The sequence below is a fragment of the Sandaracinomonas limnophila genome (assembly GCF_004005965.1).
GTDB classification, from domain to species: domain Bacteria; phylum Bacteroidota; class Bacteroidia; order Cytophagales; family Spirosomataceae; genus Sandaracinomonas; species Sandaracinomonas limnophila.
On the sequence record NZ_SACY01000002.1, the window covers coordinates 230687 to 288357 of the forward strand.

A 57671-nucleotide genomic window follows, 5' to 3' on the forward strand; every position below is an offset into this window, starting at 1 on the left:
CAATCCAGTATGTGAACATTCTCCCGCAGCATATAAATTTTGTATATTGGTTTGGGCAAACTCATTTACAATAATACCACCACACAAATAATGTTGCGCCGGAACAACTGGAATCATTTCCTGTGAAATATCCAACCCAAGTTCTTTTAAACAATAATTATAAATCATCGGGAAATGACCCAAAATCTCTTCCTTGGAAATATGACGAATATCCAAATACACGCAATCCGTTCCATTTTTCTTCATTTCTGAATCAATAGCACGAGCTACAATATCTCTTGGAGCAAGCGACAACCGCTCATCATATTTTTCCATAAAAGTAGAACCGTCAGCATTTTTCAAAATGCCACCATGTCCACGAACTGCCTCAGAAATTAAAAAGGAAGGTTTTTTTCCTGGTTGATACAAGGAAGTGGGATGAAATTGTATAAATTCCATTCCTTGAACAAATGCCTTTGCTCTGTAGGCCATGGCAATACCATCTCCAGTTGCAATTTTTGGATTGGTAGTGGATTGATAAATCTGCCCAATTCCTCCTGTTGCTAATAGAGTAGTTTTAGCTAAAAATGTTTCAATTTTTTGTGTTTTTTTATTCAACACATAAATCCCAAAACATTTTTTACCAGGCGTATCCTTAGTAACCTTTTCGCCTAAATGGTGTTGGGTAATAAGGTCGATGGCAAAATAATGGGTGAAAAAATCTACATTAGAAAAGCTCTTTACTTTCTCCAATAAAGACCTTTCAATTTCATTACCTGTAGAATCTTTGTAATGTAAAATTCGGTTATCCGAATGCCCTCCCTCCTTCGCTAAGTCAAAACTTCCATCTTCCTTTCTATCAAACTGAGTACCATAAGAAATCAACTCTTTCAAACGCTCTGGGGCTTCTTTCACTACGATTTCTACTACTTTTTGATCACTCAAAAAATCACCAGCGACCATTGTATCTTGTATATGCTTCTCATAGGAATCCGTTTGGTCCCAAACAGCAGCAATTCCACCTTGCGCATATTTGGTATTAGATTCTTCTGCAATGGTCTTTGTAATCAAAGCAATTTTAACTGGCACTTTCAGCGATTGGAAATGCTCAGCAACCTTTACCACATAGGACAAACCTGCAATACCAGAACCAACAACAACAAAATCGTAACTAGCCATACAAGGAAATAAATTCATGCAATTTAATCAATAAAGTTCTTTTTGTTCAAAATTGATTAACTTTGCGACCAAGAATTTTATTAAACCCTTAAAAATCAAATTATTCCAAATGGAAAACTCTAACAGCAATTCCTCAAAAATTGCATTAATCGTCCTTGCCGTTTTAACAGCGGTATTAGGTGTTCTGTACTTCCGTTCGTATCAATTGACGAAAGATCAAGCAACAACCATTGAAGAAAAAGCCACTGAATTAGCCAATACGCGTACCCAATTAGATTCCATTTCAACTCAATTGGATGCAAAAATTTCAGAAATTAAAGCTCTTGGTGGTCAAGTAACAGACTTAGAGGCTTTAAAAACACAATTGCAACAAGATAAAGAATCTTTGAAAAAAGCAAACCATGCTGCTGTTGCATCTTATGAAGCAAAAATCAAAGAATACAATTCTGTATTAGCCCAAAAAGACATTGAAATCACCGAATTGAAAAAACAAAACGGTATTTTAACTGAAAACAATAAGGTTTTAACAACTCAAAACGAAAATTTAAATTCAGAAAACACAGGTTTAAAATCGCAAAACAAAACCTTGTCTGATACTTTATCTGATTATACAGCTAAAAACAAAGAATTAGCTAGAAAAGTTAGCATTGCAGCTGCATTAAAGGCGCAGGGCTTACGTTTTGCCTCAATCAAAGCAAATGGCAAAGAATCAGAAAAAGCTCGTTTCAACGGAAAGAAATTAGAGAAATTAAAAATATCTTTCAACTTGGCTCCAAATCCAATCACTAAATTGGAAAATAAAACCATTATTGTTAGAATTTTAGATGGTGAAGGTGCTATCGTGTCCGACAATGCTTCTGGCTCTGGTAAATTTGTACAAGATGGAAAAGAAATGGTTTTCACTACCAAACAAAACGTTACATATTCTAACGACAACCAAGTGGTAGACGTAGTTTATTCTCGTGGTGGAGTAGTTTACAAGCCAGGAAAATATAGCGTAGAATTATATGCTGAAGGATTTAAAGTTGGTTCAGGCAATTTTGAAGTAAAATAATGAACTACATAGACCTAGAAAATCAATTCGGTGCGCATAATTATCATCCGCTACCCGTTGTTCTTTCTAAAGGTCTAGGTTCTACAGTATGGGATGTAAAAGGGAAGTCGTACCTCGACTTCCTTTCTGCATACTCAGCCGTTAATCAGGGACATTGTCATCCCAAAATTTTAGAGGCTTTTTACCAACAAGCCCAAAAACTCACCCTCACTTCTCGCGCTTTTTACAACGACCAATTAGGTTTAACTGAAGAAAAGCTTGCCAAGTTATTTGGTTTCGACAAAGTACTCATGATGAATACAGGCGTTGAAGCCGGAGAAACTGCGCTGAAATTGTGTAGGAGATGGGCCTATCAAATAAAAGGAATCCCAACGAACCAAGCGAAAATAATTGTAGCAGAAGGAAATTTCTGGGGGAGAACTCTCGCCGCCATTTCTGCATCAACTGACCCTTCTAGCTTCGAAAATTTTGGCCCTTTCTTACCTGGATTCATCAAAATACCTTATAACGACATTCCGGCCCTAGAATTAGCTCTTCAAGACCCAAATGTGGCAGCCTTTATGGTTGAACCCATTCAAGGGGAAGCAGGCGTAATTATTCCAGCTGAAGGCTATTTACAAAAAGCCTCTCAAGCTTGCAATAAAGCCAATGTGCTACTAGTAGCAGATGAAATTCAAACGGGTTTAGGTAGAACAGGGAAATGGCTAGCTTGCGACCACGAAAATGTTAAACCAGATGTCCTTTTACTCGGAAAAGCATTATCTGGCGGATTCATGCCTGTATCAGCAGTTTTAGCAAATGATGAAATCATGCTGACCATCAAACCAGGTGAACATGGATCAACCTATGGTGGAAACCCATTAGCTGCTGCAGTTACTCGCGCTGCCCTTGATGTAATTTCTGAGGAAAACCTTTTAGAAAACACAATTGAACGAGGCAATCAATTAATGAAAGGATTGATGGAATTAAAGGCAAAATCACCGCTTATTAAAAACGTTCGCGGAAAAGGACTTCTATGCGCCATAGAAATTGACGCCAACGAAGAAAGTGACCTTGCTTGGAATTTATGCTTGAAATTTATGGAAAATGGCCTTTTAGCCAAACCTACCCACGGCAATAAAATCAGATTAGCACCACCTTTGGTAATTTCTGAGGAGGAGATAAAATTTGCAAATGAAAAGTTGAAAGTTGAAAGTTGAAAAAAAAATCCACTTTCCACTTTCAATTTATTTATCGGTTCATCGACACCAAAAACTCTTCATTGTTTCTGGTTCCCTTCATTTGTTGCTGTAAGAATTCCATTGCCTCAACTGAGTTCATATCCGACATGTGCTTGCGTAAGATCCATACTCTTTGAAGTACTCCTGGATCCATCAATAAGTCTTCTCTACGTGTACCAGATGCAGTAACATCAATTGCAGGATAAACTCTGCGGTTCGACAATTTACGATCCAATTGAAGTTCCATGTTACCTGTTCCTTTGAATTCCTCAAAGATAACCTCATCCATTTTAGAACCGGTTTCAATCAAAGCAGTTGCAATAATGGTTAATGAACCACCATTTTCAACATTTCTTGCCGCACCAAAGAAACGTTTAGGTTTGTGTAAAGCATTTGCATCCACACCACCCGACAAAATCTTACCAGATGAAGGAACTACAGTATTATAGGCACGCGCTAAACGCGTGATCGAATCTAATAAAATCACCACATCGTGTCCACACTCCACCATTCTTTTCGCCTTTTCCAACACTATGCTAGATACTTTCACATGGCGCTCTGCCTGTTCGTCGAAAGTACTTGAAATAACCTCAGCTTTTACACTTCGTTGCATATCGGTTACCTCCTCCGGACGTTCATCAATCAATAAAATAATCAAATAAACCTCTGGGTGATTACGAGAAATGGCATTCGCAATATCTTTCAACAACACCGTTTTACCCGTTTTGGGCTGTGCAACAATCATACCCCTTTGTCCTTTACCAATTGGTGCAAACAAATCCAAGATACGTGTTGAATAATTGTCAGGTGAGGTCGAAAGATTTAATTTTTCTTCCGGAAATAAGGGTGTTAAATATTCAAAATTGATACGATCTCTTATTTCATCAGTTGACTTACCATTAACCGTTTCAATTTTCAACAAAGCAAAATATTTTTCTCCTTCCTTTGGTGGACGAATACTCCCTTTAATAGTATCTCCCGTTTTCAAACCAAACATTTTGATCTGTGCTGGAGAAACATAAATATCATCTGGCGAAGCTAAATAATTATAATCCGAAGAACGCATGAAGCCATAACCCCCTTCTTGCATAATTTCTAAAACACCTTCATTTTCAATTAAACCATCAAGCTCTTTGATAATCGCATTGTAGTTTTTCTTGAACTGATTATTTGATATAGGCGCTTGAACCTCCTCTTTTGGTAATTTTGACTCATCTACCAACACATCTTCTGTGCTAATAAACGATGTGTCTTCCATAAAATCATCTGGTGGAACAATCGGCTCAAAATCATCCGAATTATCCTCAGAAGCTTCCATTATAGGCTCAGGTTTTTTAGTAAAATTCTTCTTGCGAGGCTCTTCTTGTGGAGCTGGCACTAAGGGAATTTCAGCCTGAACATCGTCAGAACGCTTAATTCTTTGTCTTTTTTGTCTTTCTACAGGCGCTTGATTTTCTTCTTCTCTACCTTTGCGTGGTCTGCGAACTGGTTTTTCTTCCATAAAGGGATGATAATTGATATTTCAAATTGAAAACAGGAATCCTCGGCGGAAATCTACATTTGGCTTAAAAATTTTGGAAAGCAAAACGATGGATAAAAGGAAACTGTTATGACTAACGGAGCGTCCACGAATGGAAAACGCTCCGCAATACTACATCCATTAAACGGAAATGTCAAGCATTTTTTTAAAAATTTGTAGCTTTGCAAAACATTTATGAAAAAAAACATCCAAATCCTTCAAGATTTACTCGAAATAAGAGAAAATGAGGGCCTTTTACGGGGACTTTCACAACTCGAAGAAGGAATCGATTTTTATTCAAATGATTACCTTGGACTTGCTGGCTCTCAGGAAATTGAGAAAAAAATAACATCTTTTTCCAATACCCTAAAAAGGAAATTAAATATCTGCACTAGTTTAGGCTCCACAGGCTCTCGATTGATTTCAGGTAACCACCCCATTTTTGAATTATTTGAATCAGAATGTGCGAAGTTTCACAAAGCAGAAGCGGCCCTATTTTTTGGATCAGGCTTTGAAGCCAATGTAGGCTTATTGGCGGCCATTGGATTAGAAAATCATGTCATTATTTGTGATAAATTAATCCATGCAAGTTTGGTGGATGGACTGCGACTATCCAAGGCAGAAAAAAGAATTTTCAAACACAATGATTTAGCCGATTTAGAAAAAATACTAAGCCAATACCCTCTAGAAACACCCAAATGGGTCATAGTAGAATCCATTTATTCCATGGATGGGGATGAGGCAAATCTTGTGATTTTGCAAGATTTATCAAAAAAATACAATTTTGAACTCATAGTGGACGAAGCCCACTCAGGAGGAATATACGGACCAAATGGAGAAGGTAAATGCGTTGAATTAGAGCTAGAAAAAGAAATTTTTGCAAGAATCATCACCTTTGGAAAGGCTTGGGGATATAGCGGCGCAGTAGTTTTAGGTAGCAAAACATTAAAAAACTATTTAATCAATTTTGCTAGACCCTTTATTTTTTCCACCGCCCCAACCATTCAACATTTAATTGACTTATCGGGTATTTTAAGCATTCAAAGCACTTTTTCATCAAAAAGAAAAGAACTTTACAAAGTAATCAACTTTTTTAACGAGCAGAAAAAAAGTACTAATTGGCTTAAAAGTAATACTGCCATTCAATCGTTTATCATTCCAGGCAACGAAAACGTAAGAAAAAAGGCAGAACTTTTACAAACCAAAGGATTTAAAGTAAAACCAATTGTGTATCCAACCGTACCCAAAGGCCAAGAAAGAATTCGCATCACTTTACATGCATTTCAAAAGCAAGAAGACATCAAAAAAATCATAAATTTGTTGGAAGAAAATGAATAGAAAGGTTGTCATTGCGGGAATAGGAACAGAAATTGGTAAAACAATTTCCTCTGCTATTATTGTTAAAAATTTGCAGGCCGACTACTGGAAACCAATTCAATCGGGCTTTCCAGAAGATTCAGATGTTCGAACAGTACTTGATTTAAGCAATTCCAAGGATTCAAACATTCATCCATCAATTTACAACCTAAAAGCCCCTCTTTCACCACATTCGGCTGCCGAATTGGAGGGGGTGGAAATAATACTTGAAAACTTTAATTTGCCAGACACCAACAACTCTTTGGTGGTGGAACTAGCAGGTGGAATTTTGGTTCCCCTAAACAAAAAAGAAACCAATTTAGACTTGTTAAAAAAATGGAATTTACCAGTAATCTTAGTTTCAAAAACCTATTTAGGTAGCATTAATCATACCCTTTTGAGTTTTGAAATTTTAAAATCCAACAATATTCCTATTATGGGCTTAATTGTTAACGGAGAAAAAAACGAATCGGCACAACGCTTCATTTCAAATTATACCCATTTGCCTATAATTTGTGATATAAATTTAGAAAGTAACTGGACCCCAGAATTAATTGAAAACTATGCAAAATCTGTCATTTGGCCCGCTTAGCCAACGAGATCAAAAGGTGATTTGGCATCCATTCACTCAACACCAAATTGAACCGCAGTCGATTGCCATTCAATCGGGTAAAGGTGCCCTTTTATTTGATGAAAACGGAAATGAAATCATCGACGCCATTTCGTCTTGGTGGGTATCCATTCACGGACACGGAAATGAATATCTGGCACAAAAAATTTATGAACAAGCAATTCAATTAGAGCAAGTAATTTTTGCGGGATTCACGCATCCGCAAGCCATCAAACTTTCAGAGCGTCTTCTAAAAAAGCTTCCGAATACAGCAGAAAAACTATTTTTTTCTGATAATGGGAGCACGGCCGTAGAAGTTGCCATCAAAATGGCCCTTCAATATTTTTTCAATATAGGTCAACCTGAAAAACGAAAAATATTAGCATTTGAAGACGCCTATCATGGTGATACCTTTGGAGCAATGAGTCTTGGTGCACCAAGTTCCTTTAATGCCCCCTTCCAAGACATGCTCTTTGAAGTTGATTTTTTACCATCTCCCACTGAACCTGAAAAATGTTTAGAGGTTTTTAAAGAAAAAATGAATAATGCTGATAATTATGCAGCCTTCATTTTTGAGCCTTTAATTCAAGGTGCTGGAGGAATGAAAATGTATTCCCCTGATTTATTAAATGACTTAATCCAATTATCCAAAAGCAAACAAATATTCACTATTGCTGATGAAATCATGACAGGATTTGGCAGAACAGGAAAATTCTTTGCCATTGATTATTTAAACCAAAAACCTGACATCATCTGCATGTCAAAGGGTTTAACCGGTGGTATGATGGCCATGGGAATCACCTCTTGTTCCAATCAAGTATTTGAGGCTTTTTTATCGAACGATAGAAGCAAAACCCTATTTCATAGCCATTCATTTACTGGTAATCCATTAGCATGTGCAGCTGCAAATGCAAGCTTAGACCTTTTTGAAAATGAAAATATTTTCGAAAAAATTGAAAAGATTAATCATTCCCATCAAAATTGGAAAAATAAAATCCAACAAAATCAAAATTTCAAAAATATTCGAATTTTAGGCACAATTATAGCCTTAGAATTGACTACAAATGAAAAATCAGGTTATTTAAACTCAAAAAGAGATCTTATTTATACGCATTGTTTACAAAATGGAGTTCTACTGAGACCTCTAGGAAATACAATATATATCCTCCCTCCTTTTGTCATACAACAAAAAGAACTCAACAAAATATACCAGGTGATTGAGGAAATTCCAATGAATTAAATATTGATTAAAGCTGACAATTTCGTAAGGAAATTTCATTTTTTTTTAAGATATTTAGGTTAAAATTTATCATTAAAAACAAACATGTCTAAATCTACCCAAATTGAACCCCTTTTAGTTGAAGACCCTAATCGTTTCGTTTTATTTCCCATTAAACACGATGACATCTGGCAATTTTACAAAAAATCTGAAGCCTCTTTTTGGACGGCCGAAGAAATCGATTTGCAACAAGATTTAACAGATTGGCAAAAAATGAATGAGGGTGAACGTCACTTTATCTCTCACGTGTTAGCCTTTTTTGCAGCATCAGATGGAATTGTAAACGAAAACCTTGCAAATAACTTCTTAAAAGAAGTACAATATGCTGAGGCAAAATGTTTCTATGGTTTTCAAATCATGATGGAAAATATCCATTCCGAAACCTATTCTTTATTAATTGATACGTACATCAAAGATCCAATCGAAAAGGATAAATTGTTGCGTGCTATTGAAACCATCGATTGTGTAAAGAAAAAAGCAGAATGGGCTTTAAGATGGATTGAAAGTGACAATTTTGTTGAAAGATTAATTGCTTTTGCAGCAGTAGAAGGCATATTCTTTTCAGGCTCTTTCTGCTCAATTTTCTGGTTAAAGAAAAGAGGGCTGATGCCTGGCTTAACCTTCTCAAACGAATTAATTTCTCGTGATGAAGGCTTACACTGCGACTTTGCTTGCCATCTATATGCTGATCATATCGTAAATAAAATCTCTTCAGATAAAATCAACGAGATTATAACAAATGCCGTTGAAATTGAAAAAGAATTTGTCACTAGCGCACTTCCTGTTTCCTTAATTGGTATGAATGCAGAATTGATGTGTCAATATATTGAATTCGTTGCCGACAGGTTATTGGTTTCTTTGGGCTGTCAAAAAGTTTACAACGCGAGCAATCCATTTGATTTCATGGAGTTAATCTCCCTTCAAGGTAAAACCAATTTCTTCGAAAAAAGAGTTGCTGAATATCAGAAATCAGGCGTTATGTCCGACAAAGATGCAATGTCATTCTCACTTGACGAAGATTTTTAATACATAAAATATTCACTAATTTGGCTGCTCATAAGGCAGCCATTTTTTTTATACTATGTCAGACTTCTTACTTTATTTTCAATTAGGGTTAGGTCATATTTTAAACCTAAATGCCTTAGATCACCTCCTATTCATCTTATCCTTTTTAATTGGTCTCAATCTGTCAAAGCTTCAAAAATCAATCTACTTAGTTTCTGCCTTTACCTTGGGACATTCCATTACATTGGCATTAGCTACCTTAAAAATCGTTGAAATAAACGTAAAATGGATTGAATTTTTAATTCCCCTAACTATTACCCTTTCAGCAATTTTAAATATAGTGAATCAAAAGAAAGATGAATCTAAAATAAAATTTTTTCTAATTGGGGCTTTTGGTTTAATCCATGGGTTGGGATTTTCAAACTATCTACAAAGTTTGTTGGGACAAGAGGCAACTATTCTTATTCCACTATTAGGCTTTAACATTGGCGTAGAAATTGCTCAAATACTTGTGGTTACAATAATCCTCAGCATTTTTACTTTGGGAAAACATTTAAAGGAAATGGCTAATCTTATAATTAAATATAGTCTTTCAATTATAATTATCCTTCTTTCCCTGCAAATGGCCATCGAACGTTGGCCATAAAAAAAAGGCAATTCATTTCTGAATTGCCTTTTTTTTATTTTAAAACTAAAATTATCTATTGATCAATAATTTAGTTTGGAAAGTATTTCCTGACTTTGCGTTCAAATTAAGAACGTAAATACCAACACCGATTCCACTCACATCGATACCTGAAGCAGTAGAGTAGGTACCCGCATAAACTTTTCTTCCTAACATGTCAAAGATTGAAACATCAGCTCCATTCCATGTTGCAGTATCAACAACATCAACGATAACTGAAGTTGTTGCTGGATTTGGATATACAATCACACCATTAAATTCTGGATCTGGTACGTAAGCGTATTTAATAGCATTTGAAAGACAAGAGATTGTGTTTGAACCAGACGTATAACTTACATATTTTGCAACTGAATATTCACCCGCGCCACCTTGAACTTTTTGAATAGCTGTTGTACCTGCAAGAGCGACACTACCTAATTTCCAAACATAGTTTCCAGCATCACCATTAAATCCTTTTGCATTTAATGTATAAGCTGTTTTAGTAATTGAACCAGAAGCAAATACTGGATTCGCCTGGAAGGTAACAGAAGCAACTGCAGATGGCAAGGATACACAACCTGTTTTACCATCTGTTTGTGTAAGTTTAACATCCGATGTACCAACAATTCCAGCTAAACTAGTCAATGCACTGTTTTGAACTGCAGTTGTTGAAGATCCAATATACCATTGATACGTACTACCAGTCGCAGTCAAAGTAGGACTAGTTAAATCAAACTTAACTGAAACCACATTACCTGCTTCATCTTTTGCACAATTGAAAGCACTTCCAGTCAATTTAATAGTAGGAGTTGCAGGTCTTGCGATTGGACTAATTACAAAATCAGAAGATTTTAATGACCAACATCCATTTGCATCCTTGTAACGAGCATTATAAGTTCCAAAATCTGCTGTCGTATATTTTTCATTCACTGAAGTTCCAACTGTTTTTGCATTTGTAAACCATTCCCAACCTTTAGAAGCTACTGTTCCAGAAGAAGCAGTTAAAATATCAGAAACTTTAGCGTAATCACAATATTCAACAATCTTACTTGATGAAGTAATTGTTGGAATACTTGGACGGTTATAGTATTGAACACCATAAGCCCCGAAAACAGAATAACAAGTTTCGTTATTTGAATTTTTCCAAACCCCTGTTGGGTCATCCACTAAATATTGAGCGCTATAATCACCTGCTTTATCAATAGTAATACTAGTTCCAGTATTATTAGCACCTGTGATTAAATTACCATTGTAATACCAATTAACCACATTACCTGCTGGCAATGTTTGTTCAAATTTTGCTAAAGTTAAGATTGTGGTACCATCCTGACAAATATAATTATTATCCAAGCTAGTTATCATAGCAATACCTGATGGCTTCACATTTAAAATCAATTCGTGATTGTAGGCCGGAGAAAAACTCGAATTCCCTGTAAATGTAACATTATCTAATACATCAATTGGGCATCCAACATTTAAACCTCTAGGCATGAATTTTAATCTAAAATTAGGTTCATAAAATCCAGTATTGGCCTTATTTTCAATGCCAAAATATTTACCAACATTATAGTTATTAATATCTTCACTACCAGCAAAATCCAAATAGTTTCCATTGCTTTCATATGACCAATAGAAGCTATAGCCATTAAATCTCGGATCATTTCTGTAGGTATCCCAATTTGCCCAACTAATGGTTACGTTGTCTGAAGCACAAGCATTAACAGTTCCATTATTTGGATCTTTACCATTAACAACTAAACTTAAACCCCACATATTTGCAACATCACCAATGGCTAAAGGGCTACCTGTTTTTGGAAGCACTTCCATAGAAGTTACATTTGAAAAATCGTTTGAAACAATAGCTCCACTCTCAATGTAACTGTAATATGCAAACTTGAATTGGTAGGTTCCAGTCTCTGCTGCTGCATTTGTGTAATTCATCCTTGTGTAACCATTTGCAGAATTTGCAATATTGGTAAATGAACCAGCACTTGGTTTTTTAATAAAAAGACTGTTTGCTCTTGTCAAACCAGCACTAACTGTGATATCAGACCCCGCTAAGGTTGTAGGATCACCACATTTATTATATTTTGGAGAATATCCATCCTCTGGTACTGGCTTAAACTCGTCATTTTTTGTTGCTACAAATGTAATAGTTCTAGAAACAGAAGAACCACCACCACTTGGAGTACAAGTCATTTGATATTGATAACACTTGAAATACATTCCGTTTGCAATATCAGCAGGATCTAATCCTAAACCTACCGTCGTATTATAATCAGTTCCCCCAATTGTATAAGGATATGAAGGACCATCTGTATTTTGAGGCCAATCAATCGTATGAACTTCTGGGTTCATAGGGTCTGCTGAAACCCAACGGTCTAATGTCCAAGTAACTGTACCTGGCGCACAACCTCTCGCAGTTAGTAAATTCTGCTTCCCAGATTTTACAATAAAATATTTACCACTTGCTTCCCCGTTTATGGAAACCTGCGCAAAAGCAGATGAAACCACAAACATACTGAAGAAAATTACAGCAAAAAATTTGAATAATTTATTCATTTTGAATGTATTTTGATTTGAGTAGATGATTAGTAATTAAGCTATTTGACTTTTAATTTGGAGCAATTTATGAATAATATTTGTATAAATCAACTAACAAGCCGATATTAATAGACAATCCGACAAATTTTACTGACAAAATGAAAAATTATTTATTCAAGTAATTTTTGAGTAATTTTGAAACTTAATTTTAGCAAATTCAACGAACGCACGAGCATGGAAAACGAAAAAGAGAAAAGCCTAAACTTTTTGGAGGAATTAATTCAAAACGACCTTGAAAAAGGGCTTTATCCGCAGGGAATTACCACTCGCTTTCCTCCAGAACCCAATGGGTACTTGCATATTGGACATGCAAAAAGCATTTGCTTAAATTTCGGATTAACAGAAAATTTTGGCGGAAAAACTAATTTACGTTTCGACGACACGAATCCCGCAACTGAAGAGACGGAATATGTAGAGTCCATCAAAAAAGATGTTTCCTGGTTAGGTTTTACATGGGCGAAGGAATGTTACACCTCCGATTACTTCGAGCAATTGTACCAATTTGCCTCAAAATTGATAGAAAAATCATTGGCTTATGTTGATGACTCAAGTGCGGAAGAAATTGCAAATCAAAAAGGAACTCCAACCCAACCCGGCACAAACTCCCCCTTTAGAAATCGTTCTGTAGAAGAAAACTTAGACCTATTTCAAAAAATGAGACAAGGTGCTTTTGAAGATGGCTCTAAGGTTTTGCGTGCTAAAATAGATATGGCGCATCCCAACATGCACATGCGTGATCCTTTGTTGTATAGAATTAGAAGAGTGGCTCACCATAGAACCGGAAACGAATGGTGCATCTATCCAATGTATGATTTTGCCCATGGACAATCAGATTCCATCGAAGAAATCACCCATTCCATTTGTACCTTAGAATTTGATGTGCACCGTCCTTTATATGATTGGTTCATTGACAAATTAGCTATTTTCCCCTCTCATCAATACGAATTTGCACGTTTGAACTTGTCACATACCGTAATGAGTAAGCGAAAATTATTGCAATTGGTGAACGAAAAAGTAGTTTCTGGATGGGATGACCCTCGGATGCCAACAATCTCTGGCTTGCGCAGACGTGGATACACACCGGCCTCTATTCGTTTATTTTGTGATAAAATTGGAGTTGCCAAAAGAGAGAATTTAATAGATGTAAGTTTATTGGAATTTTGTATCCGAGAAGATTTGAATAAATCTGCATCACGTTTCATGGCAGTATTAGATCCAATCAAATTGACCCTGACAAATTATCCAGAAGGCCAATCTGAAGATTTACACATAGAAAATAATCCAGAAGACCCAGAAAGTGGCAAACGTGTAGTGCCTTTTTCAAGGGAATTATATATAGAAAGAGAAGACTTTTTGGTAGACCCTCCTAAAAAATTCTTCCGCTTAGGTCCTGGCTTAATGGCACGATTAAAGGGCGCCTACATTGTAAAAGTGGAAGATTTTACACTGAACGAAGATGGCTCAGTGAAAGAGGTTTTTGCAAGCTATATCCCAGAAAGTAAATCTGGTTCAGATACATCCGGAATTAATGTAAAGGGAACCATGCATTGGGTTTCTATCCCACATGCTAAAACTGCTGAGGTTCGTTTATTCGACCGATTATTAATTGTAGAAAATGCAGGAGACTTGGGAGATGATTTCATCAAATTCATCAATCCCGAATCTTTACAAACTTTAGAAAAAGTTTACATAGAACCTGCTTTGGCAAATGTTGAAGTTGGAAAAGGACTTCAATTTATTAGAAAAGGTTATTTCTGCAAAGATTCCGATAGCACTGAAAACCAATTGATTTTTAATAGAACAGTAACCCTTAAAGATACTTGGGCAAAAGCTCAAAACAAATAATTATGAATCCGGTATATACCAAACGCTTCTTGATTATTTTGTACGCTGCTGGCCTTGTCGGTTTGAGTTTACCTAATTATCGTTCCACATTTCAAAGTTTATGCCCTTACACGCTTTGGATAACAGGATTTATATGTTTGTATTTTTATCCAAACAAAAATCTAAAAACCTATTTGGGATTTTCCTTACTATTTTTAAGTGGATATTTGATTGAATTGGCAGGGATTAAATCTGGAAAAATATTTGGTGAATATGCTTATGGACAAACCCTGGGACTTCAAATTGCAAACGTTCCACTAGTCATTGGCATGAATTGGTTAATACTTCTAATGGGTACGAATGCCGTTGTAGAAGAATGGGGATTTGGGGGGATATTCGGAAAATCGGCCCTGGGCGCAGGATTGATGACTTTATTAGACCTTTTTATTGAGCCGGTGGCAATCCACTTGGACTTTTGGCAATGGAAACTGAATCAAGTGCCTGTACAAAATTTTGCTGCTTGGTGGTTAGTGGCTTTTGTTTTCCATTTCATTTATCAACAAATGGAATTAAATATAAAATCAAGTTTATACAGATTAGTGGCCTTATTACAGTTTATGTTTTTTATTGGATTATTGGTATTAACCCACAATTAACAATTAACCATTAACAATTAACCATTAACAATTAACCATTAACTATACTGATCCCCAAAACTCGTTGCATCCTCCACGAACAGCTTTACAGCCTGTTCCTCTTCCTTAGGACAAATCATAATTACATTGTCGTTTTCCACAACAATAAAATCCTTTAAACCCTTCACAACTATTAATTTATCCGAACTGGATTTAATTATGGAATTTGTAGTTTCGTAAGTTAAGGCATTTCCATCAATCACGTTTTGGTTCTCATCCTTTTCATGAACCTCATAAAGTGATTTCCAAGTCCCTAAGTCGGACCAACCAATATCTGCCAACACAACTTTCACATCCCTTGACTTTTCCATGAGTCCGACGTCTATAGAAATATTTTTACAAACTCCGTACACCTTTTTAATGAATTCACTTTCACCTTCAGAATAGTATAAAACCATTCCCTCCTCAAATTGTTCGGCTAACCTTGATTGGTGTTTATTCAATTCTTTTTTGAAAGTTTTTACGGAGAAAATAAACATACCTGCGTTCCAAACATAATCTCCACTATCTAAAAATGCTTCTGCCAATTCAAGATTAGGCTTTTCGGTAAAAGTTTTGACCGTTAAAACATCTTCAGCTTTGGGTTGAAATTGGATATAACCGTAGCCCGTATCTGGTCTAGTTGGCATAATCCCCAAGGTCACCATTACCGGCTCTGATGCCGCTTTTAGTGCAATTTTAATCTTATTTTGATACTCCTCAGTTTTTAAAATCACATGATCTGAGGGAACTACCACTAATTTGGCCTTTGAATTAATTTTTGAAATTTTATAGGCCGCATAGGCAATACATGGCGCGGTATTTCGTCTTTGAGGTTCACAAAGAATTTGATAATCCTTTAAAAAAGGTAATTGTTCTTGAATTAGGTTTGCATATTCTTCAGAAGTAACTACATAAATATTTTCGTGAGGAATAATTCCATCAAAACGCTCAGCGGTTTGCTGCAACATCGTTTTACCAACTCCTAATACATCATGAAATTGCTTTGGAAAATGACTTCTACTGATTGGCCAAAATCGAGTCCCAATTCCACCGGCCATGATGACCAAATAATTATCTTTCATTACTCCTAATTCAAAAATTTGTCAAAAATATAAAGAATTCAAATGAAAAAAAATCATAATTCATAACTCACAATTAATAATTAATATTTAACAATTAATAATTACTTGGCATGTGCTTTGAGTCGGCTATCGGGACATTATGGATTTTTTTATATATTTTCTATAAAAAATACATTGAAAATACATTTTTCTTGTTTAGCTTTGCTTATGTGTCGTATTCAAAGCACTTTAAACTAAAAATTATTCTTATGAAAAAACTCTTTACTCAAGCATTAGCCTCATTTGTTGTGCTATTACTTTGTAGTTTTTCAATCATCGCACAGACTAAATTAACTGGTAAAGTTGTAGATGCCAGCTCTAAAGAAACCTTAATTGGTGTAAGTATTGCTGTAAAAGGAAAAGTAATTGGTACCATTACGGATGGGAACGGAAATTTTTCATTGACCACTTCTACTCCTACTCCCTTTACGGTAACGGTTTCAATGGTTGGCTATGAAAGACAAGAAATTCAGGTGACTGAAAAATCTAAAAATCTTCAAATTGCTTTAAAGGAGCAAACTGTTTTAGGACAAGATGTTGTTGTTTCAGCCAGTAGAATTGAAGAAAGCGTCATGCAATCTCCCGTTACGGTAGAAAAAATGGATATTCGTACGATTCGTGAAACCCCATCAGCTTCTTTTTATGATGCACTTCGTAACTTGAAAGGAGTTGAATTAAGTTCTCAATCGGTAACATTTTCATCAGTTAACATGCGTGGATTTGGTTCCAACGGAAACGTTCGTGTGGTTCAATTAATTGATGGAATGGACAATCAAGCGCCAGGATTAAACTTCTCTGTAGGTAACATTGTAGGTATCACAGAATTAGATTTAGAAGGAGTTGATGTGTTGCCAGGTGCAGCTTCTGCTCTTTATGGACCAAATGCAATGAATGGTTTGATTTTAATGAATTCAAAAAGCCCATTCTTGTACCAAGGCTTAAGCGCTCAGGTAAAAACTGGATTGATGTACGCTTCTAATCGTACTGAAACTACTACTCCTTATAGCGATTTCTCTATACGTTATGCTAAGGCTATTAACAACAAATTTGCCTATAAAATCAACTTTACTACGTTAAGTGCTGAAGATTGGCAAGCAACTGATAATCGTGACCAATCCTTATTAAATGGTTATGGTTTAGGAGCTGCAGACCGTTTAACAAATTTAGCATATAATGGAGTAAACGTTTATGGAGATGAAACTAACGTAAATATGTACTCATCTCTTTATGGAGCAATTCCTGGAATGGTTACTGCTGCATTAGCAGACCCAACAAATCCTGCCAATGCATTTGGTATGGGACTATACAAATTCGGTCAATTATTCGGTAAAAAACCAGAAGATTTGTTACAATATTTTGTTCCGAATGTTGCCATTTCGCGTGAGGGATATAAGGAGTCAGATTTAGCTTCTTATATGAACAGAAATATGAAGTTCAATGCGGCTATTCATTACCGTTTCAATGATAAGTTGGAGTTGATTTTGCAAGGAAACTATGGTCAAGGTACAACAGTTTATACTGGCGCCGACCGTTATTCTATCAAGAACTTCAGCATGGGGCAATACAAGGCTGAATTAAAAGGTTCAAATTTCTTCTTACGTGCCTATACTACGCAAGAAAATTCAGGTGATGCGTATGCAACTGGTACTTTAGGACAATTGGTTAATGAAGTGGCAAGACCAAGTACCGCTTGGTACCCTTCTTTCTTCCAAACTTTTGCGGGATTATCTTTCACTAAATTTGCTACCGAGTTACAAACAAATTTAGCGAAAGGATTAGCTCCAGCGGTTGCTTTAGGTACAGCAGTAGCAACAAACACTGCATCTTATCCTTATTATTTAGGAACTGCTCGTTCAGTTGCGGATGGTGGAACTCGTTTATACCCAGGTACTGCTGCATTTAATGCTGCAGTAGATGCAATTAAAAACAAGGCTTTACCTGCTGGTGCTAAATTTTTAGACAAATCGGCCCTTTACCATTACGAAGGTATGTACAATTTCACAGAGAAATTGAACAATAAATTTGAATTGATTGCTGGTGCCAACTACAGAATTTATGCCTTAAATTCTGAAGGTACTTTATTTGCATTAGACAATAATGGAAATGAATTTTCAATTCATGAATTTGGTGCTTATGCACAGGCAGGCAAGAAATTCATCAAGGACAAATTGAAAATTACAGCTTCGATGCGTTACGACAAAAACGAAAATTTTGATGGTCAGTTCTCTCCAAGACTTTCTGGAGTATTCACTGAAGGAAATTCTAACTTCCGTGTTTCTTACCAAACGGGTTTTAGAATTCCAACTACACAAGACCAGTACATCAATTTGTTAACTCCTTCAGCTCGTCTATTAGGAGGTTTAGCTGTTGTTCAAGACAGATATAACTTATCTGGAAATTCTTATACCTTACAATCCGTTTTGGCAGGAAAACCAGAAGCTTATACTGCTAAATCTTGGAAACCAGAGCAAGTTAAAACTTGGGAATTTGGATACAAAGGTTTATTATTCGAAAACATGTTAGCTGACTTCTATTACTACAATAGTACGTATATAAACTTCTCAGCAGGTATGGCAGTAGTTCAAACTCCTGCACAACATAAGGATCCTTCAGTTTTAGGAAATAAAGTATTCTCTTTCCCTTCAAATGTTGACAACGAAGTTAAAACAACAGGTTGGGGCTTAAGTTTAGATTATAAATTACCAGGCAACTGGAATTTAGGAGGAAACACTTCCTATAATTATGTTACTGATAATGGTGGTTTGAGCAATTATACATTGGCTTATAATACACCAATGTTCAGAACAAATGTAACATTGGGAAATCGTAACATTGCTGGTTCTGGTTGGGGCGTAAACGCAGTTTGGAGATTCCAAGAAGGATTTGTTTGGCAGTCGAGCATTGTTAACCAAGCAGTAAACCAATTGCAACAAAGTTACATTCCAAAATTCTCGAACTTCGACTTAGCGGTAAGCAAGAAAGTTTCTGAAATCAAGTCTATCATCAAAGTGGGAGGAACCAACTTATTTGGTCCAGCTTATTCAACAGGTTGGGCAAACCCAATGATTGGAAGCATGTACTATGTTAGTATCGCTTTTGATGAATTATTGAATAAATAAAATTTCAAAAAGTAATTTAAAAGGCTGCCCTGCAAGGCAGCCTTTTTTTTTGTACATTTGTTGTTTGGAATAAATCGAAAGATGAAGGAAAAAATTGATTCGACAGGCTTTACGCATATTGACATTTTAGGGGCTAGAGAGCACAACCTGAAGAATATTGATGTATCCATTCCAAGGAATCAATTAGTGGTGGTGACAGGAATTTCTGGCTCAGGAAAATCGTCCTTAGCGTTTGATACCATTTATGCTGAAGGTCAACGAAGATACATGGAAAGCTTCTCTGCATACGCCAGAAGCTTTTTGGGTAATATGGAGCGACCGGATGTCGACAAAATCGAAGGCTTATCTCCTGTAATTTCCATTGAACAAAAAACTACTTCCAAAAATCCACGCTCAACTGTAGGTACCACTACAGAAATTTATGATTTTCTACGATTGTTATATGCAAGGGCTTCTGAAGCATTCTCGTATTTAAGTGGAGAAAAAATGGTCAAATTCTCATCTGACCAAATTATGGATACGCTCTATCAGCAATTTGAAAATCAAAAGGCTATACTTTTAGCTCCTGTGGTCAAAGGCCGTAAAGGACATTACCGCGAACTTTTCGTTCAAATTGCAAAATGGGGATTTACCAAAGTCCGAATCGATGGTGAAATTGTAGAAATTCACCCCAAATTACAAGTGGACCGATTCAAAGTTCACGACATTGAGGTAGTTATTGATCGCTTAATCCTCAAAAAAGAAGAACGTGTAAGGCTTTCGCAAAGTTTGAGCACCGCTATGAATTTGGGGAAAGGTCAAGTTTTTGTTTTAGATGATAAAGACAAAATCCATTACTTTTCTCAAACCTTAATGGACCCCAAAACAGGATTGTCCTATGACGAACCGGCACCCAATACCTTTTCCTTCAATAGTCCCTATGGCGCATGTCCTACCTGCAATGGAATGGGACAAATTGAAGAAATCACAGAAGAATCCGTTATTCCAGATAGAAGTTTAAGTATTCTTAGAGGTGCCATTGCCCCCATTGGGGAATATCGCGATATGTGGATTTTCAAACAATTGGAAGTCATTTTAAAACCTTTTAAAATAAGTTTATCTACTCCAATAGAAAAGTTCCCAAAAGAAGCATTAGAAATTATGTTTTACGGAACGGATGAACCTGTTTCAGTACCTTCCAAAAAATACGAAGGAACCGAATGGAGCACTAAATACGAAGGGATTATCAATTTCTTGAAAAAACAACAAGAGTCAGGGTCCGAAAGAACACAGGATTGGTTGAAAGATTATATGATTATCAAATCTTGTCCAGATTGTGAAGGTTACCGATTGAAAAAAGAAGCTCTTCATTTCAAAATAGATGATAAACATATTGGGCAATTGGCCCAATTGGATGTTCGTGATTTGGAAAATTGGTTGGAAGGTTTGGAATTACGTATTTCAAAACGACAAGTTCAAATTGGGCAAGAGGTTCTCAAAGAAATCAGAAAACGTGTTGGATTTTTAAGTCAAATCGGATTAACCTATTTGACCTTAGACCGCCCGATGAAAACTCTTTCAGGTGGAGAGGCTCAACGTATCCGACTTGCCACACAAATTGGAACCCAATTGGTTGGGGTACTATATATCATGGATGAACCAAGTATCGGTTTACATCAAAGAGATAATGAAAAGCTGATTCAAGCATTAAAAGATTTACGTGATTTAGGTAATTCGGTTTTGGTAGTGGAGCACGACAAAGACATGATGTTGGAGTCGGATTATATTTTAGACATTGGTCCAGGGGCTGGTCGACATGGTGGACAAGTAATAGGTCAAGGTACTCCAAAGGAATTCCTTAAACTAAAAACACCAACTGCGCTATTCTTAAATGGCAAACTTGAAATAGAAGTTCCCAAAAATCGAAGAAAAGGCAATGGAAAAGAAATAACGATTACTGGTGCGACGGGGAATAATTTAAAAAATGTACAAGTTAAACTTCCCTTAGGACAAATGATTTGTGTAACAGGTGTTTCTGGATCCGGGAAGTCGACTTTGGTCCACGATACTCTCGTTTTAAAACTCAAACAACATTTTGATCGGGCGAAACGAGAACCTCTCCCTTTTAAAAAAATGGAAGGATTGGAAAACATTGACAAGATCATTGAAGTAGATCAAACACCTATTGGAAGAACTCCGAGGTCGAATCCTGCTACTTACACCAATATGTACAGCGATATTCGAACTTTGTATTGTGAATTACCTGAATCGAAAATTAGAGGTTATAAGGCAGGCCGATTTAGTTTCAATGTAAAAGGTGGTCGTTGCGAAACATGTGAAGGTGCAGGAAGGAAAAAGATTGAAATGGAGTTTCTGCCAGATGTATTGGTAGAGTGTGAAACATGCAAAGGCAAACGTTTCAATCGCGAAACATTAGAAATTCGTTTCAAAGGTAAATCCATTTCAGATGTCTTGGACATGACCGTAGAGCAAGCGCTAGAATTCTTTGAACACCACCCAAAAATTCACAGAAGAATTCAAACTTTATCCGATGTTGGATTAGGTTACATTACTCTTGGACAACATGCCACGACTCTTTCCGGTGGAGAAGCCCAACGGGTGAAATTAGCCGAAGAACTTTCGAAAAAAGATACAGGTAAAACACTTTACGTTTTAGACGAACCCACCACAGGTTTACACTTTCAAGATGTAAAATTATTGTTAGATGTATTACAAAAATTAGTAGATAAAGGCAATACGGTTTTAATTATCGAACATAATTTAGATGTCATCAAGGTTTCAGATTACCTCATCGACATGGGTCCAGAAGGCGGTAATGCGGGAGGGGTTCTCTTAGGTTCTGGCACTCCTGAACAAATCGCAAAAATTAAAGGAAGTCATACGGGACGATTTTTGGTAAAAGAGTTATGATTTTTGAGTTTTGAGTTATGAATTGTCCAGTGTTCTCACGCTCGGCTCTGCCGAGTGTGTACTATAATAAAAAAAACATATTGTTTTTTGAACTGCAAGTTCAAAACATATTCCACACTCAGCAAAGCTGAGCGTGAGTTTGTGCATTTACTTTCCCAGCATAATCCCCATTTAAGGCCAAGAGGTATTGATGCGAACCTTGTTCCACAATTTGTCCATTTTTCAATACTATAATTTGATCCGCCTTAAAGATGGTACTTAGACGGTGTGCAATGACCAAAATCGTTTTACCTAAGGCTCTATATTTTTCGAGTACTTGGTGAATCAATTGCTCAGAGGTGGTATCCAAGGCAGAGGTTGCCTCATCAAGCAATAAGATTTCTGGATTTTTATATAAGGCTCTGGCAATGGCGATACGTTGTTTTTGTCCACCTGAAAGCATGGCCCCATTTTCTCCTAAGGGAGTATCATAAGAAGTTGGTATTTTCTCAATAAATTCTGAAATGCCTAATTCCTGACATAGCTCAAGCACACGTTTAATATCTGGACTAGAATCTCCCAAGGCAATATTTTCAATCACATTTCCTGAAAACAATTGAATTTGTTGCGGAACGGCCGCCATCAATTTTCGTAAACTATGCGGATTAATATGGCCTAAATCAAGGTTCCCCAAAAGTACTTTTCCGCTGTTTAAGGGGTACAATCCTTGTAAAATGGAGAAAATTGAGGTCTTTCCACTTCCGCTATCCCCCACTATTGCAGTCATTTTCCCTTTTTCAATTTGCATAGAAAGTTCTGAAAATACCTGCACCCTACTACCATAAGCAAAATTGACTTGCTCAAATACAATATCACCAAGCAAATCATTACCTATTTCAACCTTGTTTTCCACTTTTTCCCTCTCCAAGTCCATAATTTCAAATAATCGATCTGCAGCTATTAAGGCGTTTTGAATGGCCTTATTGGCATTGATTAAAGATGCCACGGGCCCGGTGAAATACCCAATAATTGCATAGAATGAGAACAATTCCCCGGGAGTAATTTGTCGATCTAAAACGAACCCCGCCCCCAGCCACATAAGAATTACCGTAAACAAAGAGGCTAAAAAGGTTAAAAATGTGCCTGCAAATAAGGAATTGTATCCCGATTTCATGCCTGTGAATAAAAGTTTCACAAACTTGTTTTCGGTTTTGTAATTCATGAATTCTTCAATCCCAAATTCCTTCACCGTTCGAACTTGGTTTACAGATTCTACCAATTGGGTTTCCAAGTCGGCAGCCTCCTCCATTATTTTTCGTTCAACTTTCTTATTCAGTCGGTTCATCAAAAAATAGACTCCTACATAAAATGGAATTAAAATCAGCATCACCAAGGCCAATTTCCAATAGTAGGTAAACATTAAGGCAAAAGCAAAAATAACTACAAACACATTTACGATCAGATCAATGGCCGTTTCATTGATGAAATTTCTGATTTTTATGGCATCACTAATTCGTGAAGTAATTTCCCCTATTCGCATGGTATCGAAAAATCGCTGCGGTAGATACAAAAGATGTTTATAATATCCCAAAATCAATTGAGCGTCCATCAATTGCCCAGATTTCATCATCAATACCGACTTTTTACTCCCAACAAAGACCTGCAACAAAATAATTACAACCATCGCTACACTCATCAAATGCAATAAATTCCGATTGCCATCTACCAACACATAATCAGTAATTTTTTGAATATAAATAGACATGGCAAGGCCCAAAATGGTAAACAACATGGCGCCGAACATCGCCTGCAACAGAACCAATTTATGCGGCTTGACTAAATCCCAAAACCGTCGGTATGGAGATACTGTTTCATTATACGTTTTGAATTGCTCACCAGGGGCTAACAAGATTAACACACCGGACCATATTTCTTGAAAAGCCTCAAAAGTATATTTTTCTAAAGAACCATGAGCAGGATCCATAAACTCAATATGTTTCTTAGTCACTTTGTAAATCACAACAAAATGGTGCAATTGATTTTTCAAGACCACATGTGCGATGCTGGGTTTAGGTATTTTAGCTAAAGAATCAATCCCACCCTTTACCCCTTTGGCAGAAAAACCCATTTTTTCTGCGGCCTGGATAATGCCTAGGACATTGGTACCTCGCATATCTGTACTTGCCAATTGTCGAATTTTGGCTATGGGTAAATGAATTTTGTAATAATTGCCCACAGAAGCCAAACAAGCAGCTCCACAATCTTTAATATCATGTTGTTTTATCTTTATGGATTTCATGGCTAGGCAGGTTTAATTGAAGGATTCAACCACTGATCTATCTTATCGAACAATAATTGATATATGGAACGACGGGTAATGATAAATCGGGCCGTTAATGTCATCCCTTTTTGAATTTCAGCCTTGTAGCCATTTTTCAATTGCAATACATTTTCCTTCATCAGGCATTTTACCCGAAAAAACACATCTTGATTTTGAACCTGTGGTTGGTGATCGATTTCCCAAACCTCTGCATCCACAAATCCCCATTGGTTGTAATTAAAGGCATCCATCTGTAAACGCACTTGTTGGCCAATCTTTACCAGACCAATGTCGCGTGGACTTACCTGGCACTCCACCAATAATTCATTGTCGGGCGAGATCTCTGCCAATTGGGTGGCTGCACCTACGAAAGAATGAGATTCATAGCCCTTGTAATTGGTGATGGTACCTGAAATTGGGGCTTTTATAATATAATTTTTCTTTTCAATGGAATATTTTTGAAGGGTACCCAAATAGTTTTTTTGTGCGTCTAAATGCTCCTTACGTTGTCGCTGCCATTGTGCTTTTTGTTGCTTTTGAAAGCTTAGCAATGCCTCCTCAGCCAATTGCTTATCACTTTCGTAGCGTTCAAATTCAGAGGCAGGAATCACCTTTTCGGCAAATAGGCGTTTATTTCGCTGAAAAATAGCATTGGCTACTTGAATTTTTGTTTCCAATTCCTTTTGTTGCGACAAATATTTTTCAAAATCTTCTTGGTTGTGGTCGAGTTGCAAATGAAGGGATTTCTCTCCCAAAATCATTTGTTCTAAATCTTGTAAGTTTTGTTGTGTCTGGCTTTGAAAATTCTTGTTGAGGGCTACTTGCGAATCAATCGATTGAGCATCTACCAGCAGAAGCGTATCTCCCCTTTTTACCCGCAAATTATTTTTCATGTGTAGGCGAATGATGTTGCCACTCACCAAAGAAACGATGGGCACATTATCTCCAGCTGGTCGAACAATTCCCCGAGCCTGAGAAGACACATCTACAAAAATAAAGGGCAAGGAACAGAGTGTAGCCAACAAAAGCAATAACACAATCCCATAAAACGAAAAGCTTTTTACCTGATTTTTGGCAATAAGATTTTCGACACTATTTTCAAGGTCAAAAGAATACATTAGTGGTTAATTTTTTCGAAAGGTAGGGGGCTTGGTTGGGATTTACAAGGGGGAGGAAAAGATTATCAGGAAGTTGGATTAAATCACGAATATTTTCAATCAAACTAATTTAGTTAGTGGATTTCTTCCACTAACTAAATTCCTAACTATTCAATTGGTTATGTGCTACTAATGCCCCTATTAATATACCTGCTAAAAAAGTCCAAATGGCATATTTTTTCCAAAATAATTTCAAATAATCCATTTTAAAAATTTTAGTGTGTTAACCAATCCACAAATTTATATACTGCATAATCAACTAATGCTGCTACTGCCGCTCCAATTCCATCAGACCTAAAGAATTTACTTCGAAATTTTTCATTTCATTAATGATTACATATTTCTCCCTACTCTTTTAGGCTTTTCGGGTTCCTCCTAGATTTGCGCTTATCTGGAGGTAAATTTATCAGATTAGTGATTGGAGCGCAATCCTACCTAGGTAGGATTTTAGTAGGATTTTGTGAAATTTTACGGCCATAACCTCAATAGACAATTCATTGGCAATTTCCTTATTACTTAATCCCTGTTTGATCAGGCTAATGATTCGTACTTCACAAAAGGTAAAATTGAGATTGGGGGTATCTGACATATTAGTGATTATTGCATATCAATTTATTAATTAATTTTATTTTTTGAAAAAATTCAAATAATAATTTAATTTGCCTTTAAAATTATTCAATATTAAACCACTAATACCATGCAGAAGCTCATCAATGCTTGTCGAGAATTCTATTATTCAAGCCCTAATTTTGTAATAAGATTATTGAAATTAATTGTATTGAGTAGTATCCCAATTGCCCTTTGGGGGATGCTGACTGAGCTAATTTTTAAGGATTTATTACAAATTGAAATCCCTGATGTATACGATTTATTAAAGAAAGGACATATTCCAGTGGAGTTCAGTTATTTCTTTGTTATACTTTTGGGTCCAATCATAGAAACCTTATTTTTTCAACATTGGACATTTCTCATTTGTAAATGGATCGGCAAAAAATTACAATTTGAAATAAGCTATGGATTTGAACAAAATGCAAAATGGGCAACTATCCTTTCAAGCGTTTTATTTGCTGTATCACATTACGATAATCATTATTTATATCCCATTTTAGTTTTTCCTATGGGTCTTTTTTTAGGCTGGATTTACCTTAGTAACTTAACTGAATTCAAAAACAAATCACACGCATTTTGGATGACAGCTTGTTTTCACATGTTTAACAATGGAATGGCAACAATTTTATATATAGTTGAAAATAGCTAAAAAATGTAACATTAATTTAGTAAATTAGTATGCTAACATACTAATTATGATCACTTGGGTTTCTTCTATTATATTTATCGCTTTGCTTTTGAGCATGGGTCAGCGAATAGTAAAAAGATTTAAACTGATAGCCCAAACGATTCATCTCACCCAGCCTCTATATATTCAAGATCATCCGAAGGAGCGATTGAATCGAATGATGCGACTGGCTTTCGGACAACAAAAAATGTTCGATAAGCCGCTAGTGGCCTTATTTCATTTATTTATTTACCTCGGATTCATCCTTATCAATATTAAAGTATTAGAAATTATCATCGATGGAATTTTCGGCACCCATAGAATTTTTGCCTCCATTTTGGGTTCTTTTTATCCCTTCCTGATCAACTTTTTTGAAATACTTTCCGGATTGGTCTTTGTGGCCTGTATCTTCTTTTTTATAAGAAGAGCTTTACTTCCAATTAAACGATTTCAGCATCCCGATTTAAATGGATTTCCCAGAAAAGATGCATTCACCATTTTAGGAATTGAAATGATTTTGATGTTGGCATTATGGACAATGAATGCATGTGATGCCTTGCTCCAACAAGCTGGGAACGAACATTATCCACTTGTTGGCCAATTTATTATTTCACAAAATTTCATTCCTCTTTTTACACATTTTTCTATTGAAACCATCCATTTAATTGAACGAATTGCTTGGTGGTTTCATATTACAGGAATCTTGTCTTTTGCACTTTACGTTACTTATTCCAAACATTTACACATCTTTTTCGCTTTTCCTGCCACTTATTTTTCCAATTTGTCGAAATACGGAACTATGCAATCCATGCCATCTGTTGAATTTGAGGTAAAGAATATGTTGGGATTGCCAACGGACCCAAATTTCACTCCAAACCCCAATCAAAAATTTGGTGCAAAGGATGTTTTTGATTTACATATCAAAAATGCCTTGGATGCCTATTCCTGCACAGAGTGCGGACGCTGCACGGAGCAATGTCCTGCCAACAATTCGGGTCGGAAATTGTCTCCAAGAAAAATCATGATGGCAACTCGTGATCGTTTGGAAGACGTTGGCAAAGTTTTAGAACAAAACAAGGGTAACTGGGTAGATGATGGCAAAGCTTTACTTAATGACTACATTTCGGGAGAGGAGTTAAGGGCATGTACCACGTGTCAGGCTTGTTTGCAAGCTTGCCCCATAGAACTCAATCCCTTAGATATCATTTTACAAATGCGCAGATTTCAAATCATGGAGCTTTCTGATGCTCCCAATGAATGGAATTTGATGTTCAATAATTTAGAAACAAATCAGGCTCCTTGGAAATTCAATCCAAATGACCGTTTAAACTGGGCAACAGAACAATGAAAAAAGTATTTTTAACGCTGCTTATATTAATTATTTTAGGCTATTGGTTCGGGCCACAGCCCGAAGCTCCCAAACTATTGACAGAGCCTAATTGGAAAAATATTCCAGACTCAGCTTTGGCCATATCACATTTTGTGGATAGCGTGGAAGCTCAAAATAAAAACATAAAACCGAACAACCAAGCCAGAGTAATTTTTGCAGATTCTGCACATCCCAAAAAAACGAAAGTAGTTTTTCTGTATGTGCATGGCTTTTCTGCCTCTCAAATGGAGGGCGATCCTGTGCATAGAAATGTTGCAAAAGCATTTGGGGCCAATTTAGTTTTAGCGCGCGTGGCAGGACATGGCGAGCAAACATCTGACCATATTTTTGAAAAAACAAGTGCCGACGACATGTACCAAAGTGTTGAAAATTATTACGCTTTGGCTAAAAAACTTGGAGAAGAGGTTGTCGTTTTGGGGACTTCATTTGGTGGGGCAATGTCGGTCTTTTTGGCAAAAAATCACCCAGAAATGAAGGCATTAATTCTTTACGGACCTTGCATAAAAATTGCTGATCCGGCCGCTGTGGTATTAGACAAACCCTGGGGATTACAGCTAGCGCGATTAATCTTAAAAGGAGAAAATCGAGATATTCCTTCCAAAAATCCATTGCACCAACAATATTGGTCGCTGCATTACCGATTAGAAGGACCAGTGGCGATGCAAAATTTCTTGAGCCATACCATGACGAAAGAGGTATTCAATGGTGTAAAGGTTCCACTTTATTTGACTTATTATTACAAGGATGAGCAGCATCAAGATGATGTTGTTTCTGTAAAAGCCATGCGCGAAATGTTTCCAGAAATTGGTACGGCCGATTCATTGAAAAAAGAAGAGGCATTTCCATTGTCGGGTTATCATGTGATGACTTCCCCAATTTTGGGAAAACATGTTGAGATTGTTACTCAAAAAAGCATAGAATATTTGGAAAATACAGTAAAACTCAAAAGAATATGAATCCACAAATAGTCATTTATGCGATTCCATTTTTCTTAGTAACTCTTCTTTTGGAATCCTACTTTTCTGCCAAAGAACATAAAGGATTTACGGAAACTAAAGACTCTTTGACCTCTATTGCCTTAGGCCTCGGAAATTTAGGAATTGGCATGTTAACAAAAGGTTTAGTCTGGATATCTTTCTTTTATTTATACGAAAATTGGAGAATTTTTAACCTTGAAAGCTGGTCAATACCTATTTTAGTTTTCACTTTTTTTGCAGAAGATTTCACCTATTATTGGCTGCATCGATTTGCCCATGAAATCCGGTATTTTTGGGCTTCTCACTTACCCCATCATTCGTCTCCGAAATACAATTTAGCGGCGGCTTTGCGACAAAGTTGGACCAGCAACATCTCCGGTGTTTTCCTATTTTACATTTGGGTTCCACTTTTAGGAATTCACCCATTTGTTCTATTTACTTTTCAACAAATCAGTTTGGTGTATCAATATTGGATACATACAGAATTTGTTAAAAAAATGCCCAATTGGTTTGAATTCATCTTCAATACTCCTTCCCACCACCGAGTGCATCATGGGATTGATTTAAAATATTTGGACAAAAATTATGGCGGTGTTTTAATCATCTGGGATAGACTTTTTGGCACTTTCCAAGCAGAAGAGGAACATCCGCATTATGGATTAACTAAGCAAATCGAAAGCTATAATCCCGCCAAAATAGCCATTTACGAATGGGTAAATATCTTCAAGGATATTACAAGCAAATACCATTTTAAACACTTGTTTAAAACCATTTTTGGACCTCCTGGGTGGAGTCCAGATGGCAGCACCCTAACTGTGGAACAAATGAGAGCAAAAGCGAAAGAAGAAATTTAGCATGGAAGCAATTAAAACAATGGCCGACTGGTCGGCAAGTGGAGAAAGTCCCGAATATCTTTTTTGGGTAGGTTGTGCGGGTTCTTTCGACGACCGACAAAAAAAAGTGACGCGTGCTTTTTGTGAAATCTTGCAAAAAGTAGGCATTACTTTTGCCGTATTAGGTAAAGAAGAAGCTTGCACAGGTGACCCTGCCCGACGTGCAGGAAATGAATTTTTATTCCAAATGCAAGCCAATGCGAACGTACAGGTGTTAAATATGTATGGGGTCAAAAAAATTATTACCACTTGTCCACATTGTTTCAATACGCTCAAAAATGAATACCCAGCCTTAGGAGGAAATTATGAAGTCATTCACCATTCGCAATTACTAGCCACCTTAATTCAGGAGGGTAAAATTAAGTCGAACGGAACATCTGAGGAAATTGCCTATCACGACTCTTGCTATTTAGGAAGAGCCAATGGGGTCTATGAGGCTCCACGTGAAATAATTTTAGGTTTACAAAAGGAACTAAAAGAGCTTAAAAGTTGTAAAACAAATGGACTTTGTTGTGGAGCAGGAGGTGCGCAAGTATTTAAGGAGCCAGAGGCCGGAGCAATAGATATGCAAGTGAGAAGAGCTAATGAAATTGTGGAATCAGGTGCAAAAAAAGTGGCCATAGGCTGTCCATTTTGCATGGTGATGTTGCAAGATGGTTTGAATAAAACAGGAAAAGAAAAAGAAATTCAATTAATAGATTTGGCTGAATTAGTTCAGCAAACGATGTAAATATGTTATTTAAAGTAGAAGAATTATCGCCCAATTCAAGGGTTTGGATTTATCAGGCAAATCGGAAATTAACTGCCGATGAAATTCAATATTTGGAGGAGTTTTTGGGCAGAGAAATGGAGGAGTGGTCGGCTCATGGAGCTGCCTTAAAAGCAGGCTTTGAAATCCGTTATAATCAAATCATTGCCTTATTTGCAGACGAAGGCCAGCATGCAGCTTCAGGATGCTCAATCGACTCTTCTACCAGATGGTTCAAGGATTTAGGACAAAAAATGGAGATTGATTTCTTCGACAGATCCATAGCCATAGTGCAAAACGATACATTACAATTATTTTCTATGTTGGCAGGTAAAAAGGAGGTGGAATCAGGCAATATTCAATCAGATAGTTTAGTTGCAACTCCTCAGGTACCAAATTTAGAATTTTACCAAAACAAATGGCCAGAACTCGCTAAGGATTCTTGGTTAAAAAAGTATTTTCAATCTGTGAACGCATAAAATGGCAGAAGATTTACAACTTATAGAAGGTACTCGAGCAGAAAAGTATGCCAACCTACTACCACAAATAGAAGGCCTTTTGCATGGTGAAACAGATAAATATGCCAATTTAGCCAACATTTCCGCGGCATTGTACCAAACCTTTGGATTTTTCTGGATTGGTTTTTATTTGGTAAAACAAGAACAATTGGTTCTCGGACCGTTCCAAGGACCCGTTGCCTGTACACGAATCCCCTTTTCAAAAGGTGTTTGTGGATTTACCTACCGAGAAGGCAAAACAGTGATCGTGCCCAATGTGGATGAATTTCCAGGACATATCGCATGCGCCTCGGCTTCCAAATCAGAAATTGTAGTACCTGCAAAAAACAAAAAGGGAGAAGTAATTTTGGTCTTAGATGTAGATTCTGATCAATTGGATGATTTCTCAGAAACTGACAAAGTAGGATTAGAAAAAATTATTTCTTTGGTAGAAAAAAATTGGGAAAACTGGAATTAAGCGTTCCAAATTTCCCAAGCCTTATCGGCTTGTCCATACAGCATCTCCAAGCCTTCATGTACTCCACCTACACCAGCGGCTAATCCCTTTTTCAAAAATGCGGTTTGCAGTGGATTGTACACGATATCGTACAAATAATGCTGCTTCGTCAATAATTCGTATGGAATTTCCGGTGAAGTATTTTCATTTGGATGCATCCCAAGTGGAGTAGTATTAACGATCAAAGAAACATCAGACATTAGTTGAGGTAAGTCATTATAGGAAACAATTCCTTCCGACGCATTTCGAGAAACCTTAATCACTGGAATTCCTAGATCTTCTATAGCTGCAATTACTGCTTTAGCGGCCCCACCTTGTCCCAAAACCAAGGCCTTATACTTTGAAAATTCTGAAAAACCTGACCATTTTTTTAGGGTGTTTTGAAACCCGTAATAATCTGTATTAAAACCTTTACAAGTACCATCTGGCAGGAACTTTATGGTGTTAACGGCACCTATTCGTTCTGCAGCCGCATCAATGGTATCTAAAAAAGGAATTACCTGTTGCTTGTAAGGAATGGTAACATTCAACCCCTTCAAAACACCTTTATTAGTGGCAATAATTTGCGGTAAATCTTCAATTTGAGGAATTGGAAAAAGTTCATAAGCATGCGTTTTTGACAAACCCATTTCTTCAAATTTCTTGGTAAAATAGCCTTTGGAGAAAGAGTGTCCTAAAGGATATCCGATTAATCCAAACAAATTAGAGATGGCCATTAGTTAGAAAATTTACTTTTGATAATTCCCCATAAAATTGGCAAAACGGAAACGGCAACAATTCCCAAGACAACCTTTTCAAAATTTGTTTTCACCCATTCATTATCGCCTAAAAAGAATCCAGCAAGTGTTATTGAAGTCACCCAAAGCGTTGCGCCTAAAAATCCGTATAAAAGATACACTGGATATGACATGCGTCCCGCACCTGCCACAAATGGTGCTACTGTACGAACGATTGGTACAAATCGGGCTAAAATTACGGTTTTGGAGCCATATTTGGCATAAAAATCTTCTGTTTGTTGAATATGAGATTTTTTCAAAAACAAGATTTGTTCTTTTTCTCGAATGAAATCACTGAAAAATCTGCCCAAAAAATAATTACATTGGTCACCCAAAAGAGCTGCTAATATTAACATGGGAATTACTGTGCCAACGGCAATTTGTCCGGAGGCAGCAGCTAATAATCCCACAGAAAAAAGCAAGGAATCTCCAGGTAAAAGGGGCATAACCACCAGACCAGTTTCTACGAAAACAATGGCAAAAAGTAAAAAATAGGTTAAAGAACCATTTTCAGCAATGAAATTGCTTAAGAAAGTGAGTGGGTCTTTTAATAAATCGAATAGTAGTTGTAACATGAAAAGGAAAAGCCCGGAGAACCGGGCTAAATTTTATTTATCTAAAAAATGATCAAATGTGTCGCCGCGCAAACCTAATCGAATAGTTTCAAGCGAAATAACTTCATTGGGAGCAATATTTCCTACGTTTACATTAGCTCCTACTAATTTCACGAACCACACTTGTTGCGATTTTTGCGGTGCCTCCCAGATAATATTTTCTTCTGGAATTTCAGTTAAAATCTCTTCCACCAAACCCTGGCGAACTTCACCTGATGAGCGGAATAATCCTACATTCCCACCTTCACGCGCCTCTCCAATTACCTTCCAAGCACCAGCTTCCAACTCCATTCGCATCAATTTAATCCATTTGTAAGGAGGAATAATTTTTGCCTCATCCTTTGAACCAACTTCAGAAAGAACGGTTACATGTTTTGACAAACGATGGATAAACTCACATTTTACATCTGATTCCATTTCTACAGAACCATCAGAAACCTCAGCATATTCCATGCCAAATTTATCTAATACACGTAGGTAATCTTCAAACTGATTTCTGATGTAAAAGGCCTCGAACAAAGTACCCCCAAAATAGACTGGAATACCGGCAGACTTATAAATAGCTAGTTTTTCTTTTAAATTCGGAGTTACATAAGAAGTCGCCCAACCCAATTTAACAATGTCTGTATATGGACTGCTAACTTCTAAAAAATCTTCCACCTGACGTAAGCTAAGGCCTTTGTCCATTACCATGGTTAAACCCTTTTGGCGAGGCTTGATTGCTCTTTCAGGAATTTGGGATAAATCGTAATTCATATTAGATTGCTTCAAGTAGTTCTTGATTAAGTTTTGTGTGGTTACAATTCAACAAAAATACGGATATTTCTGATTGAGCCAAAATAAAACATTCCAAAACCACCAATTAAATAAATCCAATTTGCATTTAGTATCTTTGTAAAAAATTACCATTATGCTTAAATACATTCTAAAAACAATTTGCTTATCCTTTATTTCCTTTTTCGCCTTTTCTCAAAATCATTCTGACCAAATTTTAGGTGAATGGTTAAGTGAGCCAAAAGACGGAAAAATCCTAATTTTCAAACAAGGAGATAAATATTTTGGAAAGATTTCATGGTCGAAAAGAGTTTCTCCAAAGGATGAAAAAAATCCAGATCCTGCACTTAGGTCCAAGGAATTATTGGGACTCGTAATTTTGAAAAATTTTAAATTTAATGGGGAGCATTGGGAAAGTGGAACCATTTACGATCCACATTCGGGTAAAACCTATGATTGCACCTTGAAATTAAGAAATCAAAATAAAACATTAGACATACGCGGATTTGTGGGTGTTTCTTTATTCGGAAGAACCAGCACCTGGACGCGGTCTTAAAGCCTAAGTAAAATGAATGCCAACGAAAAATTATTAGCCTTTTTAAATCAAAATATAGGTAGAAAATTCTCTGAAGGAAATCCAAATCCAGTAACCACTTGGTTAGATGGAACCTTATTAGCTGCTGAAATGGGAAGTATAACAGCAGAATTTGAAGTCAGACAAGACCAATTAAATCATGCTGGTGTAATGCACGGAGGAATCATTACCACTATTTTAGATGAAATGATGGGTGTAACCCTAATCACCTATGAAATTGAGCATTTGTATGTAACCATCAATTTGCATGTTGATTTTTTATTCGGTGCCAAATTAGGGGAAAAACTAAAAGCGGTCTCTCAAGTATACCGTGTTGGCAAAAAAATCGCAAATGTTGAGGCAAAATTATTCAACGCTAATGGGCAATTGATTGCAAAGGCTACGAGTAATTTGGCAGCGACGGGAGTAAGAGTGAGCCAGTGAGCAGAGTGAGCAGAGTGAGCCAGTGAGCCAGTGAGCAGAGTGAGCCAGTGAGCAGAGTGAGCCAGTGAGCAGGTATTTTTTAAAAAAATAAGTTTCTAGGTTAATAATATCAGTTTTTTTTCAATTGTATTAACACCAAATATTTAGATTTGAAATATTATGGTGGTAAAAAAATTTGAAGATCTTATTGCTTGGCAAAAAGCCAAAAATCTTTGTGTTGAAATTTGTTCAAAAATTGTCAAAAAAGAAAATGTTTCCTTTTATGATCAAATTTTTCGTGCAAGCCTATCAATTTCAAACAATATTTCAGAAGGATTTGGACGAAATTCTCAAAAAGAATTCAAGCGATTTATAATGATTGCACTTGGCTCCGCAAATGAAGTAAAATCCATGCTAATTTTAGGTCGAGAAATTGGAGTAATTAAAATAGAATTTTCTCAGGATTTAGAGCAAAAAGCAGATGAGGTTATTCGAATTATAATTGGACTTTCAAATAAAATTAAAATCTAGCTTCCCTGGCTCACTTTGCTCACTGGCTCACTCTGCTCACTCTGCTCACTTCAACACTTGATAAACAATCAACGCCGCTACGTAAGCTAAAGTTGTCATATAAGCGAACTGAATAACTGGATATTTCCATGATTTGGTTTCTCTGTAGGTAGTAGCCAAAGTACTCATGCACTGCATGGCAAAAGCATAAAATATTAACAGAGAAAATCCCAAAGCGGTATCATACATGGGTTTTCCTGTATCTGGATTAATTTCAGAACGCATACGCTGTTTGATGGTTGCATTCTCATCATCTGTTTCGCCTCCTAAGCTGTAAATAGTTGACATCGTACCTACAAAAACTTCTCGGGCTGCAAAAGAGGTTATTAAAGCAATGCCAATTTTCCAATCATATCCTATTGGTTTAATGACAGGCTCAATTATTTTCCCAAAATGACCAGCATACGAATTTTCTAATTTTTGTGCCGCTATTTTGTTTTCTAAATCGATTCCCCTTAGACTTGGGTATTGTTGTTTAACCGTTTGTTCAGCTTGGGTCATGGAATCGCCAGGACCATAACTTGCAAACACCCACAACACAATAGAAATTGCTACAATGATTTTACCCGCTTCAAATACAAAAGCCTTCACAGAATTTAAAATACTGATGGCAATGTGTTTGAAACGAGGCCCCTTGTAGGTTGGCAATTCCATGATGAAATAGCTTTTCTCATTGAACTTCAAGATTTTTTTCATCAAGGCAGCGGAAATCAAAGCCATAAAAAATCCTAATAAATACAAGGCAAAAAGTGCAACACCTTGCAAATTAAACAAGCCAAAAAGTGTGTTTTTTTCTGGAACTACCAATGAAATTAAAACTGTATATATTGGTAAACGTGCAGAACATGACATCAGGGGCGTCACCATTATCGTAATCAAGCGATCTTTCCAAGAACCAATTGACCTCGTTGACATGATAGCAGGCACCGCACAAGCTACGCCTGAAATCAAAGGCACAACTGATTTACCGTTGAGTCCAAATCGACGCATCATTTTGTCCATGATGAACATCACGCGCGACATATACCCTGTTTCTTCTAAAAGCGAAATAAATAAAAACAAAAAGGCTATTTGAGGAACAAAAATCAGAACTCCACCAATACCGGCTATTAAACCATCCGTCAACAAATCTGTTAATTTAGAGGCTGGCAAAACTTCTTTCAAATAGTCATTGATATGAGCTACTAATGAATCAATACCATCCATTGGGACCGATGCCCAAGTAAAAACGGCCTGAAACATTATAAAAAGTATGCCCAAGAAAATCACATAGCCTAATATAGGATGTAAAAAGGCTTTATCTAAACGATCTGTCCAGGTTTTAACTGGCTCATCGTCCCATTGTCGATTCAAATTGATCACGCAACGATCAACAATTTCGGTCAATAGTTCGTATCGTTTAACCGTTTCACGGGATTTATAAGTTTTGGCAAAAAAATGGTTTTTCACCATAATTCCATCAAAAGCTTCTCTTTGGGCTTGCGTAAACATTTTCATTCGATCATGTTCCATCAACCAAAGCAGAGCTCGATATGGGTCTGTTTCACCAAATTTTGCAGCAATATCTTTTAATAATTGGTCTTCAACCGGTAAGGGAAGTGCATCATTGGAGGCAAATCTATTTTTTAGCGTTTGGGCAACTGCTAATTTTAAACCATTAACTCCTATTCCCTTTTTTGCATTGATTTCTATAACCTCCACATTTAATTCACGTGCTAATTTCAAAGAATTGATAACAAATCCTTGATTTTCGGCCACGTCAATCATGTTTAAAGCCAAAACCGTTGGGATTCCCAAGTCGCGAACCTGCGAAAACAACAACAAATTTCTCTTTAAATTAGAGGCATCCGCCACCACAATGGCCATATCTGGATAATCCTCATGATTGGGATTTCCCAAAATATTAATCACCAATTCTTCGTCTAAAGATTTAGGATAAATAGAATATATACCCGGCAAATCTAAAATTTCAATTTCCTTTCCTGGCTCCAATTCCCAAATACCTGTCAATTTATCCATAGTTACCCCTGGAAAATTTCCGGTTTTCTGACGAAGACCCGTCAGACTATTAAATAATGAAGATTTACCTGCATTAGGATTACCTATTAATGCAATTTTTGCTCTATTTGCCAAAACTAAATGTTTTTACACTCTCTAATATTAATAGTAGAAGCCTCCTCCTTTCGCATAGAAAGTGTGTATCCAGACACTTTTAAGGCGATGGGGTCGCCAAATGGAGCTGTATGCGTTAGTTCAACGATGGTTCCAGGCAAACATCCCATTTCCAACAATTTTAAAGACAATAATTCATCTGTAAATCCAGCAATCACCGCTTTATCACCTACCTTCAATTCTGCCAATGTAGCCATTTAAACCGCTCTACCTTTACTTATTTAGAATAATTTTAAATTAGACACAAAGGTAGTAAAATTTTGTTGGCAAAAAATGATAAATATTAGGAAAATAAAAATCTAAAAGGTATTTAATCATTTTGTAACTTGCAGGTTCTTTGGATAGAAATGAAGTCGAACGAAATTTTTGTGCTAGTAAAAAAAGAGATAAACCTGGAATGGAGGCAGAAATTTGCCCTCCAAGGACTCATTTTGTATTTGGCCTCCACCATTTTCATTTGTTATCTTTCATTCAAAGCCAAGAATCAAAGCATCGAACCCATAACCTGGAATACCTTATTTTGGATAATCCTATTGTTTACTGCAGTAAATGCGGTGGGAAAAAGCTTCACACAGGAGCATAGGGACAGAAATTTATTTTATTTCCAGCTTTTCAAGCCTGAAAGTATTATTTTCTCCAAAATCATTTACAATAGCATCATGCTCATTGGAATGTCGCTCGTAGGTATATTATTTTACACCTGGGTCATGGGAAATCCGGTAGGAAATTTTCCTTTTTATTTGGTTGCTTTAGTTTTAGGAGCCTTGGGATTCTCCTCTACCCTCTCCCTAATTGCGGGAATTGCTGCCCAAGGAGAAAACACTGCAACCTTAATGGCAGTTTTGAGCTTTCCCATCATTGTACCTTTACTTTTATTGTTATTAAAACTTTCTAAATCGGCCATGGATGGTTTCGGTTTGGATGAAAACATAGACGAATTGGGCGTTTTAGTGGCCCTCGACTTAATTGTAATTGCCTTATCCGGAATACTTTTTCCTTTTATATGGAAACATTAAAAAAACATAGCTGGAAGTTTGTTGCACTACTGCTTCTAATTTACACCGTTGTGATGGGACTTTATGGAAAAGTGCCTCGACAAGCCATTTTGAACGAAACCGTAAGAAATTTATATTTCCACGTAACCATGTGGTTTTCCATGATTTTCTTATTAAGTACTTCTGTATATCATTCGGTTAAATACCTACAAACCTCCGACTTATCACATGACCAAAAATCCAATGCATACGTGGAGACAGGTTTGATTTTTGCAGTTTTAGGCCTATTAACAGGTTCCCTTTGGGCAAAATTTACTTGGGGTGCTTGGTGGACTAATGATCCCAAACTAAACTCAGTGGCTATTGGCATGTTGATTTATTTGGCCTATTTATTAGTTCGTTCCTCCCTACCAGATGAACAACAAAAAGCTAGAATTAGCAATGTGTACAACATTTTCGCCTTTGTAATTTTCATGGTTTTGATTTGGATCTTACCACGATTGACCGATTCCCTACATCCCGGAAACGGAGGAAATCCTGGTTTTAATTCCATGGACCTTGATAATAGAATGCGAATGGTATTTTATCCAGCAATCATAGGCTGGACGATGTTGGGATTTTGGATTGCCAACATCAAAATTAGAGTAAAGAAAATTGAAGAAACAATTGAAGAAACTGAATAACATGAAATATTTATTAAGCTTTTTATTCCTTATCCTGATAAATTTTGCTGCTTTTTCGCAAGAAGTTGAAATGGCAGACAAATTCCGTGCAGACGGAAAAATTTATGTAGTAATTGCCGTAATCTTAATTATTTTAATCGGATTATTTACCTTCTTATTTAGATTAGATAACAAAGTAAGTAAACTGGAAAAACGCCTAAAAAAATGAAAAAAACACATATCATTGGTTTAATCCTGATAGCAATTGCTATTGGAATAATCCTAATCACGACTGCAGACACCAGCACCTACGTTGGATTTGATGAGGCAGAGAAAATTGCTGCAGATAATCCTAACCAAAAAGTTCATGTGGTGGGACAATTGAAAAAAGATGCACAAGGAAATATCATTGGCATGCATTTTGATCCAGCAATGGATGCAAACCGCTTAGAATTTTTAGTAGTAGATAGCTTGGGAAGAGAAAATCAGGTTATTTATGGCGCCCCTAAACCACAAGATTTTGAAAAATCCGAGAAATTGGTGTTAGTTGGCAACATGAAATCCGATCATATATTCTATTGCGATAAAATCTTATTAAAGTGTCCATCTAAATACCAAGAGGGTAAAATTACAGCAGACACAACCAAAACCGCCGCCTTAAATTAACAAAATGTTACACGAAACCATTGGATCCGCTGGACATTTATTGGTCATTACATCATTCGTAACGGCCCTAATTGCTACGTTCGCCTATATCAAAGCCAGTTTTTCAAATGAGGTTGAAGAAAAATCTTCATGGATAAAATTTGCTAGAAGTATCTTTGTAACGCACCTTTTTGCGGTTGTCGCTGTTGCTGCAATTTTGTTTGTAATCATTTACAACCATTATTTTGAGTACCATTACGCATTTAGTCACTCCTCTTTAGCACTACCCATTCATTACATGATTTCCTGTTATTGGGAAGGGCAAGAAGGAAGTTTTCTTTTGTGGATTTTCTGGCAAGCCATAATTGGGGTAATCCTGATGGTAAAAAACCCGAAATGGGAGGCACAAGTAATGACCGTTTTTGCTTTGGTGCAAACCTTTTTAACTTCCATGATTTTAGGAATTATCATTCCTGGCATAGAATTAAAAATTGGGTCTTCGCCATTCCTTTTATTGAGAGAAGCGCAGCCCGACCTACCTGTTTGGACCATGCAACCAAATTTTATTCCCAAAGACGGAAGAGGCTTAAATCCATTATTACAAAATTATTGGATGGTTATTCACCCTCCCACCCTGTTCCTTGGTTTTGCTTTAACCTTAGTTCCTTTTGCATTTTTAATGGCAGGACTTTGGACGAACCAATTCAAAGAATGGATCAAACCAGCCTTGCCTTGGGCATCTTTTGGTGCAGCTGTTTTAGGGATTGGTATCATGATGGGAGCCTACTGGGCCTATGAAACCCTAAATTTTGGTGGCTATTGGAATTGGGACCCAGTTGAAAATGCATCTTTTGTGCCTTGGCTGGTTTTAATTGCTGCGATTCACACAATGGTTTCGGCAAGAACCTCAAGTACTGCTTTAAAAACAAGTATTATTTTGGTAATTGCTACCTTTATTTTGGTTCTATATTCTACCTTCTTGAATCGTTCGGGAATTTTAGGAAATGCCTCAGTACACTCATTTACAGACCTGGGACTTTCCGGACAATTGTTAATTTACTTGTTAACTTTTCTTATTGCAGCTATCGGTTTGGCAATTTGGAAGTGGTCCAAATTAGGTACCGATGAAAAAGAATTAGGAATTTACAATCGTGAATTTTGGATATTTTTAGGAGCAAGTATTTTAGCTCTTTCTGCATTCCAATTAACCTTCACTACTTCCATCCCTGTTTATAATAAAGTTGCAGAACTTTTCGGACTTGTTTCAAACATTGCCCTACCAGCGGACCAGGTGGAACATTACAGCAAAATTCAAATCTGGATTTACATTGTAGTTGCCATCGTTTCTGGAATCGCACAATTTATTTGGTGGGGAAAAATCAAAGAAGGCAAACAATGGAAAGCATTGCAAACTGCTCTTTTAACAGCAACATTTTTAACTGTGTTATTTGTTAATCTTGGCAAAATCTTCACCATCCCATACATCGTTTTATTGTGGAGTGGGCTATTCGCTGTAGTTGCAAACGGACAAATCATTTTCCATTTGTGGAAACAAAATGCTAAACTTTCTGGTGGGGCAACTTCCCATTTTGGTCTGGCAGTCATGTTGATTGGTATTTTATTTTCTGCAGGTTATTCCAAAGTCGTTTCCTTAAACAATTCTGGCTTTGCCATTTCCAACAAATCGGAGGATTTCACCAAAGACAACAACAAAGAAAACAAGGAAAATCTACCTCTTTGGTTAGGTCAAGGTGCGCAAATGCAAGATTATTTGGTTACCTATAAAGGTAGAAAAATTGCTTTACGTGGGCAATCTGGTTATTTCAACAGAAAAGATTTTGAGGTGATTGAAGGTGATTTCAAAGCAATTGCCCTAAAAGATATCATTCAAAATGAAAAGTCCATTGCCAAAAAAGGCGACACGCTTCTTTTTGAACCAGAAAACACGTATTACGAATTAGAATTCAAAAACGCAGAAGGAAAAACCGTTTCCTTATACCCTCGTTGGCAAGTGAATCCTAAAATGGGAACTGCCATTTCGCCAGACATCAAACACGGCTGGAACAACGATATTTACACCTATGTTTCTTTAGATCCGCGTTTGGCAACAGAGGCTGGAGAAGAAAAACAGTGGTCTGCCACACAAGAATATACCCAAAGCATTGGCGATACCTTATACATCAATGATTTCATTGCCGTTTTACGTAATGTAGGTCGTGTGGACAATTTTGAAGGAGCAAGCTTAGGTCCAAATGATGCAGCAGTGGAGGCACAGATTGAGGTGCTTGGAAAGAATAATGAAAACCATGTATTGAAACCCGTTTTTGTTATTAAAGAAGGTATGGTGGCCATGCCAGCTTTTGAGAATGAAGAAACAGGTATTAAGATTAAATTTACGTCTATCAATCCAAAAACTGGACAATTTAGCTTTGCTGTCAATACCACTCAACAGGAATTAATCATTATTAAAGCCTTAGAAAAACCGTACATAAATTTGGTTTGGATAGGTTCTATTTTAATCTTTGTTGGATTATTTTTATCGATGGTCAGACATTTAAAAACCCAAACGACCTAATATGTCTTTTAGAGAAATCATAAGTTTATCGGCTGGAATCGGATTTTTCATCATCTGGATTATAGATTTAAATGCCCCAACTCCCGCAGAAATTCAAGGAAAATTTTGGCATGAACTTTTTTACCATTACAATTGGTTGATGTTCTCTGTGGGTTGTTTGTTTTACTTCCAATACTTTAAAAACTTACGGGTAAAAAATCAGGAAACCTCAGATAAAAAACCGAATATCCCTAAGAAAAAGAAATAATTTCAATGGAAAATATCAGCATTGAACAGTCAGAAGTCATTGCCATCATTGTTTCAATGATTTTTTCGGCATTTTTCTCTGGTGTTGAAATGGCCTTTGTTTCTAGCAACAAATTATATTTTGAATTAAAAGCCAAACAAAATCAGTTAAGTGCCAAAATTATGGCCAATTTCAATCAACAGCCATCTCGGTTCATTGGTACCATGTTGATTGGCAATACTCTTTCCTTGGTTGCCTATGGTATTTTCATGGAGGAGTTTTTGCATCATTTGATTTTGAACCTCATGCCATTCATCACCAATGAAATTGTGGCACGTTTATTGGCATCAGTAGTGGCAACTATTTTGATATTAACCACTTCAGAATTCACACCTAAATCAGTCTTTTTGATTAATCCAGATGCCATTTTAGAATTCTTGGCAATACCTATTTGGATAATTTATACTCTTATGTTTCCCTTGGTTTGGGCAACCGTCGGACTTTCTAAATGGTTCATCACCAAAGTTCTTCGCTTAGCCTATTCGGAAGAAAGACCTGCCTTCGGATTAACCGATTTAAACAATTACATCCAAAACCTAAATCGTAAAGTTTCTACAGAAGAGGAAGCAGATGTGGATACCAAAATTTTTCACAATGCCTTAGAATTTAAAGATGTCCGCGTGCGCGATTGCATGATTCCAAGAACGGAAATCACAGCTATTGACTTAGATGAGGGTATTGAAGGATTACAAAAAATATTCATTGAAAGTGGTCACTCCAAAGTTTTGGTGTACAAAGAAAACCTGGAGGACGTCATTGGTTACTGTCACTCCTTAGCCCTATTCAAAAAACCCAAGGACATACAGTCCATTTTAACCACCATCCCAATCGTTCCAGAGGCCATGCCCGCAAATGATTTAATGATTAAGTTTTCAAAAGAAAGAAAGTCCTTAGCCTTGGTAGTGGATGAATTTGGCAGTACCTCCGGATTGGTTTCCATGGAGGATGTTATGGAACAAATTTTCGGAGAAATTCAAGATGAATTTGATGATTCGGAGGACTGGACAGAAAAGGTTATTGACGAAAACAATTACATCCTTTCTGCCCGACACGAAATTGATTATTTGAACGAAAAATTCGAATGGAATTTACCAATTGGCGATTATGAAACTCTGGGTGGATTATTACTTTCCATTTACGAGGACATTCCCCAAGAAAACGAAATCATCATGCTCGACAATTTCAGTTTCCGTATTTTAACCACTAAAGATGCTAAAATCGAATTGGTAAAAGTAACCTTGACCGGCAAACCTCAAAATAAAAAAGAGGAAAAACTAAGAGGACATTAACACCCCCTTCAGCGTCTTACACTTCAAATTCGTTTCTTCCCATTCTTTTTCCGGAATAGAATCTTCCGTAATGCCACATCCTGCATAAAAAATGGCTTGATTGCCTTGAATTTGTACTGTTCGTAAATGCACAAATAATTGAATTTCGTTTTGGAAGCCAATTGGGCCTAAATAACCTGAATACATAGCCCTTTCATGCTTTTCAGCCTGCGAAATCCATTGAATTGCCTCCTCTTTTGGGGTGCCACAAACGGCAGAGGTGGGATGCAACAAATCCAACATCGTGGAAGCCAAATTTTCAACACCCAATGCCTTTGTATCTACTATAAATTCCGATTTCAAATGCATTAAATTGCCTGCAATAACTGTTTTTGGCCCAATTTCCACATATTCTCGTAAACGGATTCGCTTGAAACATTCAATAATATAACGACTCACAAAAGCCTGTTCCTCAATCTCTTTTTGTGTCCAACTTGCCTGCTGAACAGCTATTTTATTTCCTTTGTCACCCAATGCAGACTGTGTTCCCGCCAAAGAAACTGTTTTAAATATTCCTTCCCCATTTTGAACGACCAAAATTTCTGGAGTTGCACATAGCCAAACAGAATTTTGAAAAGGCACATAAAAAGCTGCCACTAAAGCATCAGGGTACGCTTTAGATAGCTTAAAAAAGGCTTCAAACAATTCAAAACTATTAGGTAATTCTGCTACATCTACCCGAGAAAGCACTACCTTTTGAAAAACGTTTTTTTGAATTTCTTCAATACTTTTACCGACCCATTTCACAAATTCATCCTTCCCATTTTGCGAAACTTCTACCTCCGCATTAAATTTCACTTCCGAAATATCTGGTAAATTTCCGACCAAAATTTCATCAGCAGAAATAAATATTGGAGCGCCTTGAAAAGGTGCTGTCAAAAATCCTTCCCCTAAATTTTCTACCTCAAAAGCACTAACTTCTTTTCCAACATTGTTGGACTGAATAAAGGTAAACGTTTCTGCATGAGGAAGTCGCCAAATGGCTTGCGCCAATTTATTCTCTTCCTGAATTTTCCACTTATTTGATAATCCCAGAACCAAATCCTCCAATCCCTCAGCCATTTTATTTTCTTCGTATAATTGAAACGGTTAATCGACTCGCACAAATCATTTCTCCCAATTCATTAAAAATTTTAATATCATATACATGCATATTCTTTCCAATTCGCAAAGGGCGACATTCGCCATATACAAATCCTTCCCTTGCAGATTTCAAATGATTGGCATTTATTTCAACTCCCACAGCCATTTCGGAGTTTGAATCCTCAACAGCCAAATTCGCTGCAACAGAGCCTAAGGTTTCAGCTAAAACAACGGAGGCACCGCCGTGTAAAAGTCCAAAAGGCTGCTTAGTTCGGTGATCCACTGGCATTTTGGCTTTCAAAAATTCACTTGAAATTTCTGTAAACTCAATTCCCAAATGTTCCAACATATTGCCCTTACACAGGGCATTTAATTGTTCCACCGATTTACCTTCCACCTTAAACATAATTGTATTATTTTTGCCTCGTAAAATTCGGAATAAATTTACATTTTAAACCTCCCAAACTCAAAAAATGTTGCATCCCATCAAAGAAATTTATTTAATTCGCCACGGAGAAACCGATTTCAATCGACAAGGCGTTGTCCAAGGCTCCGGCATCGATAGCGATTTAAATGAATTGGGACAAAAACAAGCACAATCTTTTTTTGAATTTTACAAGCATTTGAATTTCGACAAAATCTATACTTCCAAGCTGAAACGTACACATCAGTCAGTTCAAGGATTTATCGACAAAGGCTTTGCATGGGAACAACACGAAGGTCTAAACGAGATTTCTTGGGGAAACAAGGAAGGAAAAGAATCCACTGATGAGGACCAAAAATATTACAAAAACCTTGTTCGTGACTGGCGGGCTGGTAATGTTCACATCCCATCAGAAGAAGGAGAAAGTCCAATTGATGTGCTGGAACGACAAAAACCAGTGGTGGATTTAATGATTTCTCGACAAGCAGAAGAAAATATATTAATCGCAATGCACGGTCGTGCTATGCGTGTTTTGTTAACTCATTTATTTGAAAAACCTTTACACCACATGGACGAATACAAACACACCAATTTGTGCTTGTACAGAATCCAATACAATTACAACGAGGGTAAGTTCAAATTGCTGGATGCTTGCAACATTGATCATTTAAAACACTTAACTGATACTTTCTCCCCGGTTTAATCCTTTCAACACAAATATTTTTGTAATTTTTAGGTCTTTCGTAACTTCATTGTTTATATGCGGGCCGCTCGACAAAAATTATATTGGAAGTTTCAAATCATTGCCTGGTGTGCTTGGGTGACTAATGAAACTTTACTTTACATTAACCTTTTCGGTTGGAAATGGGAATGGATGATTTCTGCCGTTTTAAATGTTATTTTCGGTATTTCAATCACGCATTATTATCGTTATTTGAACGAAAAACACCAGTGGCTAAATAGAAAAAGTAGCTTTGTGATTCGCACGCAAGTAATTGCCATTGGGGGTATTGCCTTTCTTTTGACTTTGTTCAACATTTTTATCGACCACTTTATTCTGCAAACCAATTTTCAAATGTATTTGAATGCCTTTTACCTGCTTCAAGTATTTTTCAATTTCAGCAAACCCGTTTCCATTTGGATTTTGATTTATTATTTCTACCAAAATTCTCAAAAACAATTGGTGATGCAGCGAAAAAATGATCAATTGGAATTGACCGTTCAAGAATCAGAAGGAAGAATTCTAAGGGCTCAAATGAATCCGCATTTCGTATTCAATGCCTTAAACAGCATAAAGGCATTGATTCTGGAAAATCCCAAAAAGGCTCGAGAAAGCATTAATAACCTTTCCAAATTATTACGTAGTTCATTACTCACTGAACGGAAAAAGACAATTCCTTTAAGTGAAGAAATAGAAACTATTGTGGAATATTTGGAATTGGAAAAAATCAGATACGAGGAACGTTTAACTTATTCTATCGAGATTCAGGACGCATGTAAAAATATTCAAGTACCTCCAATGCTCATTCAAACCTTAGTAGAAAATGGCATCAAACACGGTATTTCGCAAACGATTGCCGGCGGCACCATTCAAATCAAGGCTGTTTGTAAAGAAAATCATGCCGAAATTTCAGTGCAAAATCCTGGCAAATTGAATGAAGATATTTTAGAAGACGACAAAGGCGTTGGATTAGAAAATTCTAAATTCCGACTCAAATTGCTGTTTGGCGATAAGGCAGAAATCAGTCTACATCAATTACCCAACGAAAAAGTTGAAGCTTTAATCACTATACCCAACATAAATCAAGAAAAATTATGAAAGCAATCATTATCGACGACGAGCGACTAGCTAGAACCGAATTGAAACATTTGTTGGAAAATTTTCCACAAATTGAAGTTGTTGCAGAGGCCTCCAATACAACTGAGGGTGAACAATTAATTGAAGAACACCAACCCGACGTAATTTTCTTGGACGTTCAAATGCCAGGAAAAACTGGTTTGGAATGGGTAGAGGAATACGACGGATTCATGCCCGAGGTAATTTTCACCACTGCCTACAATGAATTTGCCCTAAAAGCTTTTGAAGTAAATGCCCTAGACTATTTATTGAAACCCATTGAATTGAGTCGATTGAGTGAAGCCATTTATAAATTAGAAAAGCGATTAGGCTTTCAAAAATCGCAACATGAGATCTCTGAACTTCGACAAAAAAATTACCTAACAGCACAAGACCAAATATTTATCAAAGACGGTGAAAAATGTTGGTTTGTACGTTTAGAAAAAGTTCGCTTATGTGAATCCATGGGCAATTATGTCCGTTTATTTTTCGACGATCAAAAACCTTTGGTACTTAAATCGCTAAATGCTTTGGAAGAGCGACTAGACCCCAAAGTGTTTTTCAGGGCCAACAGAAAACACATCATCAATTTAAATTTTATTGATAAAATTGAGCCTTGGTTTTCGGGCGGATTACAAGTTACTTTGATTGGCAAAGGAGAAAAAATTGAAATTTCCAGACGACAATCCATCCGCTTCAAAGAGTTGTTATCCCTCTAAAAGCCACTGAAATAGGATTTTTCCCAAAAATCTTGTAATTTTGAAGGTTTATTGGAAACAAGTAAATAAAAATTAGCCCTATGACCATTCACAGAGAAGGTAGAAGTTTATTAATCAGTTCCTTACTAATTGTTTTAGCCATCAACGCGGCTATGGCATATTTTTTCCCAGAGTCGGCTTTGGCGAGAGAAATTGTAATTATCATAACTTCCCTTTTTTACTTGGTTATTTTGCAATTTTTCAGAGTTCCTAAACGCGTAACAGAGATCAACCCAAATCACGTAATTGCTCCAGCAGATGGCAAGGTAGTGGTTATTGAAGAAACGGTTGAAACAGAATATTTCAAAGGTCCAAGAAGACAAGTTTCCATCTTCATGTCGCCCATAAACGTACACGTAAACTTCAATCCTATTTCAGGCATTGTATCATACTTTAAATACCACCCAGGCAAGTATTTAGTTGCTTGGCACCCAAAATCGAGTACCGAAAACGAGCGTACAACAGTTGTAGTTAAAAACGAAGCGGGAACTGAAATCCTATTCCGTCAAATTGCAGGAGCCTTAGCAAAACGTATCTGCTGGTACGTAAAAGAAGGCGATTCAGTTACTCAAGGAAATGAATTCGGTTTCATTAAATTCGGCTCCAGGATTGACATCTACCTTCCCCTAGACGCAGAAATCTGCGTTAATTTAAATGATAAGCCGGTTGGGGGAGAGACTGTGATTGCGAAGTTAAATATGTAAGAGGTAAGAGGTAAGAGGTAAGAGGTAAGAGGTTTTTAAATTCCTTTGAGCTTTTTAATAATTGTAATAAGAATTTTTAAAATTTCTTCGCCTTTTTCAAATAAGATTTGATACTGTTCAAGGGAAATAACCTGTGATTTAAATAATAAATCTAGCCAAAACAGAGTTTCGTTAATTTCCTTTAAGGAAATGGCATATTTATGAATCAAATCATTTCTTGATTCACTATATTTTGCTTCCCAAATATTTGCACCAACACTTGTTGAAGATCTGAATATTTGATCTGCGATTACAAATTCTTTTTTGAACTTTAAAAGATGATTTAAGTCTTTTATTTGAATTGCAAAATTTATTGCTTTTTCTTGAAGATTGGAGTAGTTAGGCATTCTCAAATTTTATCATTTTTTGTTATGTTACAATGCAAAAAACTGATAATTTTCAAAACATCTTACACTCACTTACCTCTTACCTATTACCTCTTACCTATTACCTCTTACCTATTACCTCTTACCTCTTACCTCTTACCTCTTACCTCTTACCTCTTACCTCCCCTACAGTTTCCTCAGCAAAAAATCCGTCATCATCTGATACAAATGTAATCTGGTTACTCCTCCAGAGATGCCGTGGTTACGGTTAGGATAATAGAAACTTTCAAATTGTTTGTTGGCTTTGATTAGGGCATCTTGAAGCGCAACTGCGTTTTGGAAATGCACGTTATCGTCACCCGTGCCATGCACTAACAATAAATTCCCTTTCAATTTATTTACATGACTCACTGGAGAGTTGTCATCATATCCGGCAGCGTTGTCTTGTGGTAGGCCTTGGTATCTTTCCGTATAAATAGAATCATAAAAACGCCAGTTGGTAACGGGTGCAACCGCAATGGCTGCCTTAAATACATCTGCTCCTTGCATTAGGCAGTTAGACGACATATATCCGCCATAACTCCATCCCCAAATACCAATTCTACTTGCATCTACATAAGGCAATTTACCAATCCATTTGGCAGCAGAAATTTGATCTTGCACCTCGTATTTTCCTAGATTTTTGTACGTAATTCGCTTGAAATCCACCCCTCTGGCACCTGTTCCGCGATTATCCACACAGAAAATCAAGTACCCTTTATCCATCAAATGTTGATACCAGATAAAGTCTTGTCCACCCCAAGTATCTAAAACCTGTTGAGAACCGGGACCACCATATACATGCATCAACACTGCATATTTTTTCGCGGGATCAAAGTTGCGTGGCTTTATCCAGTAACCATTTAATTCCACACCATTTTCCAAAGGCACTTTAATGAATTCACGGAAGTTAAATCCATACTCTTTAAACTGCTGCTTTAACTTATTATTTTCTTCCAACACACGTACCAATGCTCCAGATCTCTCTTTTAATTGAATAGATAGAGGTTCTGTCGCAGAATTGTGACTTAAGGTGTACAATGAAAAATCTGAACTAAAATTAGCCGAGTTGGTACCCCCTTTTTGAGAAATCATTTGCTTGCCTGACCCATCGAAATTAATTTGATATACTTCACGTTGAATGGGTGAAATCTCGGCGGAAGAGAAATAAATCACTTGATTTTTTTCATCAACCCCATATAAATTAGCAACCTCCCAATTACCAGTAGTAATTGCCTTTAAATTACCACTTGCAATATCACCAAGATATAAATGCTTAAATCCACTTTTTTCAGAGGTGAAAATAAAACTTTTGTTGTCATTCAAATAGGTTAAATCATCTCCAATGGATTCAATTTCTAAGGAAGTTTTGCTGTCTTCTTGATAAATAACAGAATTTTTTCCTGTATTCGCATTTGCATGCAGAAGATCCAAATGGTTTTGCAAACGATTCAACCTCATCAAGGAAAGTATGTTAGCATCTTTCGTCCATTGCATACGAGCAATGTATTGATTCGTTTCTGCACCCACATCAACTTTCACTGTTTTTGAAGTCGGCAAATGAAATACCGAAATACTTACAGTAGAATTTGCCTCCCCTGCTTTAGGATATTTATAGCGGTAATCCTTCGGATACAAATCTCCCCACATTTGCATATTGTACTCAGGAACTTTTGTTTCGTCGAAGGTATAAAAAGCAATTTTTTTGCTATCTGGCGACCAGAAAAAGGCCTTTGCGAAAGAGAATTCCTCCTCATACACCCAGTCGCAAGTACCGTTAATTATCTTATTTAATTTTCCTGAAGTTGTGATTGCTTTTTCAGTACCCGATTTCAAATCCACCACATAAATATTGTTTTCTCGCACAAATGCAACTGAATTTCCGTCTGGAGAAAAACTTGCGTGCATTTGTTTTCCTTTGGTAGACAATTTTTTCAAACTGCCATTTGTGGCATCAAAAACATAATTTTCTTCCTTAGAACTTCTTCTATAAATTGGCTCGGACTCAGTTTCAATTAAAATTTTCTTCTCATCAGCTGAAAAAGTAAATTGCTCCATTCGGATCGTTTTTCCTGCTGCAGTTTTGGTTTTCTCTTGATCAAAAAGAACCTCAAATTTCATCGGGTCAATGGCATCATATTTAATAATTTTACCCTCTTTCAATGCAGCATAATGTTTTCCATCTTTTGTCCAATTAAAGTTTTGGATGGAGCTTTGTCGGAAAGTATAGGTCTTCCAAATATCTTCTAGGCTTACTGATTTTTGAGCAAAAGCAGAAGAGGTAAGAAGCAAAAAGTAAAAGGTAAGAGGTAAGAGGTAAGAGGTAAGAGATTGCTGATGTTTGGTGTTCATAGGAATTAGTCTTGAAAAATCACAATGCGGTCTGTGCGAACAACATTGCTTTGATGAAATGCATTGTCAACTATTTTAATATCAAATTGTAAGGTGTCATTTTTAGGAGTAAATAAAGGCGAATAACCCTTGTAAAAAGCATAGGCAAACTGGGAGGAGTAATCGACTGTTCCTTCAATGGCCCTTGTTTTTCCAGATTGGTTAAATTTAAAATTCATTCGCCCACCTAAAGCCGGATTCAAATTCAAAGCAACCGGTTTATTGTTTTTAATGATGTAGGCATCCACAATAAAGTTTTTGAAATCTTTATAGGCAGCATTGGCTTTTACTTCAGCTTCAGTAATGCCTAAATCGCCATCCCCATCTTTAAAATTGATACTCATAATGAGCGAATCAATTTTAGTGGTTCCTCCGAAGCCATCTGAAGCAATTTTATTTATTTTTCGGATGGAAGCGAATGAAATTTCTGGTGTAGTAGAATAATCAGGTTCTTGCACGCAAGAGTTGAGAGCAAGAATCGAAAGTGAAAATCCAATAAATAAAGTATAGAATTTAGGCATCTTTACACATAAGTTCGTAAAGTTAATGATTTGCTCTAATTTTGTATAAAATTTTTACACGAATGGAACTTGCACCGGAATTTTGTGAACCCATTATGCTTGATTTAAAAAAGCAGGTGCTGACTATGCAAGAAAATCAATTCGATGAAATTGCTTTGAAAGTATTTTATTTTCAAAGTCAGTTCAATCCCATTTATGCCACCTATTTAAAATTATTGAATGTAGACCCAAAGGAGGTAAATGAAATTTCTCAAATTCCTTTTTTGCCCATTGAATTATTTAAAAATTATACCATCCAAACAGGTTTTGCACCAATTATTAAAGAATTTGAGAGTTCGGGTACCACTGGACAAATTCCATCCAAACATCCCGTTTCAGATCTAAATTTTTATCACCAAGTTGCTAAACGAATTTTTGAGGAACAATATGAATCCTTAGAAAACTATCACATATTTGCCCTCCTACCCTCCTATTTGGAAAGAAATTCATCCTCATTGGTAGATATGATGCAATATTTTATTGCAGAGTCAAAATCGAAACTTTCCGGATTTTTTCTAAATCAATACGAAGAATTAACACAAAAAATAAAGGAGGCTATCCGAACAGATCGCAAAATTTGGTTGATGGGCGTAACCTTTGGCTTACTCGATTGGCAAGAAACCCAAACCGATTTTTCCTTTTTACAGGAAGCCATTGCCAAAAATCAACTCATGATTATGGAAACCGGAGGAATGAAAGGAAGACGGGAAGAATTGACAAGACAACAAGTTCACGAAATCATCCAACAAAAAATGGGGGTTCAACAGGTGGGTTCAGAATATGGAATGACCGAATTGTTCTCTCAGGCTTATGCACCCGCCAATGGAATTTTCCAACCTGGATTTTCCATGAAAATTTTATTAAGAGAAATTACCGACCCATTTGCTTTGGTTCAAAAACCAGGAAAAGCTGGGGGAATCAAAGTAATCGATTTAGGAAATATCGACTCATGCAGTTTTATTGAAACCAAAGATTTGGGAAGCTTAGAAACAGATGGCAAAAATTTCCAAGTTTTGGGCCGATTTGATAATTCTGAAATGCGAGGCTGTAATTTAATGGTGGCTCAGGGATGGGGCACCAACCAAGAAGAACCATCTTCATAGAATTCATTTTTCCAAATAGGTACTTCTTTTTTCAATTCATCAATCAACCAACGACAAGCTTCAAATGCCTCTGGTCGATGAATAGAGGCCACCCCAATAATCACAGCAATATCTCCAATAGACAATTTACCTGTGCGATGAACTACTACGGATTTTTTAATATTCCACTTTTGTTCAGCTTGGTCGCACAACAATTCAATCTGCTTAACTGCCATTGGAGGATAGGCCTCCATTTCCAAACGCTCTACACCTTTGTCTAGATTTTTATTGCGAATGGTACCAATAAACAGACAAATCCCACCCACCTCATCATCGCGAAGAAATTGGTATTGCTCATCTATGGAAAGCGGGGATTCTGAAAGGGCTATTTTTCTATTCAATTGTTAATTATAAATTGTTAATTATTAAAGTTCTTAAGTTCTTATATTCTTCAATTCTTATATTCTTCAATTCTTATATTCTTCAATTCTTTTAAAACTCTGAAAAGAATACTGATACGGATTTTTCTCATCTGTCAAACCTCTTTCTGAAGAAACCAATTTCCAAATATTTGTATCAATTTTTGGAAAAAATGCATCCCCATCAAAAATATCATGTAAAAGAGTTAATTCAATTTCATCTACCAAAGGCAAAGCCAAATTATATATTTCTGCACCGCCAATAATAAAGGTATCTCCCCGATGTAAACTTTTTGCTTTCAAGATTGCCTCCTCTAAAGAATGTACAATTATTACCCCTTCGGCTTGAAAATCATTTTGACGAGTAATAACGATGTTGATTCGATTGGGTAAAGGTCTGCCAATAGACTCATAAGTCTTTCTTCCCATCACCACTACTTGTCCGGTGGTAAGTTCCTTAAAACGCTTCAAATCGGCTGGAAGATGCCAAATGAGGGTATTGTTTTTACCAATCACCCCCTTTTCATCCGTAGCTACTAAAATTTTTAACACAGATATAAATTTAATTTCACAAAATAAGGGATTTTTTGGCTTCCAACTATTAACTTTGTACAATTTTTGAGCCTCCTACAAGTTGCTCTAAAGAGTTTATTTAAAAAACTTATAAAATCCAATCAAGTGCCTAAAGATAATTCCATCAAATCCGTCCTTATTATTGGTTCTGGTCCCATCGTTATTGGTCAAGCCTGTGAATTCGATTATTCTGGTTCTCAAGCCGCGCGTTCTTTAAGAGAAGAGGGCATTGAAGTAATCTTAATCAATTCGAACCCGGCAACCATCATGACGGATCCATTAAATGCGGATCATGTTTATTTGAAACCCTTAGAAAAAGCATCCATCATTCACATTTTGGAGAATCACAAAATTGATGCGGTGTTGCCTACAATGGGTGGACAAACGGCCTTGAATCTTGCCATCGATTGCGATGCAGCAGGAATTTGGGAAAAATACAATGTAAGAATCATAGGTGTTGACATCAAAGCCATTGAAACCACAGAAGATCGTGAGAAATTCCGTCTGAAAATGTTAGAAATCGGTGTGGGTGTTTGTAAGGGACGTACAGCAAAATCTTTCTTGGAAGGAAAAGAAATCGCACAAGAAACTGGCTTCCCATTGGTAATTCGTCCATCTTTTACCTTAGGAGGCACAGGGGGTGGATTCGTAAATGATCCAAAAGATTTTGATGCAGCCTTAAATAAAGGTTTACACGCTTCACCTGTTCACGAGGTATTGGTTGAACAATCCATCATGGGTTGGAAAGAATATGAATTAGAGTTATTGCGCGATAATTTGGGTAACGTTATCATCATCTGTTCGATCGAAAACTTTGACCCAATGGGTATTCATACTGGAGATTCCATCACGGTAGCTCCTGCTATGACTTTACCGGATACGGTTTATCAGAAAATGCGTGATATGGCCATCAACATGATGAATGCTATCGGTAAATTCGCAGGTGGATGTAACGTTCAGTTTGCTTTGAATCCTGAAAACGATGATATCATCGCAATTGAAATCAATCCGCGTGTCAGCCGTTCCTCTGCCTTGGCATCTAAAGCAACGGGTTACCCTATTGCTAAAATTGCCGCTAAAATGGCCATTGGTTACAATTTAGATGAATTAACAAATGCCATCACAGGCACAACATCAGCCTATTTTGAGCCAGCTTTAGACTATGTAATTGTAAAAGTTCCGCGTTGGAATTTCGATAAATTCAAAGGTGCTGATCGTTCATTAGGACTACAAATGAAATCCGTTGGAGAAACGATGGGTATTGGACGTAACTTCCAAGAGGCTTTACAAAAAGCCTGTCAAGGATTAGAAATCAAACGTAATGGTTTGGGTGCCGATGGAAAAGAATTGAAAGACCAAGAAGCCATTTTGCATTCCTTAGCCAATCCTAGCTGGAATCGTTTATTCCATATCTACGATGCCTTCAAAATGGGTATTTCATTCAAGACTATTTTAGAAATCACGAAAATAGACAAATGGTTCTTGAACCAAGTGGAAGATTTAGTACGCGTTGAAAAAGAATTAGAAAAATATACTTTAGCAAATGTTCCAAAAGAATTATTGGAAGAAGCTAAGCATAAAGGTTTTGCCGATCGTCAGATTGCACATGCATTGCGCTGTTTAGAATCTGAAGTTTTTGACAAAAGAAACGGGCTTGGCATTAAGCGTTTGTACAAATGTGTTGACACTTGTGCTGCGGAATTTGAAGCAAAAACGCCATACTACTACTCAACATTTGCACAGAGTGATGCCATTCACGACAATGAATCGGTATCCTCTAACAAGAAAAAAGTTGTTGTCTTAGGCTCAGGACCGAACCGTATTGGACAAGGTATCGAGTTTGATTACTCTTGCGTTCACGGAGTTTTAGCCGCAAAAGAAGCAGGATATGAAACGATCATGATCAACTCAAACCCTGAAACGGTTTCAACCGACTTCGACATTGCAGATAAATTATATTTTGAGCCTGTTTTCTGGGAGCATGTGTATGAAATTATTCAGCATGAGAAACCAGAAGGAGTAATCGTTCAGTTAGGAGGACAAACTGCTTTAAAATTGGCCGAAAAACTTTCTAAATACGGTATCAAAATCATTGGAACTTCATTTGAAGCCTTAGATTTAGCTGAAGACAGAGGTGCATTTTCAACTTTGTTAAAAGATTTGAATATCCCATATCCAAAATTCGGCGTATGCGAAGATGCAGATAATGCAGTTGTTTTAGGAAGAGAATTGGGCTATCCATTATTGGTTCGTCCGAGTTATGTATTGGGTGGACAATCGATGAAGATTGTTATCAATGAGAAGGAATTAGAACAACATGTAGTCGATATTTTAAGAGATATACCAGGTAATAAAATCCTTTTGGACCACTTCTTAGAAAATGCTATTGAAGCAGAAGCTGATGCTATTTGCGATGGAGAAAATGTTTACATTATCGGCATCATGGAACATATTGAGCCTGCAGGTATTCACTCTGGTGACTCCCACTCAGTCCTTCCTCCGTTTGACTTATCAGAAAATGTAATCAAACAAATTGAAGAGCATACCAAGAAAATTGCCGTGGCATTAAAAACTGTTGGTTTATTGAACATTCAGTTTGCCGTTAAAGATGAGGTTGTTTACATTATTGAGGCTAATCCTAGAGCATCTCGTACGGTTCCATTTATTTGCAAAGCCTACCAAGAACCTTATGTAAATTATGCAACAAAGGTGATGTTGGGCGATAAAAAAGTGACAGATTTTAACTTTAATCCGACCAAGAAAGGATACGCAATTAAGATTCCTGTATTTTCTTTCAACAAATTTCCGAATGTAAATATGGAACTAGGACCAGAAATGAAATCCACTGGAGAAGCAATTTATTTTATCGATGATTTGAAAGATGATTTCTTCAGAAAGGTATATGCGGAACGAAATTTGTATTTAAGTCGTTAATAGAAAAAAACAAAAGCAATGCTTAAAATACTTGGACTTATTTTTTTATTCATTTATGTGATTTGGCCCTTACTGAAAATGGTTTTCAAGGGCTATATCATAACTCAGGTGCATCGCCAGCAATCTGAAAATGAGTACAGAAATAAGGCCGCTCAAAAACGAAAAGAAGGTGAGATTCATGTGGATTATGTACCTCATTCCAAAAAGAAAAATAAAGATGATCGTGATGACACA

54 protein-coding genes (2 of these 54 running past the window's edge) are annotated in these 57671 nt (G+C 36.6%); 35 read left to right on the top strand and 19 right to left on the bottom strand.

The features are described 5' to 3' along the window. Nucleotides 1-1158 carry the 5' portion of an L-aspartate oxidase gene (nadB, locus tag EOJ36_RS04565; RefSeq protein ID WP_127802850.1) on the bottom strand. It extends 429 nt beyond the left edge of the window, so 1158 of the gene's 1587 nt are visible here — the first part of the coding sequence; it begins with the start codon at nucleotides 1156-1158; its stop codon lies beyond the left edge, outside the window. A gap of 109 nt (nucleotides 1159-1267) precedes the next feature. Between nadB and EOJ36_RS04570 the strand changes: the two genes are divergently transcribed. Together EOJ36_RS04570 and rocD are read left to right on the top strand one after the other, a co-directional pair. Continuing rightward, a complete protein-coding gene (locus EOJ36_RS04570; protein ID WP_127802851.1) occupies nucleotides 1268-2212 on the top strand; it encodes a coiled-coil domain-containing protein in 945 nt (314 codons plus the stop codon). Beyond that, on the top strand, nucleotides 2212-3411 hold the full coding sequence (rocD, locus tag EOJ36_RS04575; RefSeq protein WP_127802852.1) for an ornithine--oxo-acid transaminase: 1200 nt from the start codon (nucleotides 2212-2214) through the stop codon (nucleotides 3409-3411). Before EOJ36_RS04570 ends, rocD begins: the two co-directional genes overlap by 1 nt. Before the next feature lie 31 nt (nucleotides 3412-3442). On the opposite strand, the gene rho is transcribed toward rocD, so the two are convergent. After that, nucleotides 3443-4933, bottom strand: coding sequence for a transcription termination factor Rho (rho, locus tag EOJ36_RS04580; protein ID WP_238944408.1), 1491 nt, complete (start codon nucleotides 4931-4933; stop codon nucleotides 3443-3445). A gap of 213 nt (nucleotides 4934-5146) precedes the next feature. Here rho and EOJ36_RS04585 point away from each other — a divergent pair, with 213 nt between their 5' ends. The 5 genes from EOJ36_RS04585 (at nucleotide 5147) to EOJ36_RS04605 (ending at nucleotide 9847) form a co-directional block, all read left to right on the top strand. Continuing rightward, nucleotides 5147-6289, top strand: a complete 1143-nt coding sequence (locus EOJ36_RS04585) for an aminotransferase class I/II-fold pyridoxal phosphate-dependent enzyme (RefSeq protein ID WP_127802853.1) — start codon at nucleotides 5147-5149, stop codon at nucleotides 6287-6289. After that, the gene (gene bioD, locus EOJ36_RS04590; protein ID WP_127802854.1) at nucleotides 6282-6899 is read left to right on the top strand and encodes a dethiobiotin synthase; all 618 of its coding nucleotides are present in this window, start codon (nucleotides 6282-6284) and stop codon (nucleotides 6897-6899) included. The genes EOJ36_RS04585 and bioD overlap by 8 nt, the downstream gene beginning before the upstream one ends. Then, nucleotides 6871-8157 (top strand): adenosylmethionine--8-amino-7-oxononanoate transaminase, encoded by a 1287-nt coding sequence (gene bioA, locus EOJ36_RS04595; RefSeq protein ID WP_127802855.1) that lies wholly within the window; start codon nucleotides 6871-6873, stop codon nucleotides 8155-8157. Before bioD ends, bioA begins: the two co-directional genes overlap by 29 nt. Before the next feature lie 84 nt (nucleotides 8158-8241). Beyond that, a complete protein-coding gene (locus EOJ36_RS04600; protein WP_127802856.1) occupies nucleotides 8242-9222 on the top strand; it encodes a ribonucleoside-diphosphate reductase small subunit in 981 nt (326 codons plus the stop codon). A 55-nt stretch (nucleotides 9223-9277) separates the two neighbouring features. After that, nucleotides 9278-9847, top strand: a complete 570-nt coding sequence (locus EOJ36_RS04605) for a HupE/UreJ family protein (RefSeq protein ID WP_127802857.1) — start codon at nucleotides 9278-9280, stop codon at nucleotides 9845-9847. Between the two features lie 51 nt (nucleotides 9848-9898). Here EOJ36_RS04605 and EOJ36_RS04610 read toward each other — a convergent pair whose 3' ends face one another. Next, the gene (locus EOJ36_RS04610; protein WP_127802858.1) at nucleotides 9899-12427 is read right to left on the bottom strand and encodes a T9SS type A sorting domain-containing protein; all 2529 of its coding nucleotides are present in this window, start codon (nucleotides 12425-12427) and stop codon (nucleotides 9899-9901) included. Nucleotides 12428-12643: 216 nt separating this feature from the next. On the opposite strand from EOJ36_RS04610, the gene EOJ36_RS04615 reads away from it, so the two are divergent. Continuing rightward, nucleotides 12644-14314, top strand: a complete 1671-nt coding sequence (locus EOJ36_RS04615; RefSeq protein ID WP_127802859.1) for a glutamine--tRNA ligase/YqeY domain fusion protein — start codon at nucleotides 12644-12646, stop codon at nucleotides 14312-14314. 2 nt (nucleotides 14315-14316) lie between these two features. Next, entirely contained in the window at nucleotides 14317-14949 is a 633-nt protein-coding gene (locus EOJ36_RS04620) for a carotenoid biosynthesis protein (protein WP_127802860.1), read from the top strand. A gap of 38 nt (nucleotides 14950-14987) precedes the next feature. On the opposite strand, the gene EOJ36_RS04625 is transcribed toward EOJ36_RS04620, so the two are convergent. Beyond that, entirely contained in the window at nucleotides 14988-16052 is a 1065-nt protein-coding gene (locus EOJ36_RS04625; protein ID WP_127802861.1) for a mannose-1-phosphate guanylyltransferase, read from the bottom strand. 248 nt (nucleotides 16053-16300) lie between these two features. Here EOJ36_RS04625 and EOJ36_RS04630 point away from each other — a divergent pair, with 248 nt between their 5' ends. Both EOJ36_RS04630 and uvrA read left to right on the top strand, forming a co-directional pair. Further along, a complete protein-coding gene (locus EOJ36_RS04630) occupies nucleotides 16301-19210 on the top strand; it encodes a TonB-dependent receptor (protein WP_127802862.1) in 2910 nt (969 codons plus the stop codon). Between the two features lie 81 nt (nucleotides 19211-19291). Then, entirely contained in the window at nucleotides 19292-22120 is a 2829-nt protein-coding gene (uvrA, locus tag EOJ36_RS04635) for an excinuclease ABC subunit UvrA (protein ID WP_127802863.1), read from the top strand. 118 nt (nucleotides 22121-22238) lie between these two features. On the opposite strand, the gene EOJ36_RS04640 is transcribed toward uvrA, so the two are convergent. The 3 genes from EOJ36_RS04640 to EOJ36_RS12120 form a co-directional block, all read right to left on the bottom strand. Further along, entirely contained in the window at nucleotides 22239-24398 is a 2160-nt protein-coding gene (locus EOJ36_RS04640; protein ID WP_127802864.1) for a peptidase domain-containing ABC transporter, read from the bottom strand. A 2-nt stretch (nucleotides 24399-24400) separates the two neighbouring features. Beyond that, nucleotides 24401-25537: an HlyD family secretion protein gene (locus tag EOJ36_RS04645; RefSeq protein ID WP_127802865.1), complete on the bottom strand. Its 1137-nt coding sequence runs from the start codon at nucleotides 25535-25537 to the stop codon at nucleotides 24401-24403. A 445-nt stretch (nucleotides 25538-25982) separates the two neighbouring features. Continuing rightward, the gene (locus EOJ36_RS12120; protein ID WP_127802866.1) at nucleotides 25983-26165 is read right to left on the bottom strand and encodes a LuxR C-terminal-related transcriptional regulator; all 183 of its coding nucleotides are present in this window, start codon (nucleotides 26163-26165) and stop codon (nucleotides 25983-25985) included. A 108-nt stretch (nucleotides 26166-26273) separates the two neighbouring features. Between EOJ36_RS12120 and EOJ36_RS04655 the strand changes: the two genes are divergently transcribed. Genes EOJ36_RS04655 through EOJ36_RS04685 form a run of 7 tightly spaced genes read left to right on the top strand, consistent with a single transcriptional unit; the run spans nucleotide 26274 to nucleotide 31835 of the window. Beyond that, nucleotides 26274-26834: a CPBP family intramembrane glutamic endopeptidase gene (locus tag EOJ36_RS04655; RefSeq protein ID WP_127802867.1), complete on the top strand. Its 561-nt coding sequence runs from the start codon at nucleotides 26274-26276 to the stop codon at nucleotides 26832-26834. A 46-nt stretch (nucleotides 26835-26880) separates the two neighbouring features. Continuing rightward, on the top strand, nucleotides 26881-28200 hold the full coding sequence (locus EOJ36_RS04660; RefSeq protein WP_127802868.1) for a (Fe-S)-binding protein: 1320 nt from the start codon (nucleotides 26881-26883) through the stop codon (nucleotides 28198-28200). Further along, nucleotides 28197-29198: an alpha/beta hydrolase gene (locus EOJ36_RS04665; protein ID WP_127802869.1), complete on the top strand. Its 1002-nt coding sequence runs from the start codon at nucleotides 28197-28199 to the stop codon at nucleotides 29196-29198. The genes EOJ36_RS04660 and EOJ36_RS04665 overlap by 4 nt, the downstream gene beginning before the upstream one ends. Continuing rightward, nucleotides 29195-30073: a sterol desaturase family protein gene (locus tag EOJ36_RS04670; protein WP_127802870.1), complete on the top strand. Its 879-nt coding sequence runs from the start codon at nucleotides 29195-29197 to the stop codon at nucleotides 30071-30073. The genes EOJ36_RS04665 and EOJ36_RS04670 overlap by 4 nt, the downstream gene beginning before the upstream one ends. Nucleotide 30074: 1 nt before the next feature. Then, on the top strand, nucleotides 30075-30842 hold the full coding sequence (locus EOJ36_RS04675; protein WP_238944409.1) for a (Fe-S)-binding protein: 768 nt from the start codon (nucleotides 30075-30077) through the stop codon (nucleotides 30840-30842). 2 nt (nucleotides 30843-30844) lie between these two features. Continuing rightward, complete coding sequence (locus EOJ36_RS04680) at nucleotides 30845-31339, top strand: hypothetical protein (RefSeq protein WP_127802871.1); 495 nt, start codon at nucleotides 30845-30847, stop codon at nucleotides 31337-31339. Between the two features lies 1 nt (nucleotide 31340). Next, a complete protein-coding gene (locus EOJ36_RS04685; protein WP_127802872.1) occupies nucleotides 31341-31835 on the top strand; it encodes a GAF domain-containing protein in 495 nt (164 codons plus the stop codon). Here EOJ36_RS04685 and EOJ36_RS04690 read toward each other — a convergent pair. From EOJ36_RS04690 to EOJ36_RS04700, 3 genes are read right to left on the bottom strand one after another with little or no spacing between them, the layout of a single operon-like run. Further along, a complete protein-coding gene (locus EOJ36_RS04690; protein WP_127802873.1) occupies nucleotides 31832-32590 on the bottom strand; it encodes a shikimate dehydrogenase family protein in 759 nt (252 codons plus the stop codon). The genes EOJ36_RS04685 and EOJ36_RS04690 overlap by 4 nt on opposite strands. Then, nucleotides 32590-33225, bottom strand: coding sequence for a VTT domain-containing protein (locus EOJ36_RS04695; RefSeq protein WP_127802874.1), 636 nt, complete (start codon nucleotides 33223-33225; stop codon nucleotides 32590-32592). Before EOJ36_RS04695 ends, EOJ36_RS04690 begins: the two co-directional genes overlap by 1 nt. A 33-nt stretch (nucleotides 33226-33258) precedes the next feature. After that, nucleotides 33259-34020, bottom strand: coding sequence for a phosphosulfolactate synthase (locus tag EOJ36_RS04700; protein WP_127802875.1), 762 nt, complete (start codon nucleotides 34018-34020; stop codon nucleotides 33259-33261). Between the two features lie 154 nt (nucleotides 34021-34174). On the opposite strand from EOJ36_RS04700, the gene EOJ36_RS04705 reads away from it, so the two are divergent. The 3 genes from EOJ36_RS04705 (at nucleotide 34175) to EOJ36_RS04715 (ending at nucleotide 35566) form a co-directional block, all read left to right on the top strand. Further along, complete coding sequence (locus EOJ36_RS04705) at nucleotides 34175-34594, top strand: DUF2147 domain-containing protein (protein WP_127802876.1); 420 nt, start codon at nucleotides 34175-34177, stop codon at nucleotides 34592-34594. Nucleotides 34595-34606: 12 nt separating this feature from the next. Further along, complete coding sequence (locus EOJ36_RS04710; protein ID WP_127802877.1) at nucleotides 34607-35056, top strand: PaaI family thioesterase; 450 nt, start codon at nucleotides 34607-34609, stop codon at nucleotides 35054-35056. Between the two features lie 159 nt (nucleotides 35057-35215). Next, on the top strand, nucleotides 35216-35566 hold the full coding sequence (locus EOJ36_RS04715) for a four helix bundle protein (RefSeq protein WP_127802878.1): 351 nt from the start codon (nucleotides 35216-35218) through the stop codon (nucleotides 35564-35566). Between the two features lie 45 nt (nucleotides 35567-35611). On the opposite strand, the gene feoB is transcribed toward EOJ36_RS04715, so the two are convergent. Continuing rightward, entirely contained in the window at nucleotides 35612-37738 is a 2127-nt protein-coding gene (gene feoB, locus EOJ36_RS04720; protein WP_127802879.1) for a ferrous iron transport protein B, read from the bottom strand. Nucleotides 37739-37740: 2 nt separating this feature from the next. Next, nucleotides 37741-37974: a FeoA family protein gene (locus EOJ36_RS04725; protein WP_127802880.1), complete on the bottom strand. Its 234-nt coding sequence runs from the start codon at nucleotides 37972-37974 to the stop codon at nucleotides 37741-37743. Nucleotides 37975-38124: 150 nt separating this feature from the next. Here EOJ36_RS04725 and EOJ36_RS04730 point away from each other — a divergent pair, with 150 nt between their 5' ends. The 7 genes from EOJ36_RS04730 to EOJ36_RS04760 are packed head-to-tail and all read left to right on the top strand — an operon-like array spanning nucleotide 38125 to nucleotide 44229. Then, complete coding sequence (locus EOJ36_RS04730; RefSeq protein ID WP_127802881.1) at nucleotides 38125-38793, top strand: heme exporter protein CcmB; 669 nt, start codon at nucleotides 38125-38127, stop codon at nucleotides 38791-38793. Next, entirely contained in the window at nucleotides 38781-39455 is a 675-nt protein-coding gene (gene ccsA / locus EOJ36_RS04735; RefSeq protein WP_127802882.1) for a cytochrome c biogenesis protein, read from the top strand. The genes EOJ36_RS04730 and ccsA (EOJ36_RS04735) overlap by 13 nt, the downstream gene beginning before the upstream one ends. 1 nt (nucleotide 39456) lies before the next feature. Beyond that, a complete protein-coding gene (locus EOJ36_RS04740) occupies nucleotides 39457-39663 on the top strand; it encodes a CcmD family protein (RefSeq protein WP_127802883.1) in 207 nt (68 codons plus the stop codon). Then, nucleotides 39660-40100 (top strand): cytochrome c maturation protein CcmE domain-containing protein, encoded by a 441-nt coding sequence (locus EOJ36_RS04745; RefSeq protein ID WP_127802884.1) that lies wholly within the window; start codon nucleotides 39660-39662, stop codon nucleotides 40098-40100. The genes EOJ36_RS04740 and EOJ36_RS04745 overlap by 4 nt, the downstream gene beginning before the upstream one ends. Nucleotides 40101-40104: 4 nt before the next feature. Beyond that, nucleotides 40105-42654 carry a cytochrome c biogenesis protein CcsA gene (gene ccsA / locus EOJ36_RS04750; RefSeq protein WP_127802885.1) on the top strand — a complete coding sequence of 850 codons (2550 nt, stop codon included), beginning with the start codon at nucleotides 40105-40107 and terminating at the stop codon, nucleotides 42652-42654. 1 nt (nucleotide 42655) lies between these two features. After that, nucleotides 42656-42901 carry a hypothetical protein gene (locus tag EOJ36_RS04755; protein WP_127802886.1) on the top strand — a complete coding sequence of 82 codons (246 nt, stop codon included), beginning with the start codon at nucleotides 42656-42658 and terminating at the stop codon, nucleotides 42899-42901. Between the two features lie 5 nt (nucleotides 42902-42906). After that, nucleotides 42907-44229, top strand: coding sequence for a hemolysin family protein (locus EOJ36_RS04760; protein WP_238944410.1), 1323 nt, complete (start codon nucleotides 42907-42909; stop codon nucleotides 44227-44229). Here the strand turns inward: EOJ36_RS04760 and EOJ36_RS04765 are convergent. Beyond that, the gene (locus tag EOJ36_RS04765; RefSeq protein ID WP_127802887.1) at nucleotides 44215-45330 is read right to left on the bottom strand and encodes a chorismate-binding protein; all 1116 of its coding nucleotides are present in this window, start codon (nucleotides 45328-45330) and stop codon (nucleotides 44215-44217) included. The two genes, EOJ36_RS04760 and EOJ36_RS04765, sit on opposite strands and share 15 nt — an antisense overlap. Nucleotide 45331: 1 nt before the next feature. Continuing rightward, on the bottom strand, nucleotides 45332-45757 hold the full coding sequence (locus tag EOJ36_RS04770) for a hotdog fold thioesterase (RefSeq protein WP_127802888.1): 426 nt from the start codon (nucleotides 45755-45757) through the stop codon (nucleotides 45332-45334). Between the two features lie 67 nt (nucleotides 45758-45824). On the opposite strand from EOJ36_RS04770, the gene EOJ36_RS04775 reads away from it, so the two are divergent. The 4 genes from EOJ36_RS04775 (at nucleotide 45825) to EOJ36_RS04790 (ending at nucleotide 49074) form a co-directional block, all read left to right on the top strand. Next, nucleotides 45825-46478 (top strand): histidine phosphatase family protein, encoded by a 654-nt coding sequence (locus EOJ36_RS04775; RefSeq protein ID WP_127802889.1) that lies wholly within the window; start codon nucleotides 45825-45827, stop codon nucleotides 46476-46478. 57 nt (nucleotides 46479-46535) lie between these two features. After that, complete coding sequence (locus EOJ36_RS04780; RefSeq protein WP_127802891.1) at nucleotides 46536-47594, top strand: sensor histidine kinase; 1059 nt, start codon at nucleotides 46536-46538, stop codon at nucleotides 47592-47594. Then, a complete protein-coding gene (locus EOJ36_RS04785) occupies nucleotides 47591-48331 on the top strand; it encodes a LytR/AlgR family response regulator transcription factor (RefSeq protein ID WP_127802893.1) in 741 nt (246 codons plus the stop codon). The genes EOJ36_RS04780 and EOJ36_RS04785 overlap by 4 nt, the downstream gene beginning before the upstream one ends. Before the next feature lie 80 nt (nucleotides 48332-48411). After that, complete coding sequence (locus tag EOJ36_RS04790; protein ID WP_127802895.1) at nucleotides 48412-49074, top strand: phosphatidylserine decarboxylase family protein; 663 nt, start codon at nucleotides 48412-48414, stop codon at nucleotides 49072-49074. Nucleotides 49075-49109: 35 nt separating this feature from the next. Here the strand turns inward: EOJ36_RS04790 and EOJ36_RS04795 are convergent, their stop codons facing one another. The 3 genes from EOJ36_RS04795 to EOJ36_RS04810 all read right to left on the bottom strand — a co-directional run bounded on the left by EOJ36_RS04795 (nucleotide 49110) and on the right by EOJ36_RS04810 (nucleotide 52390). Further along, on the bottom strand, nucleotides 49110-49460 hold the full coding sequence (locus tag EOJ36_RS04795) for a four helix bundle protein (protein ID WP_127802896.1): 351 nt from the start codon (nucleotides 49458-49460) through the stop codon (nucleotides 49110-49112). 165 nt (nucleotides 49461-49625) lie between these two features. Beyond that, complete coding sequence (locus EOJ36_RS04805) at nucleotides 49626-51830, bottom strand: S9 family peptidase (protein ID WP_127802900.1); 2205 nt, start codon at nucleotides 51828-51830, stop codon at nucleotides 49626-49628. A 5-nt stretch (nucleotides 51831-51835) separates the two neighbouring features. After that, entirely contained in the window at nucleotides 51836-52390 is a 555-nt protein-coding gene (locus tag EOJ36_RS04810; protein WP_127802902.1) for a hypothetical protein, read from the bottom strand. A gap of 62 nt (nucleotides 52391-52452) precedes the next feature. Between EOJ36_RS04810 and EOJ36_RS04815 the strand changes: the two genes are divergently transcribed. Then, the gene (locus tag EOJ36_RS04815) at nucleotides 52453-53532 is read left to right on the top strand and encodes an acyl transferase (protein WP_127802904.1); all 1080 of its coding nucleotides are present in this window, start codon (nucleotides 52453-52455) and stop codon (nucleotides 53530-53532) included. Here the strand turns inward: EOJ36_RS04815 and EOJ36_RS04820 are convergent. Beyond that, entirely contained in the window at nucleotides 53493-53912 is a 420-nt protein-coding gene (locus EOJ36_RS04820) for a molybdenum cofactor biosynthesis protein MoaE (protein ID WP_127802906.1), read from the bottom strand. The two genes, EOJ36_RS04815 and EOJ36_RS04820, sit on opposite strands and share 40 nt — an antisense overlap. A 66-nt stretch (nucleotides 53913-53978) precedes the next feature. Then, on the bottom strand, nucleotides 53979-54482 hold the full coding sequence (locus tag EOJ36_RS04825; protein WP_127802908.1) for a dihydrofolate reductase: 504 nt from the start codon (nucleotides 54480-54482) through the stop codon (nucleotides 53979-53981). A gap of 126 nt (nucleotides 54483-54608) precedes the next feature. On the opposite strand from EOJ36_RS04825, the gene carB reads away from it, so the two are divergent. Together carB and EOJ36_RS04835 are read left to right on the top strand one after the other, a co-directional pair. Continuing rightward, nucleotides 54609-57437 (top strand): carbamoyl-phosphate synthase large subunit, encoded by a 2829-nt coding sequence (gene carB, locus EOJ36_RS04830; RefSeq protein WP_127802910.1) that lies wholly within the window; start codon nucleotides 54609-54611, stop codon nucleotides 57435-57437. A gap of 18 nt (nucleotides 57438-57455) precedes the next feature. Next, nucleotides 57456-57671: the 5' portion of a hypothetical protein gene (locus EOJ36_RS04835; RefSeq protein ID WP_127802912.1), read on the top strand. The gene runs 36 nt beyond the window's last position; only the first 216 of its 252 coding nucleotides appear in the window; its start codon is at nucleotides 57456-57458; its stop codon lies off the right edge, out of view.

Bases quoted from the DNA above. Each gene is read 5' to 3' on its own strand.
- EOJ36_RS04570 (WP_127802851.1), top strand. From the start codon at position 1,268: ATGGAAAACTCTAACAGCAATTCCTCAAAAATTGCATTAATCGTCCTT.
- rocD (WP_127802852.1), top strand. From the start codon at position 2,212: ATGAACTACATAGACCTAGAAAATCAATTCGGTGCGCATAATTATCAT.
- rho (WP_238944408.1), bottom strand. From the start codon at position 4,933: ATGGAAGAAAAACCAGTTCGCAGACCACGCAAAGGTAGAGAAGAAGAA.
- EOJ36_RS04585 (WP_127802853.1), top strand. From the start codon at position 5,147: ATGAAAAAAAACATCCAAATCCTTCAAGATTTACTCGAAATAAGAGAA.
- bioD (WP_127802854.1), top strand. From the start codon at position 6,282: ATGAATAGAAAGGTTGTCATTGCGGGAATAGGAACAGAAATTGGTAAA.
- bioA (WP_127802855.1), top strand. From the start codon at position 6,871: ATGCAAAATCTGTCATTTGGCCCGCTTAGCCAACGAGATCAAAAGGTG.
- EOJ36_RS04600 (WP_127802856.1), top strand. From the start codon at position 8,242: ATGTCTAAATCTACCCAAATTGAACCCCTTTTAGTTGAAGACCCTAAT.
- EOJ36_RS04605 (WP_127802857.1), top strand. From the start codon at position 9,278: ATGTCAGACTTCTTACTTTATTTTCAATTAGGGTTAGGTCATATTTTA.
- EOJ36_RS04610 (WP_127802858.1), bottom strand. From the start codon at position 12,427: ATGAATAAATTATTCAAATTTTTTGCTGTAATTTTCTTCAGTATGTTT.
- EOJ36_RS04615 (WP_127802859.1), top strand. From the start codon at position 12,644: ATGGAAAACGAAAAAGAGAAAAGCCTAAACTTTTTGGAGGAATTAATT.
- EOJ36_RS04620 (WP_127802860.1), top strand. From the start codon at position 14,317: ATGAATCCGGTATATACCAAACGCTTCTTGATTATTTTGTACGCTGCT.
- EOJ36_RS04625 (WP_127802861.1), bottom strand. From the start codon at position 16,052: ATGAAAGATAATTATTTGGTCATCATGGCCGGTGGAATTGGGACTCGA.
- EOJ36_RS04630 (WP_127802862.1), top strand. From the start codon at position 16,301: ATGAAAAAACTCTTTACTCAAGCATTAGCCTCATTTGTTGTGCTATTA.
- uvrA (WP_127802863.1), top strand. From the start codon at position 19,292: ATGAAGGAAAAAATTGATTCGACAGGCTTTACGCATATTGACATTTTA.
- EOJ36_RS04640 (WP_127802864.1), bottom strand. From the start codon at position 24,398: ATGAAATCCATAAAGATAAAACAACATGATATTAAAGATTGTGGAGCT.
- EOJ36_RS04645 (WP_127802865.1), bottom strand. From the start codon at position 25,537: ATGTATTCTTTTGACCTTGAAAATAGTGTCGAAAATCTTATTGCCAAA.
- EOJ36_RS12120 (WP_127802866.1), bottom strand. From the start codon at position 26,165: ATGTCAGATACCCCCAATCTCAATTTTACCTTTTGTGAAGTACGAATC.
- EOJ36_RS04655 (WP_127802867.1), top strand. From the start codon at position 26,274: ATGCAGAAGCTCATCAATGCTTGTCGAGAATTCTATTATTCAAGCCCT.
- EOJ36_RS04660 (WP_127802868.1), top strand. From the start codon at position 26,881: ATGATCACTTGGGTTTCTTCTATTATATTTATCGCTTTGCTTTTGAGC.
- EOJ36_RS04665 (WP_127802869.1), top strand. From the start codon at position 28,197: ATGAAAAAAGTATTTTTAACGCTGCTTATATTAATTATTTTAGGCTAT.
- EOJ36_RS04670 (WP_127802870.1), top strand. From the start codon at position 29,195: ATGAATCCACAAATAGTCATTTATGCGATTCCATTTTTCTTAGTAACT.
- EOJ36_RS04675 (WP_238944409.1), top strand. From the start codon at position 30,075: ATGGAAGCAATTAAAACAATGGCCGACTGGTCGGCAAGTGGAGAAAGT.
- EOJ36_RS04680 (WP_127802871.1), top strand. From the start codon at position 30,845: ATGTTATTTAAAGTAGAAGAATTATCGCCCAATTCAAGGGTTTGGATT.
- EOJ36_RS04685 (WP_127802872.1), top strand. From the start codon at position 31,341: ATGGCAGAAGATTTACAACTTATAGAAGGTACTCGAGCAGAAAAGTAT.
- EOJ36_RS04690 (WP_127802873.1), bottom strand. From the start codon at position 32,590: ATGGCCATCTCTAATTTGTTTGGATTAATCGGATATCCTTTAGGACAC.
- EOJ36_RS04695 (WP_127802874.1), bottom strand. From the start codon at position 33,225: ATGTTACAACTACTATTCGATTTATTAAAAGACCCACTCACTTTCTTA.
- EOJ36_RS04700 (WP_127802875.1), bottom strand. From the start codon at position 34,020: ATGAATTACGATTTATCCCAAATTCCTGAAAGAGCAATCAAGCCTCGC.
- EOJ36_RS04705 (WP_127802876.1), top strand. From the start codon at position 34,175: ATGCTTAAATACATTCTAAAAACAATTTGCTTATCCTTTATTTCCTTT.
- EOJ36_RS04710 (WP_127802877.1), top strand. From the start codon at position 34,607: ATGAATGCCAACGAAAAATTATTAGCCTTTTTAAATCAAAATATAGGT.
- EOJ36_RS04715 (WP_127802878.1), top strand. From the start codon at position 35,216: ATGGTGGTAAAAAAATTTGAAGATCTTATTGCTTGGCAAAAAGCCAAA.
- EOJ36_RS04725 (WP_127802880.1), bottom strand. From the start codon at position 37,974: ATGGCTACATTGGCAGAATTGAAGGTAGGTGATAAAGCGGTGATTGCT.
- EOJ36_RS04730 (WP_127802881.1), top strand. From the start codon at position 38,125: ATGAAGTCGAACGAAATTTTTGTGCTAGTAAAAAAAGAGATAAACCTG.
- ccsA (WP_127802882.1), top strand. From the start codon at position 38,781: ATGGAAACATTAAAAAAACATAGCTGGAAGTTTGTTGCACTACTGCTT.
- EOJ36_RS04740 (WP_127802883.1), top strand. From the start codon at position 39,457: ATGAAATATTTATTAAGCTTTTTATTCCTTATCCTGATAAATTTTGCT.
- EOJ36_RS04745 (WP_127802884.1), top strand. From the start codon at position 39,660: ATGAAAAAAACACATATCATTGGTTTAATCCTGATAGCAATTGCTATT.
- ccsA (WP_127802885.1), top strand. From the start codon at position 40,105: ATGTTACACGAAACCATTGGATCCGCTGGACATTTATTGGTCATTACA.
- EOJ36_RS04755 (WP_127802886.1), top strand. From the start codon at position 42,656: ATGTCTTTTAGAGAAATCATAAGTTTATCGGCTGGAATCGGATTTTTC.
- EOJ36_RS04760 (WP_238944410.1), top strand. From the start codon at position 42,907: ATGGAAAATATCAGCATTGAACAGTCAGAAGTCATTGCCATCATTGTT.
- EOJ36_RS04765 (WP_127802887.1), bottom strand. From the start codon at position 45,330: ATGGCTGAGGGATTGGAGGATTTGGTTCTGGGATTATCAAATAAGTGG.
- EOJ36_RS04770 (WP_127802888.1), bottom strand. From the start codon at position 45,757: ATGTTTAAGGTGGAAGGTAAATCGGTGGAACAATTAAATGCCCTGTGT.
- EOJ36_RS04775 (WP_127802889.1), top strand. From the start codon at position 45,825: ATGTTGCATCCCATCAAAGAAATTTATTTAATTCGCCACGGAGAAACC.
- EOJ36_RS04780 (WP_127802891.1), top strand. From the start codon at position 46,536: ATGCGGGCCGCTCGACAAAAATTATATTGGAAGTTTCAAATCATTGCC.
- EOJ36_RS04785 (WP_127802893.1), top strand. From the start codon at position 47,591: ATGAAAGCAATCATTATCGACGACGAGCGACTAGCTAGAACCGAATTG.
- EOJ36_RS04790 (WP_127802895.1), top strand. From the start codon at position 48,412: ATGACCATTCACAGAGAAGGTAGAAGTTTATTAATCAGTTCCTTACTA.
- EOJ36_RS04795 (WP_127802896.1), bottom strand. From the start codon at position 49,460: ATGCCTAACTACTCCAATCTTCAAGAAAAAGCAATAAATTTTGCAATT.
- EOJ36_RS04805 (WP_127802900.1), bottom strand. From the start codon at position 51,830: ATGAACACCAAACATCAGCAATCTCTTACCTCTTACCTCTTACCTCTT.
- EOJ36_RS04810 (WP_127802902.1), bottom strand. From the start codon at position 52,390: ATGCCTAAATTCTATACTTTATTTATTGGATTTTCACTTTCGATTCTT.
- EOJ36_RS04815 (WP_127802904.1), top strand. From the start codon at position 52,453: ATGGAACTTGCACCGGAATTTTGTGAACCCATTATGCTTGATTTAAAA.